Source organism: Micromonospora sp. WMMD730 (assembly GCF_049178955.1).
GTDB lineage: Bacteria > Actinomycetota > Actinomycetes > Mycobacteriales > Micromonosporaceae > Micromonospora > Micromonospora wenchangensis.
In genome coordinates, this window is sequence record NZ_JBMHML010000002.1 from 1,314,676 (window position 1) to 1,371,432 (window position 56,757).

The following is a 56,757-nucleotide window of genomic DNA, read 5'->3' on the forward strand; positions in this document are numbered from 1 at the left end:
GTCAACGCGGTTCGGGCCATCCGGACGGCGGCCGGGGTGACCATGGCCTCGGCCGGGGAAGACGTGACCATCCGTCTGTGGCATCCGTTGCGGGGCAGCATCCGCAATCGACTCACCGGGCACAGCGACTGGGTGACAGCGCTGGCGGTCGTTGAGTCGGCGGAGGGCGAGGTGCTCGTCTCCGGCGACAAGAGCGGCGTCATACGGCTCTGGAACGACGACGGGAGCCAGCGGTGGCAGCAACTCGCCCACCACGACGCGATCACCGCACTGGGCGCGGTGCCACTCGAAGGTCAGGTGTGCCTTGCGTCGGCCAGCGCTGACCGGACCGTCGGGCTCTGGGACTGCGCAGATGGCCGTCGGCTGCATGTTCTGGCCGGACACACCGGCCAGGTAACCGGTGTGTGCGTGGTTCGGGTCGGCCAGCGGACCCTGCTGGCGTCCACCAGCCGCGACCGGACGGTCCGGCTCTGGGATCCGCTTACCGGGCGGGCTCTGCTGACAATTCCGGTTCATCACCCTGCGCTGACCTGCTGTCACGTTGACGGCACCCTGGTGGTGGGGCTCGATCGAGGGCTGCTGGCCCTGACCATCCGGCTTTGAAGCACTCCAAGCCCGACCCGGGTCGGTGCGACGGGCTACCCGGACCTGCCGGGTTTTCCGTCGGCGAGCGACTGCGCCCGGCGGCTCAGCGACTCGACGTGGGTGGTCAGCTCCCGTACCGCCGGCTCGTCGGCGTCGTCCAGGGTCGACAGCCGGTCGAGCAGGGCGGTGTGGTCGGCGGTCAACTGCCGGTAGCGTCGGACGAAGCTGCTGTCGTCGCCGTCGGGGCGGCTGCTCAGCAGGGCGTACGTCGGGTCGAGGTCGATGATCTGCTGGGCCAGGCCGGCGGTGGCGGCGCTGAGCGCGCTGCGGCTGTCGGTGCGTTCGTCGCGGCGGACCCGCCGGGCCGCCGCCAGCCGCCCGGCCCGCCGGCCGCCGAGGTAGAGCACCGACGCTCCGGCGACGACCCCGGTCACCGCCGCGGCGGCGAGCAGGAACCGGGGCAGCGACGGGCTGATCGTCCGCGCCCCGTCGGGCACGGTGCCGGCCTTGACCAGCCGGTCGTAGTTGACGGCGATGACCTTCACGGCCTCCAGCGGGCGGTCGACGAACGTGTCGATGCCCCGACCGATGATCATCTCTGCGGCGGCGGCCTTGCCCAGGTTCTTCTTCTCGTAGCCGGGCACCAGGGCGCAGCCGTAGGTGTCGTAGTCGTCGCCGTCGCGGCTGAGCACCAGCACGACGGTCCCGTCGGCGGCCCGGTGCACCTGCTTGCAGGTGTCCCGCAGGTCGGCCCCGGGCGAGCGCAGGATCACCACCAGCCGGCGGTTGCCGATGACCCGTTCCGCCTCGGCCCGGTCCACGTCGAGCCCGGGGTCGGCGTAGAACGACGTGGTGCGCACGTGGCTGGCGATCGGGCCGTCCAGCGCCCCGCCGCTCCACACCGCCCAGCCGGCCAGCACCAGGCAGGCCAGCACGGCCAGGCCGAACGGGGTGCCGAGCAGACCGGCGACGCGTCCCCGTCCCGGACGGGCGGTGGCGGTCTGCGGGGACGGTGAACGTGTCATGACAGCCTGCCCCGCAGGTAGTTGTCCGGTCGGTAACTGGCGATGCCGACCTGGCGCGCGGTGTCGTCCAGCTCGGCCGCCGCCTCGTCGAGCAGGGTGCGGACGTGCCGGGCGGGCAGCTTCTCCTCCCACGCCGACCGGGCGGCCTGGAGTTTGACGATGCCCCGGGTCAGCGCCGGGTTGCTGCGGGCGTCGGTCAGCAGGGACACCTCGACGGCCAGCGCGGTCAACCCGGCAAGCCGGGTCGGCGCGGTGTCCCGCCGGCTGCCCAGCCGGCGGTCGGGCCGGCGCAGCGACCGGGCCGACAGCACCATGAACGCCGCCACGCAGCCCGCGAAGAGCCACGGCAACGCCGGCAGCGCCACCCGCAGCGGGTCGGCCGGCCGGTACGGCAGGGGCCGCTCGAACAGGCCCGCGTAGCGGATGTCGGTCACCCGGTTGAGGTAGACGCCCAGCACGTTGCGCTGCGGATAGTCGGAGCGGCTGAGCACACCGGCGAACTGACCGTAGAAGCTCGCCCCGGCCAGCTCCGCGAAGTCCGCCGCGCCGGGCCCGTGGTATTCGATCCAGAGCCCGTACATCAGCACGATCGGCTGGTCGGGGAACCGGGCGCTCAGGGCGGGGCCGTACCGGGGCAGGGGTTCGCCGTAGCGTTGCACGGGCAGCGCGACGTACCAGGCGCCGTCGGGGAAGGCGTTGCGGGCGGCGGTCTCGGGCACGTCGGTGAGGGTCGCGCCGGGCGCGATGTGCCGGCCGGTCGCCCGCAGGTCGGTCAGGACGGTGGTCAGCTCCGGCCCGCTCGGCTCGCGCCAGCGCAGCTCGTCCCGGTCGGCCGGGGTGGACTCCTTGCGCAGCGCGGTGATCAGGGCGATCAGCAGGTCGGTCACGTCCCCGGTGGCGAACTGCGCCCGCCAGGCGGGCAGCCGGTCGGAGCTGGCCTGGTAGAAGCCGCCGCTGACCTCGGTGCCGATCACCCGGATCGTAGCGTTCTCCACGTCCCGGACCCGCTCCCGTTCATCTTTGTCCAGGCCCGGAGGGGCGACCAGGATCCGGGTGTCGCCGGCCACCTCCCGCACCCGCTGCTCGTTCCAGTACGCCACCGAGCCCGGCAGGCGGACCACCGGCGCGGCGGCCACCAGCGCGGTCATCTCGTCCACCGACGGCACGGTGGCCCGGTCGGAGGTGCCGGCGCCGCCCGTCTCGACGCCGGCCGTCGACGCCGGTGACCGGCCGTAGCTGACGTCGATGCTCTGCTGCCGCTGGGCGAGCAGGAAGACCACCAGGACGAGCACGGCGAGCCCGAGCAGCGTCCAGCGCAACGGCTCGGCCAGGCGGCGGTACCTGCCGGCGTTCACCGGTGCTCCCGCCACAGCCGGTCGGCCTGCCGGGCGTGCTCGGCCGCCGCCCGCGCCGCGTCCACCCCGCCGCGTGCACCCGCGAGCGACTCGGCGCGGGTCAGCAACCGTTCCGCCTCGGGCACCCGGTCGGGGGCCGCGTCCCGGCTGACGGCCGCGCTGTCGATCGCCGCCCGCGCGGCCGACCAGGCGGTCCGTCGCTGCTCGGCGCGGGCCCGCCGGTGGGGCAGCAGGGTGGTCGCCACGCCTGCGGCCACCAGCAGCACCGCGCCGGCCAGCCAGAGCAGGGAGGGGTCTGCCATGGGCTCCAACCGTTCGCCGGGGTCCGGGGGACGGCCCCCGGGGGTGGTCCGACCGAGTCTCGCCGATCGGGTCAACCCGCGCCACACGGGCCCCGACCAGGGCGGTTGTCGCTGCTAAGGGTGGTGCGACGGTGATCGTGAGTACGGGTGCTCATCCGGTGGCCGACCCCGCCGACGATGATCGGGGCGTGCAGATGACGCGTACCCGTACCCTCCTCGCCGGTGTGCTGCTCGCGGCCGCGACGATCGGCACCTGGGTGGCCTGGCTGGGGTGGGAGAGCGGCTACTCGACCGACCCCCGCACCGGCGCGACCACCGGCCCGTACGCGGTCTGGCAGGTGGTCGGCGCGGTGCTCACCCTGGTCGTGGTCGCCGCCGTCGCCGGCTGGCTGCTCAGCCCGGTGCTGGTGGCGCCGGTGATGACGGTTGCGTTCACGGCCGCCTGGTCGGGCCACGCGGCGGCCACCGACGATTCCGGGCTGTGGGTGGTGGGGGCGGTGCTGGTGCTGTTCGGCACCGGCGTCGGCAGCACCCTGGTCAGCCTCGGCACCCATCTGCTCCGCCGCCGCACCCGGTGACCGCACCGCCGGCCCTGCTGGCGGATTGCCGACAGGACGCCCGGGGCCGGTAGGGGGCACTGTTGACGCAGGTGGATGGGGGTGTGGCCGGGGAGGCGCGGCGCACCCGCCCGGCCGGCCGGTGGTGACCGCGCCCGGCCGCCACCGCCCGGTCCGGACAACGACGTCACCATCTCCGGCCGGCGGGCGTCGCGTCCGTCGACCGGGCCAGCAAGGAAGGAGGGGCCGGGATGGCCGCTCCCACCGTGACCGCCAGCCTCGACGCCTCGACCTACTCCCCGGGTGAGCCGATGACGCTCACCGTCGGCTACGCCGACCCGGACACCCGCCCCGTGACCGTCACCATCGTGCTGACCGACGCGGACGGCAACAGCAGCGCCCCGGTGCGGGTCACCGCGGTGATCGACCCGCTCGGCGTCGAGGTCGCCGACGATGCCGGCCGGGCCTGGACGAGGGTCTCGGACACCGGGACGACCGCCGTGTACCGGGCGGTGGCCTGATGCCCCGGGTCACCGTGACGGTACGTGACCAGGGTGGACGTACCGCCAGCGCGGCGGTCGACTACGCCCTGGCGCCCCCGGTGTGGGGTGGCTACTACCTGGCCGGCAACGCCGACCCGACGGGGGACATGGTGGGCGGGAACTTCCGTTCGCTGACCCAGTACCGCAGCCTCGCCGACGCCTACGTCTTCCCCGGCTACGGCATGTCCTGGCTGCGTGATCTCGGTCGGGCCGGGGTCGCGCCGAACATGGTGCTGGAGTTGAAGCACTACGGCGCGGGTAGCCCCGGCGCGCAGACGTTCACCGTCGACGGGGTGAACTGGACCGTTCCCGCGCCGGCGATGACCATCCAGCAGCGTCCGGGCACCACCTGGCCCCGGGCGTACGGGTACGGGCAGGTGCTCGCCGGTCAGTGCGACGGGCTGCTCGCCCGCGCCCTGTCGCAGTACCGGACGCTGGGGTTCCCGGTGAACCTGCAACTCGCCTCGGAGTTGGACACCGACCACGAGTTCGGCACCACCGAGTCGGGGGTGTCGTTCACCTGGGCCGAGTCGGACGCCCGCGCGGTGCAGGCGCTGACCTACGTGGTGAACTGGCTGCGGGCCCGGGGCCTGCCCGCCGGCACCACCTTCTCGGTCGGCTCGGGCGGCTTCGACCGGGCCGCCTTCCGGCGTACCCATCCGGAGGCGTTGATGTCCCGGGTGGATTTCCTCCAGTGGAACGTCTACGCGACCGACCCGACCCACACCGCGCTGGGCCGGTTCCGCCGGACGCGGGACTGGGCGGTGGCGGACCTCGGGCCGGTGGCGCTCTCCCGACCGGTGATCATCGCCGAGTGGGGGGTGCAGGCGTCCGCCCTTCCCGACCAGGCGGCCTGGATCGCCACCGTGCCACCGGCCCTGGCCCGGCTCAACGCGGAGCGGGGGCCCCGGATCGTGCGGGCGAACTACTTCAACTCCGGCTGGGGCACCCTGACGCCGAAGCAGCCGGGCCTGGCCGCCCTGCGCGCCGCGTACGCGACCAGGCCGTTCGGCTGAGGCGCGGGGCGCGGGTCAGCCGTCGCCGAGCCGGCGGGCCGGGGCGGAACGCGCGGCATATGCCTGTCACGGTATATGAGCTGCCGGTGGAGCCCGGGCGGGTGCCCGCCCGGCTCCCTATGCTCGGGGCATGGAACTGCGGATCTTCACCGAGCCCCAGCAGGGCGCCACCTACGACCAACTGCTCACGGTGGCCCGCGCCGCCGAGGACGCCGGCTACGGCGCGTTCTTCCGCTCCGACCACTACGTGGCGATGGGGTCGTCCACCGGCGAACCCGGCCCCACCGACGCCTGGACCACCCTGGCCGGGCTGGCCCGGGACACCACCCGGATCCGGCTCGGCACGCTGGTCACGGCGGCCACCTTCCGGCTGCCCGGCCCGCTGGCGATCACCGTCGCCCAGGTCGACCAGATGAGCGGCGGCCGGGTCGAGCTGGGCATCGGCGCCGGCTGGTTCGCCGAGGAGCACACCGCCTACGGCATCCCGTTCCCGCCGGTGGGGGAGCGCTTCGACCGGCTGGAGGAGCAGCTCGCCGTCATCACCGGGCTGTGGGCGACCCCGGCCGGCGAGCGGTTCGACCACGCCGGGAAGCACTACCCGGTCAGCAACTCCCCGGCACTGCCCAAGCCGGTGCAGCAGCCCCGCCCGCCGATCCTGCTCGGCGGCAAGGGACCCAAGCGCACCCCGCGCCTGGCCGCCCGCTACGCCGACGAGTTCAACCTGCCCTTCGTCTCGGTCGAGGAGACGGTGGCCCAGTTCGGCCGGGTCCGCGCCGCCTGCGCCGAGGCCGGCCGCGACCCGGGAACCCTGCGCTGGTCCAACGCGCTGGTGCTCTGCTGCGGCCGGGACGACGCCGAGGTGGCCCGCCGGGCCGCCGTGATCGGTCGGGAACCGGCCGAGCTGCGGCAGAACGGCGTCGCCGGCACCCCCGCCGAGGTGGTCGACACGATCGGCCGGTACGCCGAGGCGGGCAGCGAGCGGATCTACCTCCAGGTGCTCGACCTGGCCGACCTGGACCAGCTGGAACTGGTCGCCGCCGAGGTGATGCCCCAGCTGTGACCCCGGCGGCCACCCACCGGTGGCGGTCGGCCGGGACGGTCAGTGGCGGCGGGCGCCCGGCTCGCGCAGCACCGTGTCCAACCGGCCGTCCCGGTCGCTGTCCAGGTAGGTGATGTCCGGTACGCCGTCGCCGTCCAGGTCGAACTGGACCACGTCGGCGATCCCGTCCCCGTCCAGGTCGGTCACCACCTGCGTCGAGCCGTCCAGGTGGTGGGTGACGATCGAGTGCGCCCCGCCCGGTGCCACCGGGGGCGCCGGCGTCGTCGTCGGTCCCGTCCGGTCCGGGTACGCCGACGGCGGGGCGCTCGCCGGCTCCAGGCCGACCCCGGTCGGGTCGATCTCCTCCTCGGACGGGTAGACGTCGCCGTGCAGGATCGGGTCGCGGTAGCTGCTCATCGCGCCATGGTTCCCCGTGGACGCCGCCGACAACCGTGCCGGATGATGCACCGGACCGCGCTCATCGACGGGGAGACGACGTGGAGCTGCACCGGGAACGGGGCCGGCAGGTGTTGCCGGCGGTGTGCGTACTGGCCGGGACGGTGCTGTTGGCCACCGGCGGCGGGCTGCTACGGACGGCCACCGCCCTCGGGGGCGTCGCGCTGGGCGGGGTGGGGCTGGCCAACGGCCTGCGACCGTTCCGGTTCGTCATCGACGCCGACGGGCTGACCGTACGCCGACGGGGGCTGCGGCGTCGGCTGCCCTGGGCCGAGCTGGCCCTCGTCGTGCTCGACCGCCGGGCACCCGGCACCGGCGGGGTGCGGCTGCTCGGCGTACCCGTCGAGGGCGTCGGGTTGCCGCCCGACGCCCGGGTCGACGGCCGGCCGGCGACCGAACTGCTCGACCTGGGCCAGGTGCGGGAGAACCCCGACGAGATCGCGGCGGCCCTGGCCCGGTACGCCGGCGACCGGTTCCGCGACGACCGCGACGTCGCGGTCCGTTCCGGCACCGAGTTCGGCGTCGGACTGCGCGGGTACAGTTCCGACGTGGTCGACACACTGGTGGGACACGCCCGCGCGGCACTGGACTCGGACGACCCGGCGCGCCGTCGGGCGGCCCGCGACGAGCTGGCCGCCGCCCGGGCGCAGGGCCTGCCGGTCGCCCTGCGCGGCTACGACGTACGGCAGGTCGACGCGGCGCTGGACGACCTGCACGCGGCGCTGGCCGAGGGCGGCGACGCGTGAGCGGGGTGCCCCGGCACAACTGGGCCGGCAACGTGCACTACGCCGCCCGTGCCTTCCACCGGCCGACCACCCTCGACGAGCTGCGCCGGCTGGTCGCCGGCAGTGACCGGGTGCGGGCGGTCGGCAGCGGCCACTCGTTCAACCGGATCGGCGACACCCCCGGCGACCTGGTCTCGCTGGCCGGGTTGCCGCCCACCGTCGAGGTCGACCGGGAACGCGGCACCGTCACCGTCGCCGCCGGGCTGCGCTACGGGGACGTGGCGACCCGGCTGCACGAGCAGGGGCTGGCCCTGGCCAACCTCGCCTCGCTGCCGCACATCTCGGTGGCCGGGGCGGTCGCCACCGGCACCCACGGCTCCGGCGACGGCAACCGCAACCTGGCCGCCGCCGTGGCCGGTCTCGAACTGGTCACCGCCGACGGGGACGTGCTCACCGTGGACCGGTCCGCCGGTGACCGGTTCGCCGGCATGGTCGTGTCGCTCGGCGCGCTGGGCGTGGTCACCCGGGTCACCCTGGACGTGCTGCCCACCTTCACCGTCCGCCAGTACGTCCGCGAGGGCCTGCCCGTCGGCGCGCTGGACGCGGCGCTCGCCTCGGCGTACAGCGTCAGCGGGTTCACCACCTGGCGCTCGACGGACATCGACCAGCTCTGGCGCAAGCAGCTCGCCGACGCCCCGCCGCCGGAGCCGGACTGGCTCGGCACCACCCCGGCCGACCGGCCGGCGCACCCGGTGCCCGGGATGGACCCGGTGAGCTGCACCCCGCAGTTCGGCGAGCCCGGCCCGTGGCACGAGCGGCTGCCGCACTTCCGGCTCGGCTTCCTGCCGAGCAGCGGCGACGAACTCCAGTCCGAGTACCACCTGCCCCGCTCGGCCGGGGCCGGGGCGCTCGCCGCGCTGGCCGGGATGCGGGAGCGGATCGCGCCGGTGTTGCAGATCTGCGAGCTGCGCACCGTCGCCGCCGACGAGCTGTGGCTCAGCCCCAACCAGGGGCGCGACACGCTTGCCGTGCACTTCACCTGGGTCGACGACGCGGCGGCGGTGCAGCCGGTGCTGGCCGAGGTCGAGTCCCGGCTCGCCCCGTTCGACCCCCGGCCGCACTGGGGGAAGGTCTTCACCCTCGACCCGGCCGTCGTCGCCGCGACCTTCCCCCGGTACGCCGACTTCGCCGCCCTGCTCACCGAGCTGGACCCGGCCGGGGTGTTCCGCACCGACCTGCTCGACCACTACTTCCCCCGCGCCTGACGGGTCGGCCGTCGGGGTCGACCCGGGTGGGGGCCGGTCCGGGGTGGGGGTGTCCCGAACCCCGTCGCGGCACGGGCCGGCCCGGCGTCACGGACTCGCGGCCGGTCGACGTGCCGCTCAGACGACAGCCAGGTAGCACCCCGCCGCGAGGAGCACGCCGGTGACCGCTCCGGCGAACACCTGGGCGACGGTGTGCGCACCGAGATGCACCCGGGACCAACCGATCAGCACCACGACCAGCATCCCGACGGCCGCCACCCCGACTGCCGACGCCGGCCCGACCAGCAGGACCAGCACGGTGCAGGCACCGGCGGAGACGGCCGTGTGGGCGCTCATCTTCCACACCTGATTGACGGCGGTGGTGCCGGCCAGCACGACCAGCATCACCGCGATCACGGCGACCAGCGGCCGGGGGGCGTCCAGGGCCACGAACAGCACCAGCCCTGCGGCGACCGAGGCGACACCGACCAGCAGGACGCCCCGGCGCTGCTCGCGGCGGCTGAGGTGATGGTCGGTGACCCGGCCGGTGTGCTTGGCGTAGAGGATCGCCCCGAACGGCACCACGGCGGTGAACAGCGCCGCGAGCGCTCCCCACCCGAGGCCGGCGGGGACGGTCCGGGCGGCGACCACCGCGACGACGACGGGCATGGCAGCCGCCCACACGGCGGGCTGGAGCACCTCGGTGACGGCCCGGGCGATCCGCGTCGCGGTGCGGGTGACACCGGTGGTGGCGTGTTCTGTCACAGGCTCCCCCCCCTCGTTCAATAGTCGTCATTCTGTCGTCGTCGACGGTGCCGGAGATTCGTCGGGGTCATTCGGAGACCATGTCATCGGTCCCGGGACCCGTGAGCGGAAGGAGATCAGGTGCTGGAGCGGCTGAACGAGGCCCTGGCGTACGTGGAACGGCACCTCGACGCACCGGTCGAGGTGGCCGACCTGGCGCGGATCACCCTCACCTCGGAGTACCACTTCCGGCGGATGTTCTCGGCGTTGGCCGGGATGTCCCTGTCGGAGTACGTCCGCAGGCGGCGGCTCACCGTCGCGGCGGCCGAGGTGCTGGCGGGTGAGCGGACGTTGCTCGACGTCGCGGTCCGCCACGGGTACGGCTCGACCGAGGCGTTCACCCGCGCGTTCCGGGCGATGCACGGCATCGGGCCGGGTGAGGCGCGGCGTACGGGGGCCGTGCTGCACTCCCAGCAACGGTTGTCCTTCCGGCTCGTCGTCGAGGGGAGTGGCAGCATGCGGTACCGGGTGGTGGAGAAGCCGGCGTTGCGGCTGGTGGGTCGGCGGGCCCGGGTACCCCTGGTGCACGAGGGGATGAACCCGGCGATCGTGGCGTTCGTCAAGGGCATCCCGGCGGAGACGACGGCCCGGATCGAGGCCCTGTCCGACCAGGAGCCGGCGGGCATCGTCAACGTCAGCGACCTGCTCGGCGAGGACCGGTCCGAGGGTGTCGAGCTGGACTACTGGTATGGCGCGGTGACCGGTGCGGACGTGCCGGACGACCTGGAGGCGCTCGACGTGCCGGCGGGGACCTGGGCGGTCTTCGCGACCTCCGGGGAGTTCCCGGCGGCCGTGCAGCACCTGTGGCGGGACGTGTTCACCCAGTGGTTCCCGTCGAACCCGTACCGGAGCCGGCCGGGCCCGGAGATCTCCAGTGTCCGCATCGCGGCCGGTGGCACCCACGCCGACGCCGAGCTGTGGATCCCGGTGGAGCGGGCCGGCACTCCCTGATCGACACCATTGTCGGCGATGTTGCGGGGTCCGCGCGCTGCGGATGCCGCAACATCGGCCCAGTTGCGGCCCGCCTGGCGGCCGGTGGTCACCTGGTGGGGTGGGGGTGCAGGGTGCTGCGTTGGACGGCGCGGCTGATGTCGCTGGGGGAGACGATGCCGACGAGTTGGTCGCCGGTCACCACCAGGGCGCGGCCGTCGGAGCACTCGCTGAGGCGGGGGAGCAGGTCGTTGAGCTGCTCCTCCGGCCGGGCCAACACCAGGTCGTCGGCCCGGCAGGCGACCTCGGCCAGCGTGGTGGCGGCCCGCCGGTCGGGCGGGACGCCGCGTACCCGGTCCAGGGTGACCAGGCCGACCGGTCGGCCGTCCTCGGTCAACGGCAGCGCCGTGTGCCGGTAGGCGAACAGGTAGTGGTCGACGAAGTCGGCGACGGTCATCTCCGCCGACGCGGTCTGCGGCTGCGGGGTCATCACCTCACCGACCCGCACGCCGGTCAGCGCGCTGCCCAGCCGGGCCTGGCGCTCCTCCATCCCGGCCGCGCCGATCAGGAACCAGCCGATCAGCGCCAGCCACAGCCCGCCCACCCCGTAGCCGGCCAGGAACTGCCAGATGCCCAGGCCGATCAGCAGCACGCCGAGCACCCAGCCGGCGCGGGCGGCCACCACCGACGCCCTGGCCCGGTCGCCGGTGGCCTTCCACACGGCGGCGCGCAGCAACCGACCCCCGTCCAGCGGGGCCGCCGGCAGGATGTTGAACACCGCCAGCAGCACGTTGATCCCGGCCAGCCAGGACACCGAGCCGAGCAGCAGCCCCTCCTGCCCGGCCAGCGCCAGCAGCACCGCGATCGCCCCGAAGAACACCCCGAGGAGCAGGCTGACCAGCGGGCCGACCCCGGAGATGCGCAGCTCCGCGCCCGGGTCGGCGGGCTCGCCGCGCAGCTCCGCGACGCCGCCGAACAACCACAGCGTGATCCCCTCCACCTGGAGGCCGTTGCGTTTCGCCACCACCGCGTGCGACACCTCGTGGGCCAGCAGGCCGACGAAGAAGACCACCGCCGCCGCGAGCCCGGCCAGCAGGTACGCCCAGCCGGGCCGGTCGGGGTACGAACGGGGGAACTGGTTGGCCGACAGCACCCACGCGATCAGCACGAAGATGAACAGGACGCTCCAGTTGACCCCGACGGGTACCCCCGCGATCCGGCCAAGCCGGAAGCTCGCCCTCATGCCCCGCTCATACCCGGCGCTGCCGCGCCCATGCCAGGCCGGCGCGACGGGTCCCCGCGTCCGGGCCCGGCCAGGGTCAGGGTCGAGGGCGGGTTGACCGGTCGGGAATACTGGACGGGGTGACGCTGATCGATGAGGGCGACGACCCGTACCGCTGGTTGGAGGAGCTGGACTCGGAGCCGGCCGCCGGCTGGGTCCGCGAGCGCAACGCGGCGACCGTCGCGGCGCTGACCGGCGACGACGCGTTCGCCGCGATGCAGGCCGAGATCCGGCAGGTGCTCGACGCCGACGACCGCATCCCGTACCCGGGCTGGCGTGGCGACGGGTACTACTACGACTACTGGCGGGACGCGGCGCACCCCCGGGGGCTGTGGCGGCGTACCACGCTGGCGGAGTACCGGCGGCCCGAGCCGGCCTGGGACGTGCTGCTCGACCTGGACGCGCTGGCCGCCGCCGAGGACGAGAACTGGGTCTGGGACGGGGTGACGGTGCTGCGGCCCGGCCACCGCCGCTGCCTGGTCAGCCTGTCGCGGGGCGGCAAGGACGCGGTGGTGGTCCGCGAGTACGACCTCGACACCCGCGCCTTCGTGCCCGACGGGTTCACCCTCGCCGAGGCGAAGAGCGACGTCACCTGGATCGACGTCGACCGGATCTACGTCGGCACCGACCTCGGCCCCGGCTCGCTGACCGTCTCCGGCTACCCGAGGGTGATCCGCCGGTGGCGGCGGGGCACCCCGGTGAGCGAGGCCGAGATCGTCTACGAGGGGCAGGCCGACGACGTCTCCGCGTACGCCTCGCACGACCCGACACCCGGGTACGAACGGGACTTCGTCGGCCGCAGCCTGGACTTCTACCGGACCCGCAGTTTCCTGCTGACCCCCGACGGCGGGCAGGTCCCGGTGCCGGTGCCCGAGGACGCCCAGTGGGACGTGCACCGGGAGTGGCTGCTGGTCCGGCTGCGTACCCCGTGGGAGGTCGCCGGGGTCACCCACCCGGCCGGGGCGCTGCTGGTGACCCGGTTCGACGACTTCGTCGCCGGGGGCCGCGACCTCACCGTGCTGTTCGAGCCCGACGAGCGGACCGCGCTGAGCTACCACGTCTGGACCCGGCACCACCTGATCCTGGCCACCCTGGTCGACGTACACCGACGGTTGGAGGTGCTGACCCCCGACGGCGCGTCGGGTTGGCGGCGGACGCCGCTGGCCGGGGTGCCGGAGGGCGACGAGCCCTGGATCGTGGACACCGACCCGGACCTCGGCGACGACTACCTGATCGCCTCCACCGGCTACCTGCGGCCGGCGTCCCTGCGGCTGGGCCGCGTCGGCGGACCGGTCGAGACCCTCAAGCGGGAGCCGGCGTTCTTCGACGCCACCGGCCTGACCGTGCGCCAGTTCTTCGCCACCTCGGCCGACGGCACCCGGGTGCCGTACTCCGTGGTCGGCGACCCGACGGCCGCCGCCGGGCCGACCCTGCTCACCGGGTACGGCGGGTTCGAGGTCTCGCTGACGCCGCACTACGACGGGGTGCTCGGCCGGGGCTGGCTGGCCCGGGGCGGCACCTACGTGGTGGCGAACATCCGGGGCGGCGGGGAGTACGGCCCGCGCTGGCACCGGGCGGCGCTGCGCGAGAACCGCCCCCGGGCGTACGAGGACTTCGCCGCCGTCGCCACCGACCTGGTGGCCCGGGGGATCACCACCGCGCCGCAGCTCGGCATCGAGGGCGGCAGCAACGGCGGGCTGCTGATGGGGGCGGTGCTGACCCGCTACCCGACCCTGGTCGGCGCAGTGGTGGCGAACGTGCCGCTGCTGGACATGCGGCGCTACCACCTGCTGCTCGCCGGGGCCTCCTGGACGGCCGAGTACGGCGACCCGGACGACCCGGCCGACTGGGCGTTCCTGCGCGGGTACTCGCCGTACCACAACGTGCGGGACGGGGTGACGTACCCGCCGGTCCTGTTCGTCACCTCGACCCGGGACGACCGGGTGCACCCGGGGCACGCCCGGAAGATGGCCGCGCTGCTGAGCGCGCACGGCCAGGACGTGTCGTACTACGAGAACGTCGAGGGCGGGCACGGTGCGGCGAGCAACAACGAGCAGCGGGCGTTCCTGTCGGCGTTGACGCTGCGTTTTTTGTGGCAGCGGTTGGGCGGCGGTGACGCCGGGTCGTGAGGGCGACAGGACCGACGTCAGTGCGTGTCACGCCCAGCCGAGCCTGATCATGATTCGCCACCACCGCTGAGGTCGATGTCCGGCGGACGCCTGCTCTCCCTCAGGTAGTCCCTGCGGGCACCGGGATCGTCCGGCCAGCGTGTCTTTGCGTAGTTGATCTGACGGGTGATGATCGAGTTCGCTATTGCGAACGTCGACACCAGCCAGGCCAGCATCAACACCGCGCACAGCAGGATGCGGAAGCCGCCTGCCCATTCGGTCGTGGATCTCCACACCTGCACAGGAATCCCGACGCACCCGAAGACCATCAGGGCGGCAGCACCGTAGCGGAGGTGTCCCAGGCTGCTGCCGCCCCTGCCCAGGTCATCATCTGCCATGTCTTGAAAGTAGCGACACGGATCAATCGAAGAACCTGGCTGTACGGCAATTCGGGCGACCCGGGTTCCGGACGACCGTGGCCGGGGTTCGTCTGAGGTCAGCGGCGGGACGGGCCGCCCGCCGTCGCCGGGGCCTGCGTCATGCGTACCGCCCAGTCCAGGGCGTAGTCGGCGACCGCCTCCCAGCCCGGCTCACCCACGGTGAAGTGCGAGCGGCCGGGGAACTCGTGGTACGCGGTCACCGCCCGCGACTTCTGGTAGAGCCCGGCGTTCGCCTTCACCAGCGACGGCGGGGCCACGTGGTCCTCGCCACCGGCGATCAGCAGCAGCGGCGGCCGGTCGTCGCGGCCGGTGTCGACGGTCGCGGCGGAGTGCGGGTCGAGGTTGGCGAACGCCCCCTCGAACAGCACGTGCCCGGCGGCCGGGACGGCGTAGCGCCGCCAGGCCCGGTCGGAGTCGTCCGGCTGGAGGGTGTTGCCGAAGGCGTACCGGAACTCGTCCGGGCTGATCTGCACCCCCCGGTGCCGGTTGACCGGGCTGCGCAGCACCGGGTACGACGCCCGCAGCGTGCTGATCGGCAGCCGGAGCACTCCCTTGACCGGTGCGGACGCGACCGCCACGACGGCCGCACCGAGCCCCCGGTCGGCCAGCACCTGGGCGACCAGGCCGCCGAACGAGTGGCCGATCACGATCGGTGCGCCGGGCAGCTCGCGGATCACCGCCGCGTAGTGGTCGATGATCTGCCGCAGGGTGGTGCCGGCGATCGTCCCGGGGTCGGCGCGCAGCGCGGTCACCTCCCGGTCGAAGCCCGGCCAGGCGGGGGCGAGGACCCGCAACCCGCGTGCCGCGTACCGCTCGGCCCACCCCTCCCAACTGCGCGACGTCATCCACAGCCCGTGCACGAGCACCACCGTGTCGACCTGCCCGTTCGACGCGTTCCCCATGCGGTCCTCCCCGACCTCGCCCCGACCGCGGCGGCATACCCACCTTCCACCGCCCGATGCCCCACGCCGGGACCCACCTGTCCGCCCGGGATGAGGGGCGAACGGTGCCGGGCGCGGAACGCCGGATGGTGGGAGACCGACATTCCTGTCAGGCATGAAAATGCCCAGCAGGCATACGACTCCCGTGCGGAACGGACACCGGGTGCGACACCGCTGACATTTGTCACGGGTGGAAGGTGACGGGCGGGCCGGGAAGGAGCCGGCCGGCGGGCGCACGCTCGTTGGCATGACCAGTGAGTGTCCGGCCGTCGCACTGCGCGGCCTGCGGAAGAGCTTCGGGCCGGTGACCGCCGTCGACGGGCTCGACCTGACCATCCACCCGGGCGAGGTGGTGGCCTTTCTCGGCCCCAACGGCGCCGGCAAGACCACCACGATCGACATGCTGCTCGGCCTGGCCCGCCCCGACGCCGGGGAGGTCCGGCTGCTGGGCGGCACCCCCGCCGAGGCCGTCCGCTACGGCCGGGTCGCCGCCGTCATGCAGAGCGGCGGCCTGCTCAAGGATCTCACCGTCGCCGAGACGGTACGGATGACCGCGTCCTTCTTCGGCCGGACCCGGCCGGTCACCGAGGTGCTGACCCGGGCCGGGATCGCCGACCTGGCCGACCGGCTCGTCGGGAAGTGCTCCGGGGGCCAGCAGCAGCGGCTGCGGTTCGCGTTGGCCCTGCTCTCCGATCCGGACGTGATGGTCCTCGACGAGCCGACCACCGGTATGGACGTCGAGGGGCGACGCGACTTCTGGCAGGCGATCCGGGCCGACGCCCGGTCCGGCCGGACGATCATCTTCGCCACCCACTACCTCGACGAGGCCGACGCGTACGCCGACCGGATCGTGCTGGTCCGGCAGGGCCGGGTGGTCGCCGACGGCACCACCGCCGAGATCAAGAACCTGGCCGCCGGCCGGATCGTCCGGGCCACCCTGCCCGACGCCGACCAGTCCGGCCTGGCCGCGCTGCCCGGCGTGGAGGCCGTCGAGGTACGCGGCGACGCCGTGCTGATCCGTACCGGTGACTCGGACGCCGTCGCCCGGCACCTGCTCACCCGTACCGCCGCCCGGGACCTGGAGATCACCTCCCGCAACCTGGAGGACGCCTTCCTGGCCCTGACCGCCACCGATGCCACCCCGCCCGAAGCCAACCCCGCCGAAGCCGCCCCCACCGCGACCGTTGGAGCCTGAGATGACCACCTCCGCCCTGACCACCCCCACCGCGGACCGCCGGCCGCCCGCCCTCGGCGGCTTCTCCCCGGCGGTGCTGCTGATCGAGATGCGCCGGGTGCTGCGCAACCGGCGGACCCTGCTGTTCACCATGGTCATGCCGGCGGTGTTCTTCCTGCTGTTCGGGCTGCCGCAGCGGGACGAGACACTCCCCAACGGCCGGCAGGTGCTCGCCTGGATCATGGTCAGCCTCGCCGTCTACGGGGCGATGGTGGCCACCACCAGCGCGGGCGCGGCGGTCGCCACGGAACGGGCCCTGGGCTGGAGCCGTCAGCTCCGGCTCACCCCGCTGCACCCGGCCGCGTACGTCGCCACGAAGGTCGCCACCGCGATGGTGCTCGGGCTGGTCGCGGTGGTGATCGAGTTCGCGGTCGGAGCCGCCGCCGGGGTCCGGCTGCCGGTGTCCGTCTGGCTGCTGGCCGGGTCGGCGGCCTGGCTCGGCTCGCTGGTCTTCGCCGCGCTGGGGCTGCTCATCGGCTACCTCGGCCCGGCCGAGAACGTCATGCAGTTCATGGGGCCGGTGCTCGCCCTGCTCGCCATGTTCGGCGGCCTGTTCCTGCCGGTGGAGATGCTGCCCGACGTGATGCAGCGGATCGCCCAGTTCACCCCCGTGTGGGGGGTGGGTCAACTGGCCCGCGCGCCGCTGACCGGTGACCCGGTGAGCGTCGGGGTGCTCGTCAACGTGCTCGGCTGGACGGCGGGCTTCGCCCTCGGCGCGGCCCGGCTGTTCCGCCGCGACACCCAGCGGGTCTGAGCGGTGGCCCGGCACCGGCGGGCCCGGACACCGGCCGGCGGGGACTAGCGTGGACCCGATGGACCTCCCGTTCGACAGGCCGTCGCCGGTGACCCGCCGCTGGCGGATCACCGGCTGGCTGCTCGCCGGGGTCTGGCTGTTCTTCCTCAACATCCCGCTGTTCACCGCCGTACACCAGGAACAACCCTGGCGGCGGGCGGTGGGGGTGGGCACCCTGGTCGTGTTCGGCGTGCTCTACGTGCTGATCTTCCAGTGGGCGCGCGGCCTGCGTCAGGCGCACCGGCCGATCCCGGTCGGCCGGGCGCGGGCGTCCGTGGGGCTGCTGCTCGCGTTCGGCCTGGCCGGCATCCCCGGCACCGCGGGGGACTGGCTGACCACCCTGGTCTTCGTCGCGGCGGCGGCGGTGTTCCTGCTGCCCCCGGTGGACGCCCTGGTGGTGGTCGTGCTGTGCGCGCTGACCCCACCTGTCGCCGCCGCGCTGGTGCCCGGCTGGGAGGCGGAGAGCACCGTCGTCTTCGCGGTGCTGCTCGCCTCGTTCGCGATGTTCGGGGTGAGCCGGCTGGCGCAGCGCAACGGCGAGCTGCGGGCCGCCCAGGCCGAGATCCGCCGGCTCGCGGTCGCCGAGGAACGCGCCCGCACCGCCCGCGACCTGCACGACATCCTCGGGCACTCGCTGACCGTGGTGGCGGTCAAGGCGGAGCTGGCCGGGCGGCTGCTGGAGCTGGACCCGGTCCGCGCCGGCACCGAGATCGCCGACGTCGAGCGGCTGGCCCGGCAGGCGCTGGCCGACGTACGGCGTACCGTCGGGGCGTACCGGGAGATCAGCCTGACCGGCGAGCTGGCCGGCGCGCGGACGGCGCTGGCGGCGGCGGGCATCGTCGGTGACCTGCCGGACGACCTGCCGGCGCTGCCGGCGGCGCGGGAGGAACTGTTCGGCTGGGCGGTCCGGGAGGGAGTGACCAACGTGGTGCGGCACAGCGGCGCGCGGCGGTGCGTGATCCGGGTCCACCCGGACCGGGTGGAGATCGCCGACGACGGGCGCGGCCCGGCCGGCGACGGCGGGCCCGGCCCGCAGCCGGCCGGCGACGGCGGGCACGGGCTGCTCGGCCTGCGGGAACGCGTCCGACGGCTCGACGGCACCGTGACGGTCGGCCGGCGGCCGGACGGTACCGGGTTCCTGCTGCGGGTCACCGTGCCGGTGGAGCAGCGGTGAGCGACCCGATCCGGCTGCTGCTCGCCGACGACCAGGCGCTGGTCCGGGGCGCGCTCGCCGCGCTGCTGTCGCTGGAACCGGACCTCGACGTGGTGGCCGAGGTGGGTCGGGGCGACGAGGTGGTGGACGCGGCCCGCCGTACCGGCCCGGACGTGGCGCTGCTCGACGTGGAGATGCCGGGGCTGGACGGGATCGCCGCGACCGCCGCGCTGCGGGCCGCGCTGCCCGGCTGCCGGGTGCTGGTGGTCACCACCTTCGGCCGGCCCGGCTACCTGCGGCGGGCGATGGAGGCCGGGGCGGGTGGCTTCGTGGTCAAGGACACCCCGGCCCGGCAGCTCGCCGACGCGGTCCGCCGGGTGCACGCCGGGCTGCGGGTGGTCGACCCGGCGCTGGCGGCGGAGACCCTCGCGGCGGGGACGAGCCCGTTGACCGAGCGGGAGACGGCGGTGCTGCGGGCGGCCCGGGGCGGTGGCACGGTGGCCGACCTGGCGGCGGCGCTGCACCTGTCCGAGGGGACGGTCCGCAACCACCTGTCGGCGGCGATCGGCAAGACCGGCGCCCGCAACCGGGCCACCGCGGTCCGGCTCGCCGAACAGAACGGCTGGCTGCTCGGCGACTGACCGGTTCCGGTGTGGGGTGGGGCGGCCGGGCTCAGGACGTGGTCAGGGCGTCGACGACGACCAGTTCGGTGCCGGGGCGTACCTCGTCGAGGAGGGTCCGCTGGGCGCTGCGGGTCAACCGGATGCAGCCGTTGGTGACGTCCTCGCCGAGGGTGTCGTCGTCCTGCCAGGTGTGCAGGCCGATGTGTGCGCCCCGCAGCCCGGTGGGCACCGCCTCCGGGTCGTCGGGGACGGCGCCGAGGGCGAAGACGTCCACCCCGCCGTAGACCGGTTCGGGGGGCGGTGTGGTGCCGAGGATGAAGGTGCGGCCGAGGGGGGTCTCCTGGCCGGGCTGACCGAGGCTGACCGGCCAGGTGTGCACCGGCTGGCCGTGCCGGTACCAGGTGAGCTGGTGGGTGCGGCGCTGCACCACGATCTGGTCGCGCAGGACGACCGGACTCCAGCCCCCGTCGGGCAGCCAGGCCAGTCGACGGCTCGCCGAGGGCAGCAGGACCGCCGTCCAGCCGGTGCGCCGCTGCACCACCGGCATGGTCAGCTCCACCCCGCTGATGGTGGGGGCGAGCAGGGCGCGGGGGCGTCCGCCCGGTGCGTCGTACGCGGCGATGTTCCGGGTCGGGGTGACGCCCTCGGTCAACGGGGTGACGTCGAGCGGGTGCGGGTCGGCCGGGAAACCGGCGGGGGCCGGGTCGTAGTCGATCACGGGTAGGCCGGGCGGGGCCGGCGCGGCGGGCGGCACGGTCTCGTCCTCGTGCGGGACGGCCACGGTCGGTGGCGGGGCCGCCGCCCGCCGGGTCGGGGCGGGTGCGTCCGCGCGCAGCGCCACGCCGACGAGCAGGGCCAGCACCAGCAGGGCCGGTACGCCGACGACGGCGACGAGCGGCCCCCGGCCCCATCGTTCGATCATCCGGTCAAAAGCCACGAAACCACTCTAAGGGGCAGGTAGCTCCACCCGGCGCGAATCGTCCCGACGGGCCCCCGATCCCCGGCCGTCCACGCGACGGGACGCCGTACGCCGGGCCTTACACGCGTCCCGGACCGGGGTGGTTCGACGATCCGCCGAGAATTTTCGGCGGCGGCGGTGATCCGTACGCGCCGGAGGTCCGTACTGGAGGTGGGAGCAGGGTCGGCCGGTGGTGGCGCCGCCGTTAGACGATCGAGGAGCAGATGGCCCGGGCACAGCAGAACGAGAAGGCGGCGACCGTCCGGACCTCCACCAGCAGCCGTGGTGTCCGGACAGTGTCGAAGGGCACGATGGCGCTGATGGTGGCGTCCGCGCTGGGGTTGCTGTGGGCCGGGGTCGAGATGACCGGCAACGGCGCGGCGATGTACGCGTACGGCTTCTTCTTCACCGAGTTCTTCGCCGGGGTGGTCGCCCTGGTGTCGCTCAGCCTCACCGTGATGATGGGCCTGCTCGCCACCGACCGGCTGGTTCTCATGATCCGGCACCGGGTGCTCCTGCAGTCCGCGCACCGGGCCACCGGCATCCTCGGCGTCGTCGGCCTGGTCTTCCACGTCATCACCAAGATCGCCATCGGTCGGGCCGGACCCACCGACGCCGTGGTGCCGTTCATCGGTGGCAGCGGACTCTACGTCGGGCTCGGCACGGTGGCCGCCTTCCTCATGGTGAGCGTGCTGTGGACCGGCATCATCCGGGTCCGTTTCGCCGGGGTCGGACCCAAGTGGTTCTGGCGCAGCCTGCACTCCCTGGCGTACCTGTCCTGGCCGTTCGCCCTGTTCCACGGCCTCAACGCCGGCCGCGCCGCCAAGTCCTGGGTGGTGCTGAGCTACCTGGCCTGCGTCCTGCTGGTGGTGGTGGCGCTGATGGTGCGGCTGTCGGTCTACCTCGGCAAGCGCAGCCGCGAACAGCAGCAGGCCGCCGCGCTGAACAAGGCCATGACGGGCAAGGGCGTCGACGAGGGCAAGGGCCGGACGCTGCTCACCGGGCTCGGCCGCAAGAAGGAGGAGGAGAAGGAGACCCGGAGCAGTTGGGCCGAGGCCGCCCTCGCCCCGTCCTGGAACGCGCCGACCGGCAGCGCCCGGCGTCGGGACCCCGAGCGGTTCACCGTCCCGGTCGTCCCCGAACCGGGCACCCTGCGTGAGCCCGTCCGGGGTGGCCGGGGTCGTACCAGCCAGGAGACCGCGCCGGCCCCCCGCCGCGAGCGCGACCTGGAACCGGCCGCGCGCCGCCGGACCGCCGAACGGGACGACCGCGACGAGCGGCCCCGCCGCCGCGACGAGGACGTCGCCCCGGTGTCCGGCGGTCGCCGCTCCCGCTACGAGGAGGACGTGGCCCCGGTGTCGGGTGGTCGGCGTGCGCGCTACGAGGAGGACGTGGCCCCCGTCTCCGGTGGTCGTCGTTCCCGCTACGACGAGGACGTCGCGCCCGTCTCCGGCAGCCGCCGCCGCGACCGCGACGAGGACGTGGCCCCCGTCTCCGGTGGTCGGCGTACCCGCTACGAGGAGGACGTGGCGCCGGTGTCGGGTAATCGGCGTGCGCGCTACGAGGAGGACGTGGCTCCCGTCTCCGGTGGTCGCCGCTCCCGCTACGAGGAGGACAACGCCCCCGTCTCCACCGGTCGCCGGGCCCGGCGCGACGACGACGTGGCCGCCCGCTACTCGGCCCCGCCCCGGCGGCGCACCGAGGAGCCGGAGGAGCCGTGGGACAGCCCGCGCCGCTGGGAGGAGTCCAGCCGGCCCGTCTCGGCGGAGCCGATCTCCGCCGCCCCGCGCAGCGGTTCCGGGCGGCACAGCGTCGAGGCGGACGTCCCGGAGGAGCCGGACTACTGGCGTCCGCCGGCCCGCTACGTCGCCGACGACATCCCCGTCGACGACACCCCGACCCTGGTCGACCTGGCCTCCCGGCGGGCCCGCAAGGCCACCGGCGACAGCCGCAGCCGGCGCAAGGGCAAGGCCAACGCGGACGCCGTCGACGGGGCGTACTGGGCCGGGCTGCGCGGTGAGGCCAAGTGATGCGCACGAAGGTCCCACCGGTCGCCTGCATCGGCGAGCCCCGGCTCACCGCCGGCTTCGCCGAGTTCGGCCGGCTCGACCTGATGGCCCACGAGATGGAGCACGGGCCGATCGGCCCGATGGAACCGGCCAACCTGCTCCGGCTGGCCGAGGCCATCCAGCTCAAGGGCAAGGGCGGGGCGGGTTTCCCGTTCTACCGCAAGTTCAAGGCGGTGCTGGAGTCCTGCGAACGGCAGGACCTGCCCGCCGTGGTGGTGGTCAACGCCACCGAGGGGGAACCGGCGAGCTGGAAGGACAAGGTGCTGCTCACCCGGGCCCCGCACCTCATCCTCGACGGCGCCGCCCTGGCCGCGTACGCGCTGGACGCCGAGGAGATCGTGCTCTGCGTCGCCGACGACCTGATCGGCCGGGACTCGCTCACCGACGCCCTCGCCGAACGCCGGATGCCGGTGCCCACCAGCATCGTCACCGTGCCGCACCGGTTCATCTCGGGCGAGGGCGGTGCACTGGTCAACGGGATCAACGGACTGCCGCACATCCCGCCGGGCACCAAGAAACGGTCCAGCGACTCGGGCGTACGCAACCTGCCCACCCTGCTGTCCAACGCCGAGACGTACGCCCAGGTGGCGATCGCCGCCCGGCTCGGCCCGTACGAGTACGCCGCGCTCGGCACCGACGACGAGCCCGGCACCGTGCTGCTCACCGTCACCGGCCAGGCCAAGCGCGCCGCCGTGGTGGAGTGCGCCGCCGGCACCCCGCTGCGGGACATCCTCGACCTGTGCGAGGTGCCGGAGGGGCCGGGCATCCTGATGGGCGGCTACCACGGCCGCTGGATCACCTGGGAGGCGGCGCAGCGGGCCGAGATCACCCGCAAGAGCCTCACCAGCGTCGGCGGCACCCTCGGCGCCGGCATCATCATCCCGCTCGGCCGGGACACCTGCCCGCTGGGCGAGGCCGCCCAGGTGGTCCGCTACCTGGCCGGGGAGTCCGCCGGCCAGTGCGGGCCGTGCAAGCGCGGCCTGCCCGACCTGGCCCGCGCCGTCGACCTGGCGGTGTCCGGCAGCGCGCCGGTGGAGGTGGTCCGGGCCGCCGCCGGTGACGTGAAGGGCCGGGGCGCGTGCAGCCACCCCGACGGCACCTCCCGCTTCGCCCTCTCCGCAATGGAGGTGTTCGCCGACGACCTGCGGCAACACACCACCGGTGAGGGGTGCGGCAAGCGGGTCAAGGGCGTGATGGGGCTGCCCGGCGCGCCCGACGCCAACCCCCGCAAGCTCACCCTGGACTGGTCCCGCTGTGACGGGCACGGGCTGTGCGCCCACGTCGTACCGGACTTCATCCGGCTCGACGGCAACGGTTACCCCGCCTTCCCGTCCACCCCTGTGCCGACCTGGCTGAAGGAAGGTGCGATGAAGGCGGTCAAGGTCTGTCCCGAACTCGCGCTGCGGCTGGTCGAGGCCGAGTAGCACCACCGAGAGGAGCACCGGATGCGGTCGTCGTCGTCACCCAGCAACGGGCCGGAGGGTCGACCGGCCGCCCGGCTCGCCCTCGCCGCCACCCTCGCCGGCACCCTGCTGGCCGCCTCGGCCTGCGCCGTCGGGCCGACGTCGGCGCAGCCGGCCGCCGAGGTCGCCGTCCCGGTCGCAGCGCCGTCGTCCGCAGCGCCGTCGTCCGCCGCACCCACCCCGACCGGCGCACCCGCCGTGGTGCCCGACGCGCTGCGCTTCACCGCCAAGACCCTCGACGGTACGGCGTTCTCCGCCGCCGGGCTGGCCGGCCGCCCGGTGGTGCTGTGGTTCTGGGCACCGTGGTGCGCCACCTGCGCCAGCCAGGCGTGGACGGTCGCCGAGATCGCCCCGAAGTACCGGGACACCGTGCCGATCGTCGGGGTCGCCGGCCTCGGCGAGCAGAAGGCGATGCGCAGCTTCGTCACCGAGTTCGAACTCGGCGGCACCACCCAGATCGACGACCGGGCCGGCGCGCTGTGGCGGCGCTTCGAGATCGTCGAACAGAGTACCTTCCTGATCATCGACCGGCAGGGGAAGGTCGTCCACCAGGGCTTCCTCGACGGCGAGGACCTCACCCGCCGGGTCGCCGCCCTGGCCGGCTGATGACCGGCCCGCTGCTGCTCGCGCTGACCGCCGGGATGCTCGGCGCGGTCAACCCGTGCGGCTTCGCGATGCTGCCGGCGTACCTGTCGCTGCTGGTCGCCGGGCCGGCGGACGGTCGGGGCGCGGTCGGCCGGGCACTCACCGCTGCGGCCGGACTGACCTGCGGGTACGTCGTGGTGTTCGGGGCCTTCGGGCTGGCCGTCGCACCGTTTGCCGACTGGCTGCGCCCCCGGCTGCCCTGGCTGACCGTGACCCTCGGGCTGGGCCTGCTGGCGCTCGGGTTGTGGCTGCTCGCCGGTCGCCGGCTGCCCACCCCGCGCCCGTCGGTCCGCGCCCCCCGGCTGACCCGTTCACTGCCGTCCATGGCGCTGTTCGGCATGGCGTACGCGCTGGCGTCGCTGAGCTGCTCCATCGCCCCGTTCCTGGCGATCGTGGTGACCAGCCTCCAGGCAGGCTCGACCCTGCGCGGGCTGGCACTGTTCGTCGCGTACGCGATCGGGATGGGCCTGGTGGTGGCGGTGGCGGCGCTCGGCGTGGCGCTGCTGCGCGGCCGGGTGGTGCGTGGGCTGCGCGGCGTCGGCGCGTGGGTGCCCCGGCTCAGCGGCCTGGTGCTGCTCGTCGCCGGCGGCTACGTCGCCTGGTACGGCTGGTACGAGGTCCGCCTCGCCCAGGGCCGGCACGACGCCTTCGGTGATCCGGTGGTGGTCGGCGCGGCCCGGATCCAACGGGTGCTGGTGACGGCGCTGGACACGGCCGGGCCGGCGGTGCTCGCCGGGCTGCTGGTCGGGCTGCTCGCGGTGGCGGCGCTGCTGCACCGCGGCCGCACCCGGACCGGTGACACCGAACGGGTGTGAACGCGGCGGGCCGGTCGTCGCCAGGATGGTGGGTGCGGTGAGGGGCGGGAGCCCGCAGGCCCCGCCCCTCACCGGACGCCTCAGCGCAGCGGGGTGAGCCGGTCGGTGCCGAGCCGGTCGCGGAGCACCTCGGGCACCAGCACCGAACCGTCGGGCTGCTGGAACTGCTCCAGGATGGCCGGGAAGAGCCGGCTGGTGGCCAGCGCCGAACCGTTGAGCGTGTGCACGAAGCGGGTCTGCTTGCCGCCCGGCTCGCGGTAGCGGATGGCGGCCCGGCGGGCCTGGTAGTCACCGGCCCAGGAGACCGACGACACCTCCTTGTACTTGCCGGTGCTCGGCATCCACACCTCGATGTCGAGGGTCTTCTTCATCGAGGCGCTGGCGTCACCGGCGGACAGCAGGCTGCGCTGGTAGTGCAGGCCCAGCTTCTCGACCAGGCTCTCCGCGTGGGCGAGCATCTCCTCCAGCGCCGCGTCGGCCTGCTCGGGCAGGGTGAACTGGAAGATCTCCACCTTGTTGAACTGGTGCCCGCGTACGGTGCCGCGCTCGTCGGAGTGCGAACCGGCCGCCTCCCGCCGGTAGCAGGGGGTGTAGGCGAACGCCTTCAGCGGCAGCTTCGACGTCTCCAGGATCTCGTCCTGGTAGGCGCCGAGGATCGCCGTCTCCGAGGTGGGCAGCAGGAACTGCCCGCGCGGGGCGGACTCCCGGTCCAGGTGGTAGACGTCGTCGTAGAACTTGGGGAACTGGCCGGCGGCGAAACCGGCGGTGTCGAGCAGCAGGTGCGGCGGGAGCAGGAACTCGTAGCCGGCCCGCACGTGCTCGTCGATGAACCAGTTGATCAGGGCCCACTCCAGCCGGGCGCCCAGGCCGGTGTACATCCAGAAGCCCGAACCGCCGAGCTTGACGCCCCGCTCGTGGTCGACCAGGCCGAGTGCCCGGCTCAGCTCCACGTGGTCGCGGATCTTCTCGATGACCGGTGGCGCACCGAAGGTCTTCACCACCCGGTTGGCCTCCTTGCCGCCGGGCACCACGTCGTCGGCGGGCAGGTTGGGCAGCTCGCTCATCGTGCCGCGCAGCCGGGACTGCACCTCGTCGAGCTGGGACTCCAGCTCGGCGAGCTGCTTACGCTCGACCTCCGGCGCGACGGACTCCGGCGTGGTGCCGGCCCGCTTCGCCTGCGCGTACGCCCGGGCCTCGGCCTTGCGGCGCTGCCGCTCGGCGTCGATCTCCGTGATCAGGGCGCGGCGTTCCTGGTCGAGTCGCTGGATGTCGTCCAGGACCCGGTTGACCTCGGCGGGATCCAGTCGCTTCGCGAGCGCGGTCGCCACCGCCTCGCGATCCTTCCGGATCAACTCCATGTCGAGCATGCTGCTCCGTAGCTCCGTCCAGGCGGTCAGGGTGGGACCCTCCGATGCTACCGTCGCGCCCGCCGGCCCCCGGGCCCCGGTCTGAGCCTGCGAACGCGCCGCCGCACCCCGGGCCCGGCCCGGCCGAGTGCTGCCACCCCTGCCGTTACCCAAGGTGATGGGGCTGGTTCAACTCCTGTTCTCACTCTCGGTGACCGGTATCGGGGCCGTTTTTCCTGCCCTGAGCGAGGCGCCCTCGTGCTGGAGCTTATGAGCAGGGAAAACTCCTCAGGGAGCGGCGACCCCTGGATAACCTCCTTCGCACGCTTTGCTCTGCTGCTCTCGACGCGACAGTCACCTGCCGTGGTTGTCGCGGTCATGGCAGCAGAGCAAAGCGTCCGAAACACTAAGGGCGGGGAGCAGGAGAGGTCACCATGTGTGACCGCACGGCGGGCAGCGGTGCCCGGCGCGCCCGCACGGGAGGCAGCGCACCGGAGCGGTCAGAACAGGCGGCCACCGTCCCGAAAGGCCAGAGGTCAGAGCCGGATCGGCATCAGGATCGAGAAGGTGTCCTCATCGTCGGGACGGCGCACGGCCAGCGGGGCGATCGGGCCGTCGAGTTCCAGCACCAGTTGCGGGCCACCGGCGGCGTCCAGCGCGTCGAGCAGGAAGTCCCCGTTCACCCCGACCAGCAGGTCGGCCGGGTTCGGCCCGGCCAGTTCGGCGGCGTCGACCAGGCGCAGCCCGTCGCGGTCGTCCACCCCCAGCACCGTCACCGGCAGCGCCACCCCCTCGTGCTCCCGGGTCACCGTGGAGGCGGCCGACCGTAGCGCGCTGCGCAGGGTCGCCACGTCGACCGGAACCCGCCGGGCCGTGGCGTCCGCCGGCCGGCGCAGCAGCCGCCGGTAGTCGGTGAACTCGTACGGCAGCACCGCCGAGCGGGCCTCGACCCCGGCGACGGCGACCGTGACCTCCCCGTCGGCGACGGTCATCCGCACCTGTCCGCCGGTGTCCAGCAGCGCCCGGAACTCGTCGACGGCCGCTGCCGGCAGCAGCGCCCGCACCGGCGGGCCGTCCACCCGGCCGTCGGCCCGGGCCAGCGCCATCCGGTACCGGTCGGTCGCCACCAGCCGTACGCCGTCGGACTCCACGTCCAGCAGCACCCCACCGAGCACCGGCAGGTCGGGGTCGGTGCCGACGGCGAACCGGACGGCGTCGACGGCGGCGGCCAGGGCGGCGGGGGACAGGGTGATTCGGGTGGTCATCCAAGACTCCTCGGGATCGATCAGGGCACGGACCCGGGAGAGTTCGCGGCGGGCGTCGGCGAGACCGTCCTCCAACCGGCGCAGGTGCGCGTCGAGCAGCCGCCCGACCCGCACCGGATCGTCGCGCAGCCGCAACGCGGCGGTGATCCCGGCCAACGGCATGCCGACCCGGCGCAGGCCGGCCACCAGCCGGGCCGGCGTCACCTGCGCGGCGGTGTACCAGCGGTACCCGTTCACCGGGTCGACGAGCGTCGGGGTCAGCACCCCGCACCGGTCGTAGAACCGCAGCGCGCTGACCGTCAGGCCACTGGCCCGGGCCAGCTCGCCGATGCTCAGCAGCTCGCTCTCCACGCCCATGATGCTGTCGCCTCAACCAGGTCGAGGGTCAAGCCCGCACCGGCCACCGCCGGCTACGGGAGCACCCGGAACGTGATCCCCGCCCGCACCAGCCGGTCCAGCAGCGCGTCCCCCATCGCCGCCACCGGGGTGAGCTGCCCGGACGTGGCGGGCAGCTCGTCGTACGCCAGGCAGAGGGCCGACTCGGCGAGCATCTTGGCGGTCTCGTCGTAGCCGGGATCGCCGCCGGCCACCTCGGTGCGGACGGTCCGGCCGCCGCCCTCGCCGACGAACCGCAACCGGAACCACGACCGGGCCCGCTGCTGCGCGCTCGGCCCCTGCCCGGAGGCGACCCGGCCGAGCAGCCAGCGCCGGGTCGGCGGCAGCTTCACCAGCCCTACCAGTCCGGCCATCCCCACCCCGGCCAGCAGCACCGTCGGCAGCCGCTTGACGGCGGCGAAGTGCCGGTAACGGAAGTCCGGGCCGTACTCCGGGCGGGCGGCGGCGGAGCGGCGCACCACCTGCGGGTCGATGGTGGGCAGCGGCACCGCCCACATGCCGACCGCCGCCGACCGGCCCAGCTTCCCGGCCACCGCCCGGACCCGGCGTCCGTCCGGTCGGGGCTCGACCGCCCGCCGGGCCCGCGCCGCCCGCTGCGTCTGCGCGGTACGCGAGAACGCGGTGAGCGCCGAATGGTACGTCCCGGCGGAGAACCTCCCCCCGGCCCGGACGAACCCGTCGACGGTGACCGGCCCGTCCGCCGCCAACTGCCGGACGGTGTACCAGACGCCCAGGTCGTGCGGAACCGAGTCGAAACCGCACGCGTGCACCAGCCGGGCCCCGGTGCGCACCGCCTCGGCGTGGTGCCGCACGTACATCAGGTCCACGAACTCCGGCTCGCCGGTGATGTCGAGATAGTCGGTGCCGGCGGCGGCACACGCGGCGACCAGCGGTTCCCCGTGGTGCACGTACGGCCCGACGGTGGTGGCGAGCACCCGGGTGCCCGCCACCACCGGACGCAGCGACCCGGCATCGGTGACGTCGGCGGTCAACAGCGGCAGGGTGGCCAGGGCCGGGTCGATGGCGGCGAGCCGGTCCCGTACGGCCGACAGCTTCGCCGGGTTGCGGCCGGCCAGCGCCCAGCGCAGCCCCGCCGGGGCGTGCCGGGCCAGGTACTCGGCGGTCAGCCCGCCGGTGAAGCCGGTCGCGCCGAACAGGACGAGGTCGTACGGGCGGTCGGGGCGCATCCGCCGAGTGTGCCACCCGGGCCCGACCCGCACCGGCTGGGCGGGCCACCCGGCGGCTCAGCCGTGCGGGGTGAACACCGCCCGCACACAACCGTCGGCGCGGTCCCGGAACAGCGCGTACCCGGTCGGGCCCCCGTCCAGGTCGAACCGGTGCGTCGCCAGGTGCTCGGTACGCAGCTCGTCGCGGGCCATCCGGTCCAGCAGCATCGGAATCCACCGTTGGCCGTGCTGCCGGGCGCTGCGCAGGGTGAGCCCCTTGTGCATCACCGCGCCCAGCGGGAAGGCGTCCACGAAGCCGCCGAAGGTGCCCGAGACGAAGACGGTGCCGCCCTTACGGCAGGCGTGCACCGCCTCCCGCACCGCCAACGGGTCCTCGACCGGGCCGCCCCGGCCGGTGAACCGGTCTGCCAGCGACGGTGGACGGCCACCGCCGTCGGCCGCCCCGACCGCCTCCACGCACACGTCGGGGCCCCGGCCCCCGCTGCGTTCCCGCAGCTCGGCGGGGACGTCGGTGTGCTCGTAGTGCAGCGTCTCGGCACCGGTGTGCCGTTCGGCCATCCGCAGCCGCTCCGGATACCTGTCGATCACGATCACCCGGTCCGCGCCGAGCACCGTCGCCGCCTGCGCGGTGAGCTGACCCACCGCACCCGCCCCCCACACCGCCACCACGTCACCGGGGCGGACCGCACCCAGTTCGGCACCCATCCATCCGGCGGGAGCGGCGTCCGAGGCGAAGACCGCCCGGTCGTCGCTGACCGGGTCGGGCACGGTGAACGCCCCCACGTCGGCGTACGGCACCCGGACGTACTCGGCGTGGCTGCCGGCGAACCCGCCCGCCGTACGGGGATGGCCGTAGCAGCCGCCGGCGGGCTGCCCCCAGGTCGCCTCGGTGACCGCCGCGCCGATCGCGCCGTTGTCGCAGCAGGAGTACAACCCCTGCCGGCAGTACCAGCAGTTCCCGCAGGCCACGGCGGCGCAGACCACCACCCGGTCGCCGACGCGGTGCCGGCGCACCGCCGGGCCGACCTCGGCCACCTCGCCCAGGAACTCGTGTCCGAGCACGTCACCGGCGGCCAGGCCCGGCACCCGACCGGCGAGCAACGGCAGGTCGGTCCCGCAGGTGGCACTGCGCCGGACCCGCACGATCATGTCGTGGGCGTTGCGCAGCTCCGGGTCGGGCACCTGGCGTACCGCGAGCCGGTCGACGCCCTCCCAGCACAGCGCCCTCATCCGGGCACCACCGGCCGGTCGGGGGCGGGCCGCTCGACGGCCGGCCGGTCGGCGCGCAGCACCTCACCGGTCTCGACGAGCTGCCGCACCGCGCGCAACACCTGCCGCAGGTATCCGTCAGGGTCGTCGCCGACCAGGTGGGCGGCCATCCCGGGCAGGGCGGCGAGCCCACCGAGCGGCCGGACGGCCAGTTCGGTGCCGCGCCCGCCGGGGGCCGGCCGCAGTTCCAGTTCCACGGCACCGGCCAGCGGTCGCAGCGGCTCCGGCCACCGCCCGTCGGGCAGCAGCTCCGCCGCCGGGACGCCGACCGTCACCACCTGCCAACGTCCCGACCCGGCCGCCGTGGCGGCGAGGATGACCGTGCCCCGGGTCAGCCGTCCCATCCGTACCACCCGCCTCTCCTGCCGGGGATCTGCCCGGTGGCCCTCCGGTGCGCCCATCGTCGGCGCGTCCCGGGTGAACCGGGCTCGTCCCGAAGGGGTGAACCGGGCCGCGCCGGGTAACCGCCGCCGACCGGGGGAGGAACGCGCCGAGTGGGGGTGGGGTGCAATGCCGCAGCAGCCCGTACGGGCGGTCGACCCGACACCCCACCCCGGCGACGCCGCGACCACCCCGGCGTCCGTCGAGCCGCCGCTGCTGGCCTCCCGGCTCGCCCCGCCCGCCCCGCCTGAGCCGATGCTGCTGCGGCCCCGGCTGCTGGCCCGCCTCGACGACGGGGCCGCCGGCATCCTCACCGTGGTCCGCGCGCCCGCCGGCTGGGGCAAGACGACACTGCTCACCGCCGGGGCGCAGGCCGCGGCGTCGACCGGGCACCCGGTGGCCTGGGTGCAGGTCGAGGCCGGCGACAGCGGACAGCGACTGTGGGCGTACCTGACCCGGGCCCTGTGCGGTGCGCTCCGGGCCGAACCGGACGAGCCTCCGCCCGCCCCGGCCGGTCCGTGGCGGCCCGACGGGCTGGAGGCGCTGGCCGCCGCACTGGCCGCCCGGGAACGCCCCACCCGGCTGATCCTCGACGACCTGCACCGGGTGACCGATCCGGACGTCCTCACCGGGCTGGAGTTCCTGCTCCGGCACGCCGACGGGCGGCTGCGTCTCCTCGCCGCCGGCCGGACGGGCCTGCCGCCGGCCCTGCACCGGCTGCGGTTGGCCGGGGAGCCGACCGAGATCGGCCCCGACGACCTGGCCTTCACCACCGACGAGGTGGCCGACCTGCTGGTGGCGCACGGGGTGCCGTTGCCGGCGGCGGCGGTCGCCCGGCTCCGGGAACGCACCGGCGGCTGGCCGGCGGGCCTGCGCTTCGCCGCGCTGGCCGCCCGGGGCCAGGCCGACCCGCAACGCTGGGTACGACGGTTCGGCGGCGACCACCCGGACGTCGCCGCCTACCTGCGCGCCGAGGTGCTCACCCCGTTGCCGGTGCCGGCCCGGGAGACGCTGCTCCGTTGCGCCGTCGGCGGGGCGGTCCGCGCCGACCTGGCCGACGCGTTGACCGGACGCCCCGACGCCGGTCAGCTCCTGGCCGGACTGGCCCGCGACGGTGGTTTCCTGCACCGCGACGACAGCGACCCACCCTGGTACCGGCCGCACCCCATGCTGGCCGACCTGCTGCGTGAGGAACTCGCCGGCCTCGACGGGCGGGAACGCGACGAACTGCACCGGCGGGCCGCCGACTGGCACGCCGACCACGACCGGCCGGCCGACGCGCTGCACCACGCCCTGACCGCCGGGCAGTGGGACCGCGCCACCGAACTGCTGCTGGCCCACTGGCCGGAGCTGGCCCCGTACGAGCGGGAGCCACCGCACCTGCCGCCGCCCCCGCCGCCGCCCGCCGGGGCGGTGCGCCGCGACCCGGAGCTGGCGCTGGCCGCCGGCACCGAGCGGGCGTACGCCGGGGACGTGGCGGCGGCTACCGCCCGGCTGCGGGACGCGGTGCAGGCCGCCTACACGCTGCCGGTGCCGCGCCGGGACCGGTTCCGGCGGCTCGCCGTGGCGCTGGAACTCACCCTGGCCCGGCTGTCCGGCGACCCTGCGTCGGTACGCGCTGCCGCCGCCCGCCTGCTCGCCACCGCTTCGGCGCTACCTGCGGGTTCGGCTTCCGTCGCCCACGTTTCTGCTGGCCCGCCGGCCGGCGCCGCTGCGTGCGACCCGCCGGTCGGTGCTGACCTCTCAGCCGGCGATGGTGCGGTGACCGGTGATGCCCCCGCCACCGGCGGTGATCCCCGGACCGGAAGGGATGACGCCGATGTCCGGGCGGTGGCCGGCACCGCGCTCGGCCTGACCGACCTGGCCGAGGGGGAACTGGGACGGGCCGGAGCGTGGTTCCGGGCTGCGCTGGCGGCGGCCCGGCGGGCCGGCCGCCCCCGGACCGAGCTGGTCGGCGCGAGCCGGGCGGCACTGCTGCTCGCCCTCGCCGGTGAGCTGACGCCGGCCGAGGAGACCGCGCGGGCGGCCCTGGCCATGCCCTGCTGCCAGGGCTGGTCGGGTCGGGTCGACTGCGGTCACGCACACCTGGCGCTGGCGCTGGTGGCGGTGTACCGGGACCAGCCCGCCGAGGCGACCGCCGAGCTGGCGGCGGCCGGCGCGGTCACCGGGACGGCCCCGGCCGGGGCGGTGGCGGCGCTGTGCCGGGCCGCCCTGCTCCGCGACGCGGGCGAGCCGGCGGCGGCGACGACGGCTGTGCTGAGCGCCCGCGACGAGCTGACCGCCGGCAGATCGACGTCCCCCGGCGGCCCGGCACTGCCCGGCGGTGCGGGGGCGGCCGAAGCCTCTGGAGTCTTCGGCGATGCGGTGGTGGCCGGCAGTGCTGCGGGGTTCGGCGGTGCGGTGGGGTTCGGCGGTGCCGGGGAGTTGGCCGACCGGTTGCTGGCGCTGGAGGCGGACCTGCGCGGCGAACAGGGTGACGTGGACACGGCCCGGCGGTTGCTCGGTGAGCGGGCCCTCGGGCCGGACCCGGTGCTGGCGTTGGCGCTGGCCCGGGTCGAGTTGCGGGCCGGTGACCTACGGGCCGCCCGGCACGCCCTGCCCGACTGGGACGCCCCGGGCGCTGCCGACTGGCCGTTGCCGGTACGGCTCGCCGCCGGGGTCCTGGACGCGTTGCTGAACCGACGGGCCGGTGACGAACGCCGGGCCGGGCGGCTGCTGGAGCGGGTGCTGGATCTGGCCGGGCGGCACGGCCACCGACGGGTCTTCACCCGGGCCGAGCCGGAGGTCCGGGAACTGCTCGCGGCCCACCTGGATTCCGGTACGGCGTACTGGCCGCAGGTCAGCGACCTGGTGCGGGACGCCACGCCGCCGCCCGGCCAGGGGGCGTACGGCACCCGGGGCGGACCGGCCGACTCCCGGCAGGGCGACCCGGAGCGCCCCCTGGACGAGCCGCTCACCGAGCGGGAGCTGACCATCCTGCGGTACCTGCAGAGCATCCTGTCCAACGTGGAGATCGCCAGCGAACTGTCCCTGTCGGTCAACACCGTCAAGACCCACGTCCGCAACATCTACCGCAAGCTCGACGCCACCCGCCGCCGCGAAGCCGTCCGCCGAGCCCGCGACCTCCACCTCCTCTGACCCCACCCCACCCACCCCAGCCCGCCCCGCCCGTCTACCCAGCCCCGCCCCGCCCGTCTGCCCCGCCCCGCCCGGGTCGGCTGGGGTCAGGCGGTGGCGGCGTCCACTGTGGCGAGGAGGGTGGGGAGGTCGAGTGGGCCGTCGTGGCGGTCGTCGCCGACGAAGAGCGTGGGTGTGCCGTTGACGCCGCTGCGGATGCCGCCGGTGAAGTCGTGTCGTACCCGGTCGGCGTGCACGTGCCGGTCGACCTCGGCGTCGACCTCGTCCGGCGGGAGCCCCACCTGTGCCATGCCGAGCGACAGGTGCACCGGGTCCAGTTGGTCCTGGTGTTCGTAGAGCCAGTCGTGCATCTCCCAGAACCGGTCCCGTTGGGCGGCCGCCTCGGCCACCTCGGCGGCCCGCTCGGCGTACGGGTGCAGGTTGGTGATCGGGAAGTGCCGGTAGACCAGCCGGACGGTGTCCCGCCGCTGCCGCAGCACCTCGGCCAGGTTCGGGTACGCCGCCCCGCAGTACGGGCACTGGAAGTCGCCGTACTGCACGAGGGTGACCGGGGCGTCGAGCGGCCCACGGACATGGTCGGTATCGGTCACCGGCACCCGGAGTCGGGCGGTGACCTGCAACGGGGTGCTCATCGGGTCACCACCTGCCGTCCGGTGCCGAGCTGCTCCAACGCGTCGAGGACGCCGTCGGCGCCGGGGTTGACCTCGGCGGGGGACAGGTAGCTCCAGGCCACCGTCGCGGCCGGGTCGAGCACCACCAGGGCCCGGCCGGCCTGCCCCTGCGGCGTGTACGCCCCGTAGCCCCGGGCCACCTCGCCCTTGGGTTCGAAGTCGGACAGCAGCGGGAACCGGACGCCCTTTGCCTCGGCGAACGCCCGGTGCGACCAGAGGCTGTCCACCGAGATGCCCAGCACCACCGCGTCGTACCGCTCGAACTCCGGCATCGCGGCCTGGTAGAGCGCCATCTGGTCACCGCAGACCGGGGACCAGTCGGCGGGGTAGAAGGCGAGCACCACCGGCCGCCCCCGGAACTGCGCGGGTCCGGTCCGTCGCCCGTCCGGGGTGGCCGGCAGGGTGAATTCGGGGGCCGGTGTCCCGGGTCGGATCAGCCCGTCGGATCCAGTCATGTCGCCCACCGTCCCCCCGGGTCGGGTGAGGGCGGCTCACCCGACCCGGGTGGTCCTGCCCCGTCCGCGTCGTCAGATCGGATTCGGGCCGTCGGAGGGGCGCCGGTGGCGAAATTCGGGCGGTCGCGGTGTCGACAACCGGTTCGGACTCGGGCAGTCTGACGGACGGCGAAGGACGGGGTGGAGAGATGGACGTCGATCAGATGCGGGTCTTCGGTCGCCGGCTGGCGGGCGTGTCGTGGCGGGTGGCCCGGCACGAGTGGACCCTGGCGGCGCTCGCCGCGCTGCTGCTGGCCGTGGTGCTGACCTGGCCGACCCTGCGCGATCCGGCGAGCACCATCCCGCAGGACACCGGCGACCCGACGTTGCAGGCATGGCAGGTGGCCTGGGGCGGGCACGCCCTGCTCACCAACCCGTTGCAGGTCTGGCACTCCAACACGTTCTATCCCGAGCCGTACACCTACGCCTACTCCGACACCCTGCTCGGGTACGCCCCGTTCGGCATGATCGGGGACGGTCCGGTGGCCGCCGTGATCCGCTACAACCTGCTCTACATGCTGACCCACGCCCTCGCCCTGTTCGGGGCGTACGCGCTGGCCCGGCAGGTGGGGGCCGGCCGGGCCGGTGCGGCGGTGGCCGGGGTGGCCTTCGCCTACGCCCCGTGGAAGCTCGCCCAGGCCGGGCACCTGCACGTGATCAGCATCGGCGGGATCGCCCTCGCGCTGGCCATGCTGGCCCGGGGGCACGGCTGGTCGCTGCGGCACGGCCACCGCCCCGACCGGGTCCGTCCCGGCTGGGTGGTCGCCGGGTGGGCGGTCGCCGCCTGGCAGGTCACCCTCGGCTTCGGCATCGGCCTGCCCTTCGCGTATGTGCTGGGGCTGCTCTGCCTCGGCGCGGTGGTCACGTACGGCGTGGTGTGGCTGCGGCGGCGGACCCGGCCGGTGGTGCCTCGCCGCCTGCTCCTGGCCGACCTGGCCGGCGGGATCGGGTTCGCCGGGGTGACCCTGGCGATGGCGGCGCCGTACTTCGAGGTGGTGGCCCGCAACCCGTCCGGCCGGCGGACGGTGGCCCAGATCGAGATGTTCTCCCCGCCGTGGCGGGGGTTCGTCACCGCGCCCCCGGAGTCCTGGCTGTGGGGGGAGCGGCACGAGGCCGCCCGCGCCACGCTCGGTTTCCCGGGCGAGATGACCCTGCTGCCCGGGGTGGTGCTGCTGTCGCTGGCGGTGGCGGGGCTGTTCTTCTCCGCGTGGCGGCTGCGGCACCGGCTGATGCTGGCCGGCGCGGCGCTGGTCAGCGTGGCGCTGGCGGCGGGCACCACGTTCGGTGGCGACGGCAACCCCGGGTACGTGACGCTCGTCGAGCACGCGCCGGGCTGGGACGGGGTGCGCACCCCGGGCCGGCTGGTGCTGTGGACGACCCTGCTGCTCGGCCTGCTCGCCGCCGGGGCGTTGACGGTGCGCGAGCCGGCGCGGCAGACCACCCCCGGCGCGGAGCCGCCCCCGGGACCGGACGCGGAGCGCGAAGCGGTGCCGGCCGGGGATCAGTCGCCGGGACCGGACGTGGAACCCGGGGCAGTGTCGGTAGGGGAGCAGCGGCCCGTGCCGGCCGGGGATCCGTCGCCGGGACCGGACGCGGAACCCGGGACGGAGCCGGCCGCGCCGGCGCTCCGACCGGCGGGGGTACCCGTGCTGGTGGAGGCGTCCGCACCGGCGCAGGTGGGAGCGGGACCACGGCCGGCGCTGCGGTCGGCGGCGTGGTCCGGGTCGGCGGCCGAGCAGGCGGCCCCCCGGCAACCCGCCCCGAAGCGCGGTGGCGGGCAGTGGCGGCTGGCCCGGTTGGCGCTGCTGGTGCCGCTACTGCTGGTGCTGGTGGAGGGGGTCAACCGCACCCCGCACGTGCCCGCGCCGGAGCAGCCGGCCGTACTGCGCGGGCTGACCGGCCCGGCGCTGGTGCTGCCCAGCGACGGCATCCGGGAACTGCACGTGATGCTCTGGTCCACCGACGGGTTCCCCAAGGTGGTCAACGGGCTCGCCTCGTTCACCCCGCAGTCCCAGGAGCGGATCAGGGCGGCGAGCATGACCTTCCCGGACGCCACCTCGGTGGCGTACCTGCGGCAGGTCGGGGTGCGCACGGTGGTGCTGCTGCCCGGCTGGGCGGCCGGCACGCCGTGGGCGGACGTGGCCGCCCGACCGGTGGACGGGTTGGGCATCAGTCGCGAAATGGTCGGCGAGGACGTCATCTACCGGCTCTGATGGCCGAGTTAGTTGGGAGCGCTTCCTAATTCGGCGGCGTACCGGTTACTGTTGGGTTCTTCTTCGGCAGCGGGAGCCAAGCGTGCCGGCGGGGAGCCAGGGCAGCTCTTCGCACCCGTCGACGTCCCCACGGGGCGTCGCACCCTGACCCTGGCATCCCGAGAGGAACCGCAGATGCGGAGAAGTCTCGTCGGCGCGGTCACCACCGTGCTGGCCGCCGCGACGGCCGTCGTGGCCGTACAGTTCACCGTCGCACCGTCCACATCGGCCGCCGCGGCGGCGGCCGAGCCGTACAGCTGGAAGAACGTCCGGATCGACGGCGGCGGCTTCGTCCCCGGCATCGTCTTCAACCAGACCGAGAAGAACCTGATCTACGCGCGCACCGACATCGGCGGCGCGTACCGCTGGGAGCAGGCCAGCCAGTCCTGGACGCCGCTGCTCGACTGGGTCGGCGCGGACAAGTGGGGCTACAACGGCGTGGTCAGCCTGGCCACCGACCCGGTGCAGACCAACCGGGTGTACGCGGCCGTCGGCATGTACACCAACGACTGGGACCCGAACAACGGCGCGATCCTGCGCTCGTCGGACAAGGGCGCCACCTGGCAGGCCACCGCGTTGCCGTTCAAGAACGGCGGCAACATGCCCGGCCGGGGCATGGGGGAGCGGCTCGCCGTCGACCCCAACAAGAACAGCATCCTCTACTACGGTGCCGAGGGCGGCAACGGCCTGTGGCGCAGCACCGACTTCGGGGTCACCTGGGCCAAGGTGGCGAACTTCCCCAACGTCGGCAACTACCGGGCCGACCCCAACGACACCACCGGCTACCAGAGCCAGAACCAGGGTCTGACCTGGGTCACCTTCGACAAGAGCACCGGTACGGCCGGCAACGCCACGCAGACCATCTACGTCGGCGTGGCGGACAAGGCGAACCCGGTGTACCGCTCGACGAACGGCGGCACGAGCTGGGAGCGGATCGCCGGGCAGCCCACCGGCTACCTGGCCCACAAGGGCGTGGTCGACCCGGTCGGCGGCTTCCTCTACATCGCCACCAGCGACACCGGCGGCCCGTACGACGGGGGCAAGGGTGACGTGTGGAAGTTCAACCGGGCCACCGGCGCGTGGACGCAGATCAGCCCGATCCCGTCGTCCAGCAGCGACGCCTACTTCGGCTACTCGGGGCTGACCATCGACCGGCAGAAGCCGAACACCCTCATGGTCGCCACCCAGATCTCCTGGTGGCCGGACGCGATCTTCTGGCGCAGCACCGACGGCGGCGCGACCTGGAGCCGGATCTGGGAGTTCGGCAGCTACCCGGAGCGCACCAAGAAGTTCAAGATGGACATCAGCTCGGTGCCGTGGCTGACCTTCGGGGCCAACCCGGCCCCGCCGGAGGAGTCCCCGAAGCTGGGCTGGATGAACGAGTCGGTGGAGATCGACCCGTTCGACTCCAACCGCTTCATGTACGGCACCGGCGCGACCATCTACGGCAGCACCGACCTCACCAAGTGGGACACCGGCGGCCAGCTCACCATCAAGCCGATGGTCAAGGGCCTGGAGGAGACCGCCGTGCAGGACCTGATCAGCCCGCCCACCGGGGCACCGCTGATCAGCGGGCTCGGTGACATCGGCGGGTTCCGGCACACCGACCTGGACGCGGTGCCGCCGATGCTGTTCACCCAGCCGGTCTTCACCACCACCACGAGCCTCGACTACGCCGAGGCGAACCCGGCGACGATGGTCCGGGCCGGTAACTTCACCGACGCCGACCGCCCCAACGACAGCCACGTCGCGTTCTCCACCGACGGCGGGGCGAACTGGTTCCAGGGCAGCGAGCCGGGCGGGATCAACAACGGCGGCACGGTCGCCGCCGCCGCCGACGGCAGCCAGTTCGTCTGGGCCCCCGGCGACGCCGGGCAGCAGGTGATCCGTTCCGTCGGGTTCGGCAACTCGTGGACCGCCGCCACCGGCATCCCGGCCAATGCCGTGGTCGAGTCCGACCGGGTCAACAAGAACAAGTTCTACGGCTTCAGCGCCGGCAAGTTCTACGTCAGCACCAACGGTGGGGCCAGCTTCACCGCGTCCGCCGCCACCGGCCTGCCGGCCACCGGGAACGTCAAGTTCAAGGCGGTGCCCGGCAAGGAGGGCGACATCTGGCTGGCCGGTGAGGGCGGGCTGTGGCGCTCCACCGACTCCGGGGCCAGCTTCACCAAGCTGGCCGGTGTGTCGGCGGCGGTGAACGTCGGCTTCGGCAAGGCCGCCCCCGGGCAGACGTATCCGGCGGTGTTCACCTTCGGCACCGTCGACGGCAAGGCCGGCGTCTACCGCTCCGACAACACCGGCGCGGCCTGGGTGCGGATCAACGACGACCAGCACCAGTACGGCAACGCGGGCGAGGCGCTGACCGGTGACCCCCGGGTCTACGGCCGGGTCTACCTGGGCACCAACGGCCGGGGCATCCTGGTCGCCGACCGGCTCGGTGGCACTCCCACCCCGACGCCGACCACCCCCGGCCCGACCACGCCGCCGCCGACGACCCCGCCTCCCACCACGCCGCCGCCCACCACGCCTCCGCCGACCACTCCGCCCCCCACGACGCCTCCGCCCACCACGCCGCCGCCGACGACCCCGCCGCCCACCGGTGGGTGCGCGGCGACGTACAAGGTGACCGGGTCGTGGCCGGGTGGCTTCCAGGGTGAGGTGACCGTGCGTAACACCGGCACCAGCGCGATCGCCGGCTGGACGGTGAACTGGACGTTCGCCAACGGTCAGACGGTCAACTCGCTCTGGGGCGGCACCTTCACCCAGACCGGGGCGAACGTCTCGGTGCGCGACGCCGGGTGGAACGGTGCGCTCGGGGGTGGCGCGAGCACCAGCATCGGCTTCACCGCCAACGTGACAGGCACCAATGCGGTTCCGGCGGTGACCTGCACCAGCCGCTGACAACTATCAACTATCCGACACCTGCCGGCTCCGCTCCCCGACCGGGGAGCGGAGCCGGCGGCATGTCCGGGCTGAGAGTGGTCGACTCAGCGGTGGCGAAGTCGCGGCATCCACCCCGGGTCTTTACCGCAACATCGCCCCAGCGGGGGTGGATTGAAGACGGCGCAGGCCCCGGTCGACGCCGAGAAGCGTGACCGGGGCCTGTACGTGCCGCGTGGAGCGGTCAGTCGTCCAGCCCGACGGGGGAGTTCGGCCGGTCCACGTCGACGAACTCGATGTCGTCGACGGCCCGGTCACCCCGGCTGCCGGCGGCCCGCGCGGCGGTGCCGGCGGCCCAGCCGATCGCCGCGCCGACCAGCGCCGCGCCGATCAGCAGGGTCCAGGGCAGGGCCGGACGCCGGCCGGCGAGCGCGTCGAAGGCGAGCGTCGCCCGACGACGGGCCTCGTCGGCGGTCGAGCCGACCAGGTCACCGGCGTCGGCCAGCCCCGAGTCCCGGACCGACCGGGCGGCGTCCCGGACGCTGTCACCGGCGGAGTCCACCGCCGAGAGCAGGTGGTGCCAGGCCTGGTCGGCGATCCGCTCGGGCTTGCTGCGGCGCTCCAGAAGGTTGCTGCCGATCATCGTGTTACCTCCTCGAATGCCGAAATCTGCGGCCACTTCGGAGGTGGTCTCCGCGCCGCAGCGGTCCTCGCGCCGACCGGTCACCCGGCCGGTGTCCGAGCAGTGCCCCGCCCGGCCGGGTCGCAAACCCGTGCGTACGGGTGACCGTCACCGCTCAGCGCACCGAGACCACGGTGGTGGCGCGGGCGAAATCGTCCCCGTCGTCGTCATCGTCGTCGTCCCCGCCGCCGAAGCCGCAGGCCAGGACGAGAGCGAGTAGTGCGCCGACCCCGGCCAGCCCGAGCAGTCTCCTGAGCATCGATCCGTCTCCTCGATCGTGGTGACCCATCTCTCGCCCACGGTAGGCACCCCGCACAACCTGCACCGGGGGAGTCGGCGGGCCGCGTCGGGGAGCCGGCGGGGCTCGCCCGGCGCACCGCATCCGGGTGTCGGTGGACCGGGGCCGCTACTCTGGGACGGTTGGAACGGCCGAGCTGGGCCGTTCGTCTGAGGAGAACAGGACCAGCAACGGTGCGGAGAGGGACGGTCCGGTCCGTCCGGATCCGCGAATTGCTCATCCCGAGGGGTGGCGACCGAGGCCATCGGAGGAATACTCTCGGTCGCGGCCCGCGTACTGATGAGGCGCCCGGGGACGGGCGAGTGGAGGTGCTCGCGTGAGCCTGTCGATCGTGAAGTCGGTCCTGCCGGCCGGTGTCATCGAGATCGCCCCCCGTGGTGAGATCGACGTCGACACCGCCTACGAGGTACGTGAGGCGATCGCCGAGGTGCTGGCCAAGGGTCGGCCCGCGCGGATCGAGCTGAACATGCGACTCGTCACCTTCATCGACTCCGTCGGGATCAGCGCCATGGTCGCCGGCTTCCAGACCGCCGAGGTCAGCGGCGTCAAACTGATCGTCACCGAGCCGAGCCGGTTCGTGCACCGACAGCTCTGGGTCACCGGCCTGCTCGGGCTCTTCGGTGCCCCGGAGCCGTACTTCGCCGGTGCCGCCACCCCGGAGGTCCTGCCCGGCGCCTGACCGGGCCCCGGTCGGCGTCGACGCCACTGACCAGGGACGTTGCCAGTCCGTCTCCGGTACGGCACGATCGTGCGACCGACGACGGTCAGGAGGCCCGGTGGTCCGGCGGGAGAGCTTCAGCTACACGGTGCAGGCGCGCTGCTCACCGGCGGACGCGATGGCGCTGCTGAGCGACCTGTCCCGGCAGGAGGAGCTGCATCCCCTGATCGTCCGGGTGCGCCGGCTGCCCGCCCGGCCGGGTGCCCTGGCCAGCTACGCGATCACCGACCGGCTGGAGCTGGGGCCGCTGCGGTTCCCCGTCACCTACCAGGCCGACGTGCTGCTGGCCGGCGACGACGAGATCGTGACGATGGCCCGCCAGCAGCCCGGCACCACCGTACGCAACCACACCCGGCTGCGGATGGAGGGTGACCTGCTGCGGATCGACGTGGAGATCACCCTCGCCGCGCCGGCCCCGCTGTTCGGCTACGCCTTCCGGCAGGCCCGCGCCGCCCACCTGGGGTTGGCCAGCCGCCTCGGCGCGGTCCTGGACAGCCGGGCCGGCGACCCACCCCCCGCCGGCTGACGACCGCCGGCACCCGCCCGGACGGTCGCGCCGCGGTGGCCCGCCCTGAGCGGACGGGCCACCGCGCCGGGATCAGATCATCGACAGGTGCACGTGGTTGGTGTGGTCGCTGGACGGGTCCCCGTTGCCCCCGCTGTACGCCTTCCACCCGCTGCTCGGCAGCCAGATCCGCTTGAACCAGATCACGTAGAGCACACCGAGCCGGTCGGCGTTGCGGATGAAGTACGCGGCGAGGTTGTTGCCGTACGTCCGGTCGCCGCCACTGGCCACCCCGCCGAAGCCGCCCTTCTGGGCGGCGAAGTCGCACGCCCGGCCCTTGGGGTGCTCGCCGGAGCCGCTGGGCCGGTAGCAGGAGACGTACCTGGTGAAACCGGCCGCCTTGGCCTGGTTCAGGGCGTTGAGCGTACGCGGGGTGATACAGCCGTTGGCCGGCGTCGGGTCGTTGACGCTGCACGACTCGGACGGCCAGGAGCCGTCGGAGTTGCGGGGCGCCCCCTTGGCGTTGCTGGTGGACGTGCCGTCCGAGCTGCCGGAGTCGCGGGAGGTGGGGGCCGGCTTGTCGGCGGCGGCCACCGCCAGCGCCCGCTCGGCCTGCTCCTTGCGCTTGCCCATGGTGGCGACCTGCTTGCGCTGTTCGGTGATCTCCTGGGTGACCGCCGCCCGGGTCCGGGTGGCCTGGTCCCGGGTCTCGATCATCGTGCGCAGTTCCTGGTCCTCCCGGGTGGCGACCGTCTCCAGCGCCGCCGCGCGGTCCAGGAAACCGCTCGGGGTGTTGCTGTTGAGCAGGGCGGACATCGGCCCGAGCCGGCCGGTGCGGTAGGCCGCGCCGGCGATCTCGCCGACCTTGGCGGTCTGCGTGACCAGCTGCCCCTCGATGGTCTTGAGCTGCCCGTCGAGTTCCTGCTGGCGCTTGGTGGAGCGCTCCAGGGCGGCCTTGGCCTCCAGCCAGCCCTTGCTGGCGGCGTCGAGCTGGTCGCGCAGCGCCGGGGTGCCGCCCTCGTCGTCGCCGGGGGCGGCGAGCCGGGTGGCGGGCGCGGCGGCGGCCGGGGTGAACGGCGCGGCCGACACGCCCAGGGCCAACGCCGTGACGACTGCGGCCAGCAGCCGCGTGGTGGTGCGTACGTGCATGCGGATGTCCTTCCGTCAGCCGCCGACCGGGTTAGCTGACGGGTTCGGGACGGAAGATCCCTACCGCTGACGCGGATGCACCCCAGGAACGTGGTTCCCCGGTTCGCCCGGGCGGGCGATTAGGCGGCGGCCTCTGCCTGGCGGAGACCGGGGCCGAGCCTACCGGTACGCGTGTGACGCCTGCCTACCTCGTGACTGAGGGTACGAGAGTGAATACCCTCAAAAGGTTCAAACGACGCAAATTTCCGCGATCTCTGTGCGGGAGTACCCGGCGGGGCTGACCGTCCGGCCCGGGGCGGGGTCACCAGTGGGCGGGGCCGCATGCGCCGGGGCTCGCCCCGGGCTCGACCTGGAGGGTGGCGTGCTCGATGTGGAAGTCCTCCCGCAGGGCGCCCCGGGCGGCCGCCAGCACCGCGCCGACCTCGGCGTCACCGGCCAGGGTGAGGTGGGCCGAGGCGACGTCCATGCCGGAGGTGAGCGTCCAGACGTGCAGGTCGTGCACCTCGGCGACACCGGGCACGGCGGTCAGCCGGTCGTGCACGGCGGTCACCGGCAGGTGCTCCGGGGCGGCCTGGACCAGGATGCGCACCGCCGCCCGGCCGAGCCGCCAGGTGCGGGGCAGGATGAACACGCCGATCGCCACGGCGACCAGTGGGTCGGCCCACCACCAGCCGGTGCCGGCGATCAGCAGCGCCGCCACGATCACCCCGACCGAACCGAGCAGGTCGCCGAGCACCTCCAGGTACGCCCCGCGCAGGTTGATGCTCTCCTTGGCGCCCTCCCGCAGCAGGCCGAACGCGACGATGTTGGCGAGCAGGCCGAGCACCGCCACCACCAGCATCGGGCCGGCCAGCACCTCGGGTGGCTCGCCGAACCGGCGGACCGCCTCGATCAGCACGTAGACCGCGACCCCGCTGAGCAGGACGGCGTTGGCCAGGGCGGCGAGCACCTCCAGCCGGTAGAGGCCGAAGGTGCGCTGCGGGTCCCGGGCGGCCCGCCGGGTGGCGGTGATCGCGGCCAGCGCCATCCCGATGCCGAGCACGTCGGTGAACATGTGCCCCGCGTCGGAGAGCAGGGCCAGCGAGCCGGTGCCGAAGGCGGCCACCGCCTCGACCACCATGAGCACGGCGAGCAGCCCGAACGCCGCCCAGAGCCGACCCCGGTGCCGGTGCGCGGCGTTGCTCACCGTCGCGCTGTGGTCATGACCTGCGCCCACGTCCACACCCTCCGTCGCCGCTGCGGACCCGCTCCAATCTATGCTCACATCGCTATGTATGCAAGTGATGGTCGGACGTCCGGCCAGGTGGGCCGGGTCCCGGTCGGTCAGCCGGTCGGCTCGACGGTGGTGAGGCGCTGGGTCGCCCGGGACAACGCCACGTAGAGCGTCCGCACCCCGGAGCCCGGATCGGCCCGGATCTCGCCGGGGCAGACCAGCACCACCCCGTCGTACTCCATGCCCTTGGCCTGGAGGCTGGTCACCACCTGCAGGCGCGCCCCACCCCGGTCGCCCAACCAGCCGGCGACCTCGTCGCGGCGGGGCACCGGGGTGATCACGCCGACCGTCCCCGCCACCTCGGCCAGCAGCGTGTCCACCGCGTCGGCCGTCGTCCGGGCCAGCTCCGCCGCCGGCACGTGCAGCGCCACCGGGTCCACCCCGGTGGAGCGCACCGCGCTCGGCAACTCCAGGTCCGGGTAGAGCCGGCGGATCTCCGCCGCCGCCACCGCGAAGATCTCCGCCGAGTTGCGGTAGTTGGTGGAGAGCGTGAACCGGTGCCGCCGCCGCCGGCCCAGCGCCTGGTCCCGGGCCCGGTCCAGCTCCGCCTGGTCACCCGTCCAGGCGGTCTGCGCCGGATCACCCACCACCGTCCAGGAGGCGAGCCGACCGCGCCGGCCGATCATCCGCCACTGCATCGGCGAGACGTCCTGCGACTCGTCGACCACCACGTGCGCGTAGTCCCGGTAGTCCTCCGGCCGCTCCCGGGCCGCCGCCCGCGCGGCACGCTGCCGCTCCCCGAAGGTGCTCAGCTCCCGGACGCCACCGGCGAGCTGGAACGGGTCCCGCCGGGCCTTCTTCGGACGGACCGGCTGGCCCAGCAGCGCGTCCAGCTCGTCGAGGAGGGCGATGTCGGCCACCGTCAGCCCCTCGGTGTCCAGCGACCGGTACGCCTCCACCAGCAACCCGACCTCCGCCCGGGACAGGACGCCGGCCGCGTACCGGTGCAGCCGCTCCGGCCGGGCCAACCAGCCCAGCACGTGCCGGGGATGCAGCCGGGGCCACCACGCCTTGAGGAACTCCCGGAACTCCGGCCGCTCGATGATCTCGTCCTCGAAGGCGGGCTGCTCGGGCAGGCCGGCGACGGCCGACCGCCGGGCCTGCGCGTACAACGCGGCGAGCACCCCGTCGAAGCCGACCCGGCGGACCTCGTTGCGGCGGGCCCCCCGGTGCAACGCCCGGTCCCGGATGCCGTCCAGCTCGCGCCGTTCCAGGCGCAGCAGCGCACCCCGGTAGAGCAGCCGCAACTCCTGCGGGCCGTCCGGCACCGCGTCCCGGGCCGCCCGCTCCAGCACCCGCCGCATCCGCAGCGAACCCTTCACCGCCGCCACCTCGGGCCCGTCCGTGCGGGTCGCCGACAGGCCGGGGAACAGCGACCCCAGCGAGTGCAGGGTGGCGGTCTCCTCGCCCAGCGAGGGCAGCACCGAGGCGATGTACTCCACGAACACCGCCGACGGGCCGACCACCAGGATGCCGCCGCCGGCGTACCGGCTGCGGTCGGCATAGAGCAGGTACGCCGCCCGGTGCAGGGCCACCGCCGTCTTCCCGGTGCCCGGCCCGCCGGAGACGATGGTGACCCCCGAGCCGGGGGACCGGATCGCCTCGTCCTGCTCCCGCTGGATGGTGGCGATGATGTCCCGCATCCCCCGGCCGGTCGCCCGGGACAGGGTCGCCAGCAGGGCCCCGTCACCCACCACCGGCATGTCCGGCGGGGCGGCCTCCGGGTCGAGCAGGTCGTCCTCGATCCGGGTGACCTTCTCGTCCGACGAGCTGATCGTGCGCCGCCGCACCACCCCCAGCGGCTCCGCCGGGGTGGCCCGGTAGAAGGCGGCGGCGGCCGGGGCCCGCCAGTCGACCACCAGCGTCTCGGCGTCGTCACCGCGCACCCCGAGCCGCCCGACGTGCAGCACCTGCCGGTCGCGCAGGTCCAGCCGGCCGAAGACCAGCCCCTCGTGCTCGGCGTCCAACAGGTGCCGGCGCTGGGCGGCGTGGAAGACCATCGCGTCCCGCTCCACCAGCGCACCGAAGGTGCCGACCCCGGCCATCCGGTAGCCGTCCCGCTCGGCGCGGGCGGCCGAGCGGCGCAGTTCGGCGAGCCGGGCGTACACCCGGTCGAGATGCCGTTGCTCGGCGGCGATCTCCTGCTCCAGGGTGGTCTGGTCGGTCAACGTACCGGCTCCTGTGCGACGGCGACGCCGGGCGCGGGTGCACGCCAGGCGGAATGAGGGTACGGGCAGCCGCCCACCCCCCGGCGGGCCGATACCCGTACCGCGACCTCCACCACCACCGCGCCGCCTGCCCGGGGTGGAGGTCGTCCGCCCCCACGCACGGGCCGACCCGCCGGGGCGCGGCCGCGCGGGGCGACGGCGGGTCGGCTCAGCGCGTCGTCCGCCCGGCGGACGCCGGGTCGCCCGGGACGTCGGCGCACGCCCGGCCGGCCGGGACGTCGGCAGGACGACGGGGCCCCGGTGGCGTAGCCCCGGCGGTGGACAGCACCCGGTCGAGCACCCCGGCGACGGCGGCGTTCACCTCGTCCGGACGCTCCATCATCAACATGTGCCCGGCACCGGGGCAGACGGTCAGCTCGGTGGCCGGCAGCGCCGCCGCGATCGATTCCGCACACGGCGGCGGGGTCAGCCGGTCCCGGTCCCCGACCAGCGCCGCCGCCGGCAGGTGCGCCAACGCCGCGAGCGTCGCCAGCCGGTGCTGGGCGCCGATCGAGGCGCGGAAACCACCGATCGAGCGCAGCGAGGCGCGGGCCACCGCCGAGGTGACCAGCCGGATGTCGGCGCCGGAGCAGCGGTCGCCGAAGAGCATCCACCTGATGCTCGGGGCCAGGGCGCGCAGCAGCGGGCGGGGTGGCCGCCAGGAGCCGCACCGGGCCAGCACCCCGGCCCCGGTGGTCTCGGCGAGCCGGATCAGCCGGGCGATCCGCGGCGACAGGCCGTACACCGTGTGGGTGTGGCCCTCGGCGGTGGTGGAGACGAAAACCAGCCCGGCCGTACGGGCGGCGAAGTGGGACGGGTGCCGGTGGGCGTACTCCATCACGCTCATCCCGCCCATCGAGTGCCCGACGAGCAGCACCGGCCCCGCCGGGGCGACCTCGTCCAGCACCGCCGCGAGGTCGTCGCCGAGCTGGGCCAGGGTCGCCGTGCGCAGCGCCATGCAGCTGGACCGGCCGTGCCCCCGGGCGTCGTAGGTGACCACCCGGATCCGGTCGCCGAAGCGGGTGCGCAGGTCGGTGAGCTGCCGGTGCCAGGCCCGACCGTCGAGCGTCCAGCCGTGCAGCAGGACCACGGTCACCTCGGCCCCGACCGGGCCGGTCACCTCGACGTGCAGGCGTACCCCGTCGGGCAGCCGCAACTCCCGTTGCTCCGGCATCGCCACCTCCCAGGCACCCGGGACACATTCACCGGCGTAACCCGGCGGTAACACCGGCTACCCGACATCAGACCACGCCAACCGTGTCGGTGAGAAGATTCCCGACCCGCCCGCACGAGGTCGGCCCGGCGGTCAGTCTGTAGCCATGCCGAGTCCGCCCACCGGGGCCGCCCGGACCCCCGACCGGCCGTCCGTCGACGCCGGGCCACCCCGGGCCGCGCGCACCCCCCGGGCGGCGCTGGCCGAGCTGCTCACCGGCAACCGGCGCTTCGTCAGCGGCCGACCGGTCCACGGGCACGACGTGACCGCCGCCGCGGCCGTGGCCTCCGGCGACCAGCAGCCGTACGCGGTGCTGCTCGGCTGCATCGACTCACGGGTGCCGCTGGAGGCGATCTTCGACCAGACCTTCGGGTCGATCTGCGTGATCCGTACCGGGGGACACGTGCTCGACCGGGCCGTGCGGGGCTCGATCGAGTACGTGGTGGCGCAGCTCGGGGTCACCCTGGTGATGGTGCTGGGGCACGAACGGTGCGGCGCGGTCGCCGCGACGGTGGACAGCGTGCGGACGGGCCGGCGTCCGGACGGTGACCTGGGCTACCTGGTCGAGCGGATCACCCCGGCGGTGACCGAGGCGGGGCCGCACGACCCGGCCGTGCACCCGCTGGCCGTACGCCGGCACGTCCGCCGTACGGTGCGGGCGCTGCGCGCCGACGACATGCTGGCCGGCCCGGTCGCGGCGGGTGGGGTGGACGTCGTCGGCGCCCTGTACGACCTGGACACCGGCGAGGTCACCCTGCTCGACGACGGAGCCTGACCCGGCCGGCGCAGACGCGCAACCGCCCGCCGGGGTGACCCGACGGGCGGTTGCGGTCGTGCTGGGGGAGGGCTCAGCCCTCGAAGACGCCGGCCTCGACGAGACGCTTCTCGGTCTTGTCCCACCCGTGGTCGGGGTGGGTGGCGGCGAGGTTGCTGATCTCGGCGCGGATCTTGGCGGCGTGACCGGCGGTGGCCAGCGTCCGGATCTCCTCGACGAAGGCGTCGGAGTCGGTACGCAGGTGCGCGGTCTTGCCGTTGGTCAGGTTCCGCACGTAGGCGTGCTTGCCGCCGTTGAGCGGGATGAGGTACTTGAACTCGCCCAGCACGCTGAGGGCGCCACCCTGGCCAGCCTGGCCGGCCCGGACTGACGCGCGCGCGGTCTTCGAGGTGTTGCTCGCCACGGAGATGCTCCTTGCAAGACGTACGGGAGGACGGGGAACGTCCGGGGGCTGTAGCGGGTGACGCCCGGTGGTCGTCTGACGCTCGGTGGTCGTCGGACGCCCGGGTGGGTCGTCGGCCCGCGAAGTGGTGCGACGGCACAGAACCGCCCAGAGAAATATACACGACCACGGTGCCTGGCAGCTCACCGTGCCCGTCGGAGTGCACAACCCCGGTCACCGGTCCGGGTATTTCCCGCCGGCGAATTTTCCGATTCCCTGGCGCACCATCCGTCACAGCAGTCATCATGTGTGGCAACAGCCACTCGGGTGTCGAGGTCGTAGGGGAAGACGCACCTCGCCCTCCGGGAGGTCACCGTGCCAACGCGTGGCGTCGTATACGTCCACTCGACCCCGCTCGCCGTGTGCTCGCACGTCGAGTGGGCGATCGCGCGCGTCCTCGCCGCGCCGGTCAACCTGCACTGGACGGCTCAGCCCGTCGATCCCGGCGCCCGCCGGGCCGAGTGCGGATGGACCGGCCGGCCGGGGACGGGTGCCGAGCTGGCTGCTGCCCTGAGGCAGTGGCCCATGATCCGTTTCGAGGTGACCGAGGAACCCAGCACCGGCGCGGACGGCGAACGCTTCATGCACGTGCCCGGCCGGGGCCTGTTCCGGGCCGCGGTGGGTGCCGCCGGCGATATCCAGCTCGGCGAGGACCGGCTGCGCAGCATCATGGCGTCGGTCCGCCCGGAGGCCCTGGCGCACGCCCTGGACAAGGCGATGGGCACCGCCTGGGACGCCGAGCTGGAGCCCTACCGCTACGCCGGGGACGGCGCGCCGGTGACCCTACTGACCCGGGTCGGCTGACCGCAGCCCGCCCGCGCGCCGTCGCATGTGCCGATGCGGTCGGCGTGGCTGTCCGGGTGTCGGCACCTGCCGGCCTGTCTCCGTGCGATGCCTGATGCCCACCGGTCTCGTCTCCGGGCACCCGCGCCGACGACCCCGTGTCGGCTACTCCCGGAGCCACGTCCCGCAGAGAGCTGTATGCCTGTCCGTCACAAATGTGACGGACAGGCATAAGGCTCTCGGAGGTTGTCCCCACCCGAGGCGCACGACCGGGCCGGCCCGTTTTGGCTGGATTTCACGGCGAGCGGCCAGCCAGGGGTAGCCGCCCGCCGGGCGGTGGCGCCGGGTGAATCCGCTCACCCGGACCGGCCGCGTCCCGCCCGGGACCCGCCGGTGAGCCGGACACCCGGTCGGGGAGGGGCACTCCGCGCCCACCGCCTGACCTGGTCGGGTTGCCGCTGATCTCCGGCGGGGGTTGGATGGGCCGGGTGCCGATCTCCCCGCGACGTGCCGGCGTCGCCGTCACCGCCCTGACCGCGCTGCTCGCCTCCGGATGCGCGGGGGAGGGACAGGCTCCCGCGCCGGTCCGCCCCGAAGCCACCCCGACGTCCACCGCGTCCGTCGCCGCCGACGACCCCGCCGGCCGGGCCGCCGCGCTGGCCGGCACCCTCGGCGACGAGGACCTGGTGGGCCAGGTGCTGATGCCGTACGCGTACGGCAGTTCGGCGACGACGGTGACCCCCGGCTCGGCCGCCGGCAACCAGGCCCTCGCCGGGGTCGACACCCCCGCCCAGATGATCGCGAAGTACCGGCTCGGCGGGCTGATCCTGGTCGGGTTCAGCGCCGACGACCCCACCTCCGGCAACCAGTCCACCACCAACGTCGACAATCCGGCCCAGGTGAAGAAGCTGACCGCCGGGCTGCGCGAGGCCGCCGGGAAGCTGGCGGCCGGCCCGGCGCCCTTCCTGGTCGGCACCGACCAGGAGTACGGGGTGGTCACCCGGATCACCGACGGGGTGACCACGCTGCCCAGCGCGCTGGCCGCCGGGGCGGCCGACGACCCGGCCCGGACCGAGGCCGCCTGGAAGGCCGCCGGCACCGAGCTGGCCGCGATGGGGGTGAACCTGGACTTCGCCCCGGTCGCCGACGTCCTGGCCACCCGCAGCACGGTCATCGGCTCGCGGTCCTTCGGCGCGGACCCGAAGCGGGCCGCCGCGCAGGTCGCGGGCGCGGTCCAAGGGTTGCAGAGCGCCGGGGTGGCGGCCAGCGTCAAGCACTTCCCCGGGCACGGGCTCAGCGCCGCCGACTCGCACCAGGAGGTCCCGGTGGTCGGCCAGCCCCGGGCCGAGCTGGACGCCACGGCCTTCCCGCCGTTCCGGGCCGGCATCGACGCCGGGGCGATGGCGGTGATGTCGGCGCACCTCGACGTCACCGCCGTGGACCCGGGCACCCCGGCCACCTTCTCCCGCAAGCTGCTCACCGACGTGCTGCGCGGCGAGCTGGGCTTCCAGGGGGTGGTGATCACCGACGGGATGAACATGCCGCCGGCCAAGCGCTACCCGCCGGGCGAGGCGGCGGTGAAGGCCCTGCTCGCCGGCAACGACCTGATCCTGATGACCCCGAACGTCGGCCAGGCGTACGACGGGTTGCTGGCCGCGCTGCGCGACGGCTCGCTGCCCCGGGACCGGCTGGTGGCGGCGGTCACCCGGGTGTTGACCATGAAGTTCCGGCTCGCCGACCGGCCGACGCCGGCGATGTCCACGCTCGACAGCGCCCCGCACCGGGCCGCCGCCACCGCGCTGGCCGCCGCGGCGGTCACCCAGCTGCGCGGGAAGTGCGGCGTCGCGGTGTCCGGCCCGGTCACCGTCACCACCTCCGACGGGCGGGACAAGACCCGGGCGACGCTCACCGCGGCGTTGACCGCTGCGGGCGTGCGGGTGGTGGCCAAGGGCGGCACCCGGGTGCACCTGGTCGGCTACGGCGACGGCCCGAAGGATCTCGCCGCCGACGCGGCGGTCACCGTGGCGATGGACACCCCGTACGTGCTGGAGAAGGCGACCTCGCCGACCCTGCTGGCGACCTACTCGTCCAGCCGGGCTTCGATGACGGCGCTCGCCGGGGTGCTGGCCGGCAAGGCCCGCCCCACCGGTCGTTCCCCGATGCCGCTGACCGGGCTGCCCGCCACCAGTTGCACCGGCTGACCCCTGACACCGGCGTGGCCGGCCGCCGACGGAGTCGACGACCGGCCACGGGTCACGCGGTGGCGGATCAGTTCAGCGGGACCTGCTGCGCCACTGCCGCGCCACCGGACTCGAAGGCGGCCAGCAGCGACGTCGGGGTGCCCCCGCTGACCGGGACCGTCACGGTGACCCGGTCACCGGCGGCCAGCCGTACGGTGTGCTCGCCCCGGGCCGTGTCGCCGTCCCAGGCGTACAGGTAGGCGGTTCCGGCCCGGTCGGCACGCAGGGTGACCTGCACGCCGTCGGTGACCCGGTGGGCCGAGGTCAGCCGCAGCGCCGAGTTCTTCAGCCTCGGCACGGCGGCCGGGGCCACCCCGTCCACGGCCGACTGGGCGATGGTCTGCGGGCTGTGCACGCTGCGCGCCGAGGTGTCCGGGAACACCGGCGTGCTGGGCTGCCGGGCCGCCGGCTGGTAGCCGGGCAGGGTGGCCAGGCCGTAGCGGTACGGGTCGGCCCGGACGCCGGTGAAGGTGGACCAGCCCAGCCGGGACTGCGAGCTGAGGTCCTGGGTGTCCGAGTCGTAGACCAGCACGTTGAAGCCCATCCGGGCCGGGTCCACCGCGTCGGGCAGCACCGCGAACGGGATCATCGTCTCGATGGTGTAGCCGGTGTACGGGGAGCTGACCTTGCTGACCACGGTCATCCCCGGTGCGGTGGTCGCCCCCGGGCCCTGCCGGTTGTCGGCGTCACGCTGCCAGCACGGCGGGTTGCCGTTGGCCGGGTCGTCGGTGATCGGGAAGATGCCCGCCTTGAACACGGTCGAGGTGTCCGTCGAGTTCCCCTTCGGGTCGACGATGATCTCCACGCTGTCGGTACGGCGCTGCCGCTTGCAGTCCTGCGGGACCACCTTCTTGCCCAGCACGTCGTCGGTGACCTGGACGATCACCTTCAGCCCGTCGGCGGTCCAGGCGATCCGACCGGTCGCCGAGGCGTCCTGCGGGGTCGTGGCCTGACCCTCCCAGATGCGGGAGAAGTCCAGCTCCGGGCCGGGGTACTCGCCGGGCGAGGCGACCCCGTCGACGGTGCCGGCCCCGGCGGCCGGAACCTCGGTGGTCGGCACGATCTCCAGTGCGCCGGTCTCCACGGTGCTGCCGGCGGCGCTGGTGGTGGTGATGGTGATGCCGTAGTCGCCGTCCGTGCCGCCCTCGTTGGCGGTCGGCAGGGTGGCGTCGGTGTTGGTGACGGTGAAGGTGACCGCCCCGGTCGCGCCGGGGGCCAGCGCGGGGTAGCTCTTGGTGGCCGCGTCGGCGGTGAAGCCGGCCGGCAGGCCGAGGGTGACGGTGCCGGAGCGGCTGACCCGGCCGTGGTTGCGCAGGTCGATGCGGACCGACCGCTGCTTGCCGGAGCCGATGGTGAGCACCGGCTTGATCAGGGTGTCCAACTGCGGGTATCCGCCGTCACCGGCCCAGGTGCGGAACGTGCCCACCTCGGGCAGCGGCTCCAGGGTGCCCCGGACGTCGGCGACCACCCGGACGGCCCGGTCGGTGCGCCCGGCACCCTGGCGGGTGGTCAGGGTGGCCCCGATGAGCTGCTGCTGGTTCGTGTCGGCGTCGGCCGGAACGGTGACGGTGAACTTGCGGGTCCGCTCCTTGCCCGACGGCACGTCGTTGGCGAGCACGCCGGAGCCCTTGGCCTTCCAGCCGGCCGGCAGCCGCAGGTCGATCCGGGGCTTGACCAGGGCGCGGTTGTGCGGGGCGCGCAGGTGCGCGGTGACCTCGACGGTCGCGCCGGGGGCCAGGTCGAACCGGTCGGTGGTGAGGTACAGCTCGGTGCCCTTGGGCAGGCCACCGGTCACCGGCGGCAGCACCGAGCCGCGCAGGATCGCCTCCGGGGAGGTGTCCGCCGGGTCGTACGGGACGCGGCTGTCGATCAGGGTGTAGAAGTCGCACCGGATCTTCGTCGGGTCGGTGGGGGCGGCGGCGGTGCCGGCCCAGCCCTGGGTGACGTACTCCCGGCGGGCGTCGACCTCGATCTCGGCCCAGGTCTTCCCGTTGGCGCTTTCGGTGCCCTCCCAGACGCCGAAGACCTGGTCGGTCGGGACGGTGGGGGTGAAGCTGGTCGCGCACTGCGGGCCGGCGGCGGAGGTGCCGGTGCCGCCGCTGCGCAGGAACTTCGCGGCCCGGAACGGGCTCAACCCCTCGGCGCTGAGCTGCTCGGGGAAGGCGTTCGGGTCGGCGGCGGCGGCGAACGCCTCGGCGGCGAACCGGGCGGCCTGCTGGTGGTTGCCGTGGTTGCCCGGGGTCGGCGACGGGTTCATCGTCATGATGATCTCGGGCCGGGTGGTCCGGATGACCCGGACGATCTGGCCGAGGGTGTCGTCGTGGCCCCAGATCTGCTCGGACAGCGGGGCGGACGCGGTGTACCAGAAGTCGACCCGGTCGAGGTTGTAGAGGTTCTCCACGCCGGCCTTGCCGATCGCGGTGCGTTCCTCGCGTTCGCGGATGATGCCCAGCGGCGGACCCTCTTCGAGGCCGACGGCGTTGCCGCCGCCCTCGCCCCGGGTGATGGTGACGACGCCGGCCTTGGCGCCGTACTTCTCCTTCCACTGGCCGAGGGTGGCGAGGCTGCCGGCTTCGTCGTCGGGGTGGGCGCTGACGAAGAGCACGTCGAGGTCGACGGCCTTGGGCGGGCGGACGTCGGCCGGGGCGGCGACGGCGGTGGCGGGCGCCCCGGCCACGGCCAGGGCGAGTGCGGTGGGTAGCAGGAAACCCTTGATGCGCATGCGGATCCTTCCGGGACCACGGTGTCCGGGCAGCGACCGTCCGCGTCGGACGCGGGGCGTCCGACGCGGGGTCGTCGGTGGACGGTGAGGCGGCGGGAACGGGAACGGTGGGCGTCGTCGGACGCGGTGCACCGGGTACGGCAGCGGTACGGGTTCCGTACACACTGGAAGGCCTTCGCCCGGTGACGCTAGGGACCACCGCAGCGGCACGTCAATGCTTTGGAAGGTATTTCTTTCTTTGCAGAAGAAATAAAGAGGGCGATGTCCGGGATGTCCTGCGGTGCGCCGGAACGGTGCCCCGAACCCGCCCATCGCTTCCAATTGCGGACGTTTTCGCTGCTCCGGTGGTCCGAGGTGAGCCGGCTGAGACGGACTTGTTACTTGACTCTTTAATTCGTTCGCCGTAGGAAGGAAGTGTGACAGACGTGGTGACGCCACCAACGAGCCCGGTGAGCCGGGAGCGGTCGAAGGAGATCAAGCGGCTTTCCGTGATCTCCACCGCCCGCCAGGTCCGGGTGCTCTCCCGGGCCGAGCTGACCGAGCTCACCGGCCTCAGCCCTGCCACGCTCACCCCGTTGGTGCGGGACCTGATCGCCGAGGGTTACCTGATCGAACGCGGTCCGGGTGCCTCCCGGGCCGGCCGTCCCCGGGCGATGCTGGAGTTCAACCCCCGCGCCGAACTGGTCGCCGCCGTCTCGCTGGAACCGTCCCGGATCAGTTGCGAGATCGCCGACAGCGACGGCGCGGTGGTCGCCCACCGCACGGTCCGGCTGACCGGCGACATCGTCGACACCATCTGCCGGTCGGTGCCCGAACTGGCCGGCGACGGGCTGCCGGCGCTGCGCGGGGTGGCCATCGCCGCGCCCGGCGTCATCTCCGGCGGCGCGGTCCGGCTCGCCCCCTCGGTCGGCCAGATCGAGGGCCGTCCGATAGGGGAGTCGGTCCAGCGGACGCTCGGCGTACCCGTGGTGGTGGACAACGACGTCAACCTGATGGCGGCCGGCGAACACGCCGCCGGCGCCGGCACCGACGTCGCCGACCTGCTGCTGCTGCACGTCGCCGACGGCATCGGCGCGGGCCTGGTGCTCGACGGCCAGGTCCGGCGGGGGGCCCGGGGCGCGGCCGGCGAGGTCGGTTTCCTGCCGCTGGACCCGGCCGGCCGGGGACACGACGGCATCGGCCCGTTCGAGGCGCGCTGGTCGGAGAACGCGATCGCCGAACGGGTGGTCGCGCTGGCCCCCGGCCGCCGCCCCGAGTCGCCGGTACGCGCGCTGGTCGAGCTGGCCGCCGACGACCCGGACGCCGCCGGCTACCTCGACGAACTCCTGAACGCCTGGTCCCGGCTCATCGTCTCCTGCGTCTGCGTG

At 74.1% G+C, this 56,757-nt stretch carries 50 protein-coding genes and 1 riboswitch (2 of these 51 cut by a window edge); of the genes, 26 read left to right on the forward strand and 24 right to left on the reverse strand.

Translation table 11 applies throughout. The annotated features are described in order from the left end of the window. Window positions 1–603: the final stretch of a hypothetical protein gene (locus ACN265_RS06020; protein WP_421406309.1), read on the forward strand. 3,438 nt of this gene lie to the left of the window's left edge; 603 of the gene's 4,041 nt are visible here — the last part of the coding sequence; its start codon lies off the left edge, out of view; the stop codon is at window positions 601–603. A gap of 35 nt (window positions 604–638) precedes the next feature. On the opposite strand, the gene ACN265_RS06025 is transcribed toward ACN265_RS06020, so the two are convergent. Genes ACN265_RS06025 through ACN265_RS06035 form a run of 3 tightly spaced genes read right to left on the reverse strand, consistent with a single transcriptional unit; the run spans window position 639 to window position 3,267 of the window. Continuing rightward, a complete protein-coding gene (locus ACN265_RS06025) occupies window positions 639–1,610 on the reverse strand; it encodes a hypothetical protein (RefSeq protein ID WP_421406310.1) in 972 nt (323 codons plus the stop codon). Then, window positions 1,607–2,965, reverse strand: coding sequence for a hypothetical protein (locus tag ACN265_RS06030; RefSeq protein WP_421406311.1), 1,359 nt, complete (start codon window positions 2,963–2,965; stop codon window positions 1,607–1,609). The genes ACN265_RS06025 and ACN265_RS06030 overlap by 4 nt, the downstream gene beginning before the upstream one ends. Beyond that, window positions 2,962–3,267, reverse strand: a complete 306-nt coding sequence (locus tag ACN265_RS06035; RefSeq protein ID WP_377682013.1) for a DUF6403 family protein — start codon at window positions 3,265–3,267, stop codon at window positions 2,962–2,964. The genes ACN265_RS06030 and ACN265_RS06035 overlap by 4 nt, the downstream gene beginning before the upstream one ends. A 131-nt stretch (window positions 3,268–3,398) precedes the next feature. On the opposite strand from ACN265_RS06035, the gene ACN265_RS06040 reads away from it, so the two are divergent. From ACN265_RS06040 to ACN265_RS06055, 4 genes are all read left to right on the forward strand, one after another. Then, window positions 3,399–3,845 (forward strand): hypothetical protein, encoded by a 447-nt coding sequence (locus ACN265_RS06040; RefSeq protein ID WP_420116821.1) that lies wholly within the window; start codon window positions 3,399–3,401, stop codon window positions 3,843–3,845. Window positions 3,846–4,075: 230 nt separating this feature from the next. Then, window positions 4,076–4,345, forward strand: coding sequence for a hypothetical protein (locus tag ACN265_RS06045; RefSeq protein WP_421406314.1), 270 nt, complete (start codon window positions 4,076–4,078; stop codon window positions 4,343–4,345). Then, the gene (locus tag ACN265_RS06050; RefSeq protein ID WP_204926358.1) at window positions 4,345–5,382 is read left to right on the forward strand and encodes a hypothetical protein; all 1,038 of its coding nucleotides are present in this window, start codon (window positions 4,345–4,347) and stop codon (window positions 5,380–5,382) included. The genes ACN265_RS06045 and ACN265_RS06050 overlap by 1 nt, the downstream gene beginning before the upstream one ends. A 130-nt stretch (window positions 5,383–5,512) precedes the next feature. Continuing rightward, complete coding sequence (locus ACN265_RS06055; protein WP_204926359.1) at window positions 5,513–6,442, forward strand: LLM class F420-dependent oxidoreductase; 930 nt, start codon at window positions 5,513–5,515, stop codon at window positions 6,440–6,442. Window positions 6,443–6,481: 39 nt separating this feature from the next. Here the strand turns inward: ACN265_RS06055 and ACN265_RS06060 are convergent, their stop codons facing one another. Further along, the gene (locus tag ACN265_RS06060; protein WP_420116819.1) at window positions 6,482–6,838 is read right to left on the reverse strand and encodes a hypothetical protein; all 357 of its coding nucleotides are present in this window, start codon (window positions 6,836–6,838) and stop codon (window positions 6,482–6,484) included. Between the two features lie 80 nt (window positions 6,839–6,918). On the opposite strand from ACN265_RS06060, the gene ACN265_RS06065 reads away from it, so the two are divergent. Next, entirely contained in the window at window positions 6,919–7,623 is a 705-nt protein-coding gene (locus ACN265_RS06065; RefSeq protein ID WP_421406316.1) for a hypothetical protein, read from the forward strand. A gap of 5 nt (window positions 7,624–7,628) precedes the next feature. Beyond that, entirely contained in the window at window positions 7,629–8,867 is a 1,239-nt protein-coding gene (locus tag ACN265_RS06070; RefSeq protein WP_421411388.1) for an FAD-binding protein, read from the forward strand. Between the two features lie 117 nt (window positions 8,868–8,984). Here the strand turns inward: ACN265_RS06070 and ACN265_RS06075 are convergent, their stop codons facing one another. Further along, entirely contained in the window at window positions 8,985–9,611 is a 627-nt protein-coding gene (locus tag ACN265_RS06075) for a phosphatase PAP2 family protein (protein WP_421406318.1), read from the reverse strand. Window positions 9,612–9,731: 120 nt separating this feature from the next. Here ACN265_RS06075 and ACN265_RS06080 point away from each other — a divergent pair, with 120 nt between their 5' ends. Continuing rightward, complete coding sequence (locus tag ACN265_RS06080) at window positions 9,732–10,601, forward strand: AraC family transcriptional regulator (RefSeq protein WP_421406320.1); 870 nt, start codon at window positions 9,732–9,734, stop codon at window positions 10,599–10,601. A gap of 88 nt (window positions 10,602–10,689) precedes the next feature. Here ACN265_RS06080 and ACN265_RS06085 read toward each other — a convergent pair whose 3' ends face one another. After that, a complete protein-coding gene (locus ACN265_RS06085) occupies window positions 10,690–11,823 on the reverse strand; it encodes a site-2 protease family protein (protein ID WP_421406322.1) in 1,134 nt (377 codons plus the stop codon). Window positions 11,824–11,942: 119 nt separating this feature from the next. Between ACN265_RS06085 and ACN265_RS06090 the strand changes: the two genes are divergently transcribed. Continuing rightward, window positions 11,943–13,991: a prolyl oligopeptidase family serine peptidase gene (locus tag ACN265_RS06090; protein ID WP_421406323.1), complete on the forward strand. Its 2,049-nt coding sequence runs from the start codon at window positions 11,943–11,945 to the stop codon at window positions 13,989–13,991. 47 nt (window positions 13,992–14,038) lie between these two features. Here ACN265_RS06090 and ACN265_RS06095 read toward each other — a convergent pair whose 3' ends face one another. Both ACN265_RS06095 and ACN265_RS06100 read right to left on the reverse strand, forming a co-directional pair. Beyond that, the gene (locus tag ACN265_RS06095; RefSeq protein WP_420116813.1) at window positions 14,039–14,368 is read right to left on the reverse strand and encodes a hypothetical protein; all 330 of its coding nucleotides are present in this window, start codon (window positions 14,366–14,368) and stop codon (window positions 14,039–14,041) included. A gap of 98 nt (window positions 14,369–14,466) precedes the next feature. After that, window positions 14,467–15,312 (reverse strand): alpha/beta hydrolase, encoded by an 846-nt coding sequence (locus ACN265_RS06100; protein WP_421406324.1) that lies wholly within the window; start codon window positions 15,310–15,312, stop codon window positions 14,467–14,469. Between the two features lie 286 nt (window positions 15,313–15,598). On the opposite strand from ACN265_RS06100, the gene ACN265_RS06105 reads away from it, so the two are divergent. The 4 genes from ACN265_RS06105 to ACN265_RS06120 are packed head-to-tail and all read left to right on the forward strand — an operon-like array spanning window position 15,599 to window position 19,172. Further along, window positions 15,599–16,546: an ABC transporter ATP-binding protein gene (locus ACN265_RS06105; protein WP_357933400.1), complete on the forward strand. Its 948-nt coding sequence runs from the start codon at window positions 15,599–15,601 to the stop codon at window positions 16,544–16,546. Window position 16,547: 1 nt separating this feature from the next. Further along, window positions 16,548–17,339, forward strand: a complete 792-nt coding sequence (locus tag ACN265_RS06110) for an ABC transporter permease (RefSeq protein ID WP_377682019.1) — start codon at window positions 16,548–16,550, stop codon at window positions 17,337–17,339. A 58-nt stretch (window positions 17,340–17,397) separates the two neighbouring features. Further along, window positions 17,398–18,552, forward strand: coding sequence for a sensor histidine kinase (locus ACN265_RS06115; RefSeq protein WP_421406325.1), 1,155 nt, complete (start codon window positions 17,398–17,400; stop codon window positions 18,550–18,552). Further along, window positions 18,549–19,172, forward strand: a complete 624-nt coding sequence (locus ACN265_RS06120; protein WP_088647048.1) for a response regulator transcription factor — start codon at window positions 18,549–18,551, stop codon at window positions 19,170–19,172. Before ACN265_RS06115 ends, ACN265_RS06120 begins: the two co-directional genes overlap by 4 nt. 31 nt (window positions 19,173–19,203) lie before the next feature. Here the strand turns inward: ACN265_RS06120 and ACN265_RS06125 are convergent, their stop codons facing one another. Next, window positions 19,204–20,091, reverse strand: coding sequence for a L,D-transpeptidase (locus ACN265_RS06125; protein WP_420116809.1), 888 nt, complete (start codon window positions 20,089–20,091; stop codon window positions 19,204–19,206). A 245-nt stretch (window positions 20,092–20,336) separates the two neighbouring features. On the opposite strand from ACN265_RS06125, the gene ACN265_RS06130 reads away from it, so the two are divergent. The 4 genes from ACN265_RS06130 to ACN265_RS06145 are packed head-to-tail and all read left to right on the forward strand — an operon-like array spanning window position 20,337 to window position 25,104. After that, window positions 20,337–22,142, forward strand: coding sequence for a hypothetical protein (locus tag ACN265_RS06130; protein WP_421406327.1), 1,806 nt, complete (start codon window positions 20,337–20,339; stop codon window positions 22,140–22,142). Beyond that, on the forward strand, window positions 22,139–23,605 hold the full coding sequence (locus ACN265_RS06135) for an NADH-quinone oxidoreductase subunit NuoF family protein (RefSeq protein WP_088647185.1): 1,467 nt from the start codon (window positions 22,139–22,141) through the stop codon (window positions 23,603–23,605). The genes ACN265_RS06130 and ACN265_RS06135 overlap by 4 nt, the downstream gene beginning before the upstream one ends. A gap of 21 nt (window positions 23,606–23,626) precedes the next feature. Then, on the forward strand, window positions 23,627–24,250 hold the full coding sequence (locus tag ACN265_RS06140; RefSeq protein ID WP_421406329.1) for a TlpA family protein disulfide reductase: 624 nt from the start codon (window positions 23,627–23,629) through the stop codon (window positions 24,248–24,250). Further along, window positions 24,250–25,104 (forward strand): cytochrome c biogenesis CcdA family protein, encoded by an 855-nt coding sequence (locus tag ACN265_RS06145; protein WP_421406331.1) that lies wholly within the window; start codon window positions 24,250–24,252, stop codon window positions 25,102–25,104. Before ACN265_RS06140 ends, ACN265_RS06145 begins: the two co-directional genes overlap by 1 nt. An 80-nt stretch (window positions 25,105–25,184) precedes the next feature. Here the strand turns inward: ACN265_RS06145 and serS are convergent, their stop codons facing one another. The 5 genes from serS to ACN265_RS06170 all read right to left on the reverse strand — a co-directional run bounded on the left by serS (window position 25,185) and on the right by ACN265_RS06170 (window position 30,911). Beyond that, the gene (gene serS / locus ACN265_RS06150; RefSeq protein ID WP_302745538.1) at window positions 25,185–26,471 is read right to left on the reverse strand and encodes a serine--tRNA ligase; all 1,287 of its coding nucleotides are present in this window, start codon (window positions 26,469–26,471) and stop codon (window positions 25,185–25,187) included. Between the two features lie 515 nt (window positions 26,472–26,986). Continuing rightward, on the reverse strand, window positions 26,987–28,072 hold the full coding sequence (locus ACN265_RS06155; protein ID WP_421406332.1) for a MerR family transcriptional regulator: 1,086 nt from the start codon (window positions 28,070–28,072) through the stop codon (window positions 26,987–26,989). A 53-nt stretch (window positions 28,073–28,125) separates the two neighbouring features. After that, on the reverse strand, window positions 28,126–29,298 hold the full coding sequence (locus ACN265_RS06160) for a saccharopine dehydrogenase family protein (protein ID WP_421406334.1): 1,173 nt from the start codon (window positions 29,296–29,298) through the stop codon (window positions 28,126–28,128). 57 nt (window positions 29,299–29,355) lie between these two features. Further along, window positions 29,356–30,528, reverse strand: coding sequence for an alcohol dehydrogenase catalytic domain-containing protein (locus ACN265_RS06165; protein ID WP_421406336.1), 1,173 nt, complete (start codon window positions 30,526–30,528; stop codon window positions 29,356–29,358). Then, entirely contained in the window at window positions 30,525–30,911 is a 387-nt protein-coding gene (locus ACN265_RS06170) for a hypothetical protein (RefSeq protein ID WP_420115619.1), read from the reverse strand. Before ACN265_RS06170 ends, ACN265_RS06165 begins: the two co-directional genes overlap by 4 nt. 166 nt (window positions 30,912–31,077) lie before the next feature. Here ACN265_RS06170 and ACN265_RS06175 point away from each other — a divergent pair, with 166 nt between their 5' ends. Further along, the gene (locus tag ACN265_RS06175) at window positions 31,078–34,086 is read left to right on the forward strand and encodes a LuxR C-terminal-related transcriptional regulator (RefSeq protein WP_421406339.1); all 3,009 of its coding nucleotides are present in this window, start codon (window positions 31,078–31,080) and stop codon (window positions 34,084–34,086) included. Between the two features lie 86 nt (window positions 34,087–34,172). On the opposite strand, the gene ACN265_RS06180 is transcribed toward ACN265_RS06175, so the two are convergent. Both ACN265_RS06180 and ACN265_RS06185 read right to left on the reverse strand, forming a co-directional pair. Continuing rightward, a complete protein-coding gene (locus tag ACN265_RS06180; protein WP_421406340.1) occupies window positions 34,173–34,718 on the reverse strand; it encodes a DsbA family protein in 546 nt (181 codons plus the stop codon). Then, window positions 34,715–35,212 (reverse strand): redoxin domain-containing protein, encoded by a 498-nt coding sequence (locus tag ACN265_RS06185; RefSeq protein WP_421406341.1) that lies wholly within the window; start codon window positions 35,210–35,212, stop codon window positions 34,715–34,717. The genes ACN265_RS06180 and ACN265_RS06185 overlap by 4 nt, the downstream gene beginning before the upstream one ends. A gap of 188 nt (window positions 35,213–35,400) precedes the next feature. On the opposite strand from ACN265_RS06185, the gene ACN265_RS06190 reads away from it, so the two are divergent. Together ACN265_RS06190 and ACN265_RS06195 are read left to right on the forward strand one after the other, a co-directional pair. Then, window positions 35,401–37,464, forward strand: a complete 2,064-nt coding sequence (locus tag ACN265_RS06190) for a hypothetical protein (RefSeq protein WP_421406343.1) — start codon at window positions 35,401–35,403, stop codon at window positions 37,462–37,464. 174 nt (window positions 37,465–37,638) lie between these two features. Further along, window positions 37,639–40,404, forward strand: coding sequence for a cellulose binding domain-containing protein (locus ACN265_RS06195; RefSeq protein ID WP_421406345.1), 2,766 nt, complete (start codon window positions 37,639–37,641; stop codon window positions 40,402–40,404). A 223-nt stretch (window positions 40,405–40,627) separates the two neighbouring features. Here the strand turns inward: ACN265_RS06195 and ACN265_RS06200 are convergent, their stop codons facing one another. Next, window positions 40,628–41,026 (reverse strand): hypothetical protein, encoded by a 399-nt coding sequence (locus tag ACN265_RS06200; protein WP_088647175.1) that lies wholly within the window; start codon window positions 41,024–41,026, stop codon window positions 40,628–40,630. Between the two features lie 154 nt (window positions 41,027–41,180). Next, complete coding sequence (locus ACN265_RS06205; RefSeq protein ID WP_204926380.1) at window positions 41,181–41,324, reverse strand: hypothetical protein; 144 nt, start codon at window positions 41,322–41,324, stop codon at window positions 41,181–41,183. A 355-nt stretch (window positions 41,325–41,679) separates the two neighbouring features. On the opposite strand from ACN265_RS06205, the gene ACN265_RS06210 reads away from it, so the two are divergent. Next, window positions 41,680–42,042 carry an STAS domain-containing protein gene (locus ACN265_RS06210; protein ID WP_067309377.1) on the forward strand — a complete coding sequence of 121 codons (363 nt, stop codon included), beginning with the start codon at window positions 41,680–41,682 and terminating at the stop codon, window positions 42,040–42,042. 97 nt (window positions 42,043–42,139) lie between these two features. Next, window positions 42,140–42,607 (forward strand): SRPBCC family protein, encoded by a 468-nt coding sequence (locus ACN265_RS06215; RefSeq protein ID WP_421406346.1) that lies wholly within the window; start codon window positions 42,140–42,142, stop codon window positions 42,605–42,607. 72 nt (window positions 42,608–42,679) lie between these two features. On the opposite strand, the gene ACN265_RS06220 is transcribed toward ACN265_RS06215, so the two are convergent. From ACN265_RS06220 to ACN265_RS06235, 4 genes are all read right to left on the reverse strand, one after another. Then, window positions 42,680–43,735 (reverse strand): coiled-coil domain-containing protein, encoded by a 1,056-nt coding sequence (locus ACN265_RS06220; RefSeq protein WP_421406348.1) that lies wholly within the window; start codon window positions 43,733–43,735, stop codon window positions 42,680–42,682. Window positions 43,736–43,739: 4 nt separating this feature from the next. Then, window positions 43,740–43,871, reverse strand: a riboswitch (cyclic di-AMP (ydaO/yuaA leader). A gap of 165 nt (window positions 43,872–44,036) precedes the next feature. Continuing rightward, window positions 44,037–44,951: a cation diffusion facilitator family transporter gene (locus ACN265_RS06225; protein WP_204926383.1), complete on the reverse strand. Its 915-nt coding sequence runs from the start codon at window positions 44,949–44,951 to the stop codon at window positions 44,037–44,039. A gap of 107 nt (window positions 44,952–45,058) precedes the next feature. Further along, a complete protein-coding gene (locus ACN265_RS06230) occupies window positions 45,059–47,176 on the reverse strand; it encodes a HelD family protein (protein ID WP_421406349.1) in 2,118 nt (705 codons plus the stop codon). Window positions 47,177–47,384: 208 nt separating this feature from the next. Then, window positions 47,385–48,389, reverse strand: coding sequence for an alpha/beta fold hydrolase (locus ACN265_RS06235; RefSeq protein WP_420115613.1), 1,005 nt, complete (start codon window positions 48,387–48,389; stop codon window positions 47,385–47,387). Window positions 48,390–48,534: 145 nt separating this feature from the next. Here ACN265_RS06235 and ACN265_RS06240 point away from each other — a divergent pair, with 145 nt between their 5' ends. Further along, on the forward strand, window positions 48,535–49,203 hold the full coding sequence (locus ACN265_RS06240) for a carbonic anhydrase (RefSeq protein ID WP_357933355.1): 669 nt from the start codon (window positions 48,535–48,537) through the stop codon (window positions 49,201–49,203). Window positions 49,204–49,276: 73 nt separating this feature from the next. On the opposite strand, the gene ACN265_RS06245 is transcribed toward ACN265_RS06240, so the two are convergent. Next, a complete protein-coding gene (locus ACN265_RS06245) occupies window positions 49,277–49,606 on the reverse strand; it encodes a hypothetical protein (protein ID WP_088647745.1) in 330 nt (109 codons plus the stop codon). Window positions 49,607–49,960: 354 nt separating this feature from the next. Here ACN265_RS06245 and ACN265_RS06250 point away from each other — a divergent pair, with 354 nt between their 5' ends. Then, window positions 49,961–50,449, forward strand: coding sequence for a DUF3145 domain-containing protein (locus ACN265_RS06250; protein WP_088647746.1), 489 nt, complete (start codon window positions 49,961–49,963; stop codon window positions 50,447–50,449). Window positions 50,450–50,907: 458 nt separating this feature from the next. Further along, entirely contained in the window at window positions 50,908–52,629 is a 1,722-nt protein-coding gene (locus ACN265_RS06255) for a glycoside hydrolase family 3 protein (RefSeq protein ID WP_357024942.1), read from the forward strand. 67 nt (window positions 52,630–52,696) lie between these two features. On the opposite strand, the gene ACN265_RS06260 is transcribed toward ACN265_RS06255, so the two are convergent. Then, a complete protein-coding gene (locus ACN265_RS06260; RefSeq protein WP_421406351.1) occupies window positions 52,697–55,390 on the reverse strand; it encodes a sugar-binding protein in 2,694 nt (897 codons plus the stop codon). Window positions 55,391–55,806: 416 nt separating this feature from the next. Between ACN265_RS06260 and ACN265_RS06265 the strand changes: the two genes are divergently transcribed. Next, window positions 55,807–56,757: the 5' portion of an ROK family protein gene (locus ACN265_RS06265; protein WP_204926388.1), read on the forward strand. 213 nt of this gene lie beyond the right edge of the window; only the first 951 of its 1,164 coding nucleotides appear in the window; it begins with the start codon at window positions 55,807–55,809; the stop codon falls past the right edge of the window.

What these genes read in the sequence shown, in the direction of transcription:
- ACN265_RS06025 (WP_421406310.1), bottom strand. Translation starts at nt 1,610, where the DNA reads ATGACACGTTCACCGTCCCCGCAGACCGCCACCGCCCGTCCGGGACGG.
- ACN265_RS06035 (WP_377682013.1), bottom strand. Translation starts at nt 3,267, where the DNA reads ATGGCAGACCCCTCCCTGCTCTGGCTGGCCGGCGCGGTGCTGCTGGTG.
- ACN265_RS06045 (WP_421406314.1), top strand. Translation starts at nt 4,076, where the DNA reads ATGGCCGCTCCCACCGTGACCGCCAGCCTCGACGCCTCGACCTACTCC.
- ACN265_RS06050 (WP_204926358.1), top strand. Translation starts at nt 4,345, where the DNA reads ATGCCCCGGGTCACCGTGACGGTACGTGACCAGGGTGGACGTACCGCC.
- ACN265_RS06055 (WP_204926359.1), top strand. Translation starts at nt 5,513, where the DNA reads ATGGAACTGCGGATCTTCACCGAGCCCCAGCAGGGCGCCACCTACGAC.
- ACN265_RS06060 (WP_420116819.1), bottom strand. Translation starts at nt 6,838, where the DNA reads ATGAGCAGCTACCGCGACCCGATCCTGCACGGCGACGTCTACCCGTCC.
- ACN265_RS06085 (WP_421406322.1), bottom strand. Translation starts at nt 11,823, where the DNA reads ATGAGGGCGAGCTTCCGGCTTGGCCGGATCGCGGGGGTACCCGTCGGG.
- ACN265_RS06095 (WP_420116813.1), bottom strand. Translation starts at nt 14,368, where the DNA reads ATGGCAGATGATGACCTGGGCAGGGGCGGCAGCAGCCTGGGACACCTC.
- ACN265_RS06100 (WP_421406324.1), bottom strand. Translation starts at nt 15,312, where the DNA reads ATGGGGAACGCGTCGAACGGGCAGGTCGACACGGTGGTGCTCGTGCAC.
- ACN265_RS06105 (WP_357933400.1), top strand. Translation starts at nt 15,599, where the DNA reads ATGACCAGTGAGTGTCCGGCCGTCGCACTGCGCGGCCTGCGGAAGAGC.
- ACN265_RS06110 (WP_377682019.1), top strand. Translation starts at nt 16,548, where the DNA reads ATGACCACCTCCGCCCTGACCACCCCCACCGCGGACCGCCGGCCGCCC.
- ACN265_RS06115 (WP_421406325.1), top strand. Translation starts at nt 17,398, where the DNA reads ATGGACCTCCCGTTCGACAGGCCGTCGCCGGTGACCCGCCGCTGGCGG.
- ACN265_RS06130 (WP_421406327.1), top strand. Translation starts at nt 20,337, where the DNA reads ATGGCCCGGGCACAGCAGAACGAGAAGGCGGCGACCGTCCGGACCTCC.
- ACN265_RS06140 (WP_421406329.1), top strand. Translation starts at nt 23,627, where the DNA reads ATGCGGTCGTCGTCGTCACCCAGCAACGGGCCGGAGGGTCGACCGGCC.
- ACN265_RS06145 (WP_421406331.1), top strand. Translation starts at nt 24,250, where the DNA reads ATGACCGGCCCGCTGCTGCTCGCGCTGACCGCCGGGATGCTCGGCGCG.
- serS (WP_302745538.1), bottom strand. Translation starts at nt 26,471, where the DNA reads ATGCTCGACATGGAGTTGATCCGGAAGGATCGCGAGGCGGTGGCGACC.
- ACN265_RS06155 (WP_421406332.1), bottom strand. Translation starts at nt 28,072, where the DNA reads ATGGGCGTGGAGAGCGAGCTGCTGAGCATCGGCGAGCTGGCCCGGGCC.
- ACN265_RS06160 (WP_421406334.1), bottom strand. Translation starts at nt 29,298, where the DNA reads ATGCGCCCCGACCGCCCGTACGACCTCGTCCTGTTCGGCGCGACCGGC.
- ACN265_RS06165 (WP_421406336.1), bottom strand. Translation starts at nt 30,528, where the DNA reads ATGAGGGCGCTGTGCTGGGAGGGCGTCGACCGGCTCGCGGTACGCCAG.
- ACN265_RS06170 (WP_420115619.1), bottom strand. Translation starts at nt 30,911, where the DNA reads ATGGGACGGCTGACCCGGGGCACGGTCATCCTCGCCGCCACGGCGGCC.
- ACN265_RS06175 (WP_421406339.1), top strand. Translation starts at nt 31,078, where the DNA reads ATGCCGCAGCAGCCCGTACGGGCGGTCGACCCGACACCCCACCCCGGC.
- ACN265_RS06180 (WP_421406340.1), bottom strand. Translation starts at nt 34,718, where the DNA reads ATGAGCACCCCGTTGCAGGTCACCGCCCGACTCCGGGTGCCGGTGACC.
- ACN265_RS06185 (WP_421406341.1), bottom strand. Translation starts at nt 35,212, where the DNA reads ATGACTGGATCCGACGGGCTGATCCGACCCGGGACACCGGCCCCCGAA.
- ACN265_RS06190 (WP_421406343.1), top strand. Translation starts at nt 35,401, where the DNA reads ATGGACGTCGATCAGATGCGGGTCTTCGGTCGCCGGCTGGCGGGCGTG.
- ACN265_RS06195 (WP_421406345.1), top strand. Translation starts at nt 37,639, where the DNA reads ATGCGGAGAAGTCTCGTCGGCGCGGTCACCACCGTGCTGGCCGCCGCG.
- ACN265_RS06200 (WP_088647175.1), bottom strand. Translation starts at nt 41,026, where the DNA reads ATGATCGGCAGCAACCTTCTGGAGCGCCGCAGCAAGCCCGAGCGGATC.
- ACN265_RS06205 (WP_204926380.1), bottom strand. Translation starts at nt 41,324, where the DNA reads ATGCTCAGGAGACTGCTCGGGCTGGCCGGGGTCGGCGCACTACTCGCT.
- ACN265_RS06220 (WP_421406348.1), bottom strand. Translation starts at nt 43,735, where the DNA reads ATGCACGTACGCACCACCACGCGGCTGCTGGCCGCAGTCGTCACGGCG.
- ACN265_RS06235 (WP_420115613.1), bottom strand. Translation starts at nt 48,389, where the DNA reads ATGCCGGAGCAACGGGAGTTGCGGCTGCCCGACGGGGTACGCCTGCAC.
- ACN265_RS06240 (WP_357933355.1), top strand. Translation starts at nt 48,535, where the DNA reads ATGCCGAGTCCGCCCACCGGGGCCGCCCGGACCCCCGACCGGCCGTCC.
- ACN265_RS06255 (WP_357024942.1), top strand. Translation starts at nt 50,908, where the DNA reads ATGGGCCGGGTGCCGATCTCCCCGCGACGTGCCGGCGTCGCCGTCACC.
- ACN265_RS06260 (WP_421406351.1), bottom strand. Translation starts at nt 55,390, where the DNA reads ATGCGCATCAAGGGTTTCCTGCTACCCACCGCACTCGCCCTGGCCGTG.